Here is a 57,671-nt window from a genome sequence, read left to right as displayed (position 1 = left end):
GGCTCTATGAAGTAATGATCGTCTTGTATGCGATCAGTCTAGTATTTTACTTTACTGATTATTTTTATAAGCAAATACGCGCAAGACGAATTGCTTTTTGGCTTGTTTCATTTGTATGGGTTATTCAAAGTGCCATTATCATATTAACTTTTGTGGAAACGAAGCGTTTTCCGATTTTATCCTTGTCAGAAGGGATTCTCTTTTATTCCTGGCTACTCGTGACTTTATCTATTGTATTACACTGTATTGCACGGGTTGATCTACCGGTATTTATTATTAATATATTAGGATTTTTATTCGCTAGTATCTTTATTTTTATGCCGAAAAGGTCAACAGGAATAGTTAGCGATACTTTAATTTCGGAATTGCTTTTTATTCATATATCATTTGCAATTTTATCGTACGCAGTGTTTTCGTTAACATTTGTTTTTGCGATATTGTATTTAGTTTTATATCGTTTGCTTAAAAAGAAGAAATGGTCACATTTATGGACAAGGTTGCCTTCACTACAGCAGACGAGCAACTGGATGAATGTTTCATTTTACATTGGTATTCCAGTGTTATTTGTAAGTTTAGTTTTAGGGTTTGAATGGGCACTACTAACGCTAGAGAGTTTTTCAATTTTTGATGCGAAGATTATTGGGTCCTTTATTATTTTAATTTTGTATTGCTTTATATTGTATGTGAATCGTAAACGTAAGCTGACAGGGACAACTTATGCGTGGGTACATATATACGCTTACCTATTAGTCGTTGTTAACTTCTTTTTAGGAAGCAGTTTATCACGATTCCATTTATGGTATTAGAAGAGAGGTTGAAGACTGTTGAGAAAAATTATTGTAGGTTCTAGGAGAAGTAAGCTAGCTTTAACACAAACAAATTGGTTTATCAATGAGTTAAAAGCAGCCGGTGCACCATTTGAATTTGAAGTGAAAGAAATTGTCACGAAAGGTGACCAAATTTTAGATGTGCAGCTTTCTAAGGTAGGTGGTAAAGGGCTTTTCGTAAAAGAAATTGAACAAGCACTTTACGACAAAGAAATTGACTTTGCTGTCCATTCTATGAAGGATATGCCTGCAGTCTTGCCTGAAGGTTTAGTCATTGGCTGTATTCCACCACGTGAAGATGCGCGTGATGCATTTATTTCAAAAGGACATGTGAAATTTGCCGATCTTCCAGCAGGAGCTGTAGTTGGGACAAGTTCTCTTCGTCGCAGTGCTCAACTTTTAACAGTCCGTCCAGATATAGAAATTAAATGGATTCGTGGAAATGTAGATACACGCTTAGCTAAACTTGAAACGGATGAATACGATGCGATTATTTTAGCGGCAGCTGGACTAAAACGCCTTGGCTGGAGCGATGATGTAGTGACAGAGTTTTTATCTGTAGAGGAGTGTCTACCAGCAGTAGCACAGGGTTCTCTAGGTATTGAATGCCGTGGAGACGATACGGAGCTATTAACGGAATTAGGCAAGTTAACAGATAGCCTTACATGGAAAGAAGCACATGCAGAACGTGCTTTCCTAGCGGCTATGGATGGTGGCTGTCAAGTTCCTATCGCAGGATACGCAAAGTCTAATGGGGAAGAAATTACATTAACTGGCCTTGTTGCTGCACCAGATGCTTCAGTTGTTTATAAGGAAACGGTTGTGGGCACTGATGCGGAAGTAGTTGGGAAAGAGCTTGCTGAGATTTTAACGAAGCAAGGTGCTTTTGATTTAATTCAACGAGTAAAGGCAGAGCAAGATGCAAAGTAATTTACCTTTAGAAGGTAAAACTATTATTTTGACAGGTACATCTAAGACGACAACAATAATAGATGACATTACAGCTTTAGGTGGTCAAGCAGTAATTGCCCCATTGATTGAAACTTGCGAGATTATCGCTAAAAACGATGATGTGCATTTAGCGTTTGCCTGTCAATTTGAATGGCTCATTTTTACGAGTCAAAATGCTGTAGAAGCTTTTGCCAGCAAAATGCAACGATTGAATGTAAGTGCAGGGCATTTTCAAGGGAAAATTGCTTCTATTGGTACTAAAACTACTTCAGCTTTAGAAAATCTAGGATTCCATGTGAGCTTTATGCCTTCTATATTTAGTGCAGATGTATTTGTTCAGGAATTTCCTAGTGTTGCAGGTAGTAATCCTACTTGTCTATTTATTCGTGGAGAAAAAGCGAAAAAGACATTAGAGGAAGGGCTGCCCTTTAAATTGAAGGAATGGACAGTTTATGAAACGATTGAGCGACACGATCAAAAACAATTATTGATTGAATGTATCCGTGCGAATAGCGATGTCACAGTGATTTTTGCTAGCCCTTCCGCTGTTGAAGTCTACGCAAAGGATGTAGCTTCGGTAATCGGTTGGGAAGCCGTTCGTGTAGCAGCAATCGGTCATATTACAGAAGCTGCTATTTTAAATCACGGTGCTTTTGTGGATGTTATGCCGAGCGTATATACAATGCAAGCAGTCATCGAGGAAATAACGAAAGTAGGAGAAATAAAATGACAAAATTACAATTTCAAAGACATCGTCGTTTGCGTGCAAATGCTGCAATACGATCAATGGTAAAAGAAACATACTTACACAAAGAAGACTTAATTTATCCAATCTTCGTTATTGAAGGCGAAAACATTAAAAATGAAGTATCTTCTATGCCAGGAGTATTTCAATTTTCATTAGATAAACTTGAAGCTGAGATTGATGAAGTTGTTGCTTTAGGTATTCCTGCGGTTATTTTGTTTGGCTTACCTGCAGAAAAAGATGCAGTCGGAACTGGTGCATTCCATGATCATGGTATTGTGCAAGAAGCAACTCGACTTATTAAAGCTCGTTACCCAGAGCTTTTAATCATCGCAGATACATGTTTATGTGAATTTACAGATCATGGTCATTGTGGCTTAATTGAAGGCGAACAAATTTTAAATGATCCTTCATTAGATGTTTTAGCACGTACAGCAGTATCACAAGCGAAAGCGGGTGCGGATATCATCGCTCCATCGAATATGATGGATGGTTTTGTGGCAGCAATCCGTGCTGGTCTAGATGAAGCAGGCTTTGAAAATGTTCCTATTATGTCATATGCCGTAAAATATGCATCTAGCTATTACGGGCCATTCCGAGATGCAGCTGATGGTGCACCTCAATTTGGTGATCGTAAATCATACCAAATGGATCCATCAAATCGTATGGAGGCATTCCGTGAAGCAGAGTCGGATATAGCAGAGGGTGCAGATTTCTTAATCGTTAAGCCAGCTCTAAGTTATTTAGACATTATTCGTGATGTAAAAAATAACTATACATTACCGATTGTTGCATACAACGTTTCAGGTGAATATGCAATGATTAAAGCAGCGGCTATTAATGGCTGGATTGAAGAGAAAAATGTAGTGCTTGAAACGTTACTTAGCATGAAACGTGCAGGCTCAGATTTAATTATTACGTATCATGCTAAAGATGTTGCACGTTGGTTGGAGGAGAAATAAATGACGCGTTCTTACGAAAAATCAAAACAAGCATATGCTGAAGCAGTTAACTTAATGCCAGGTGGTGTTAGTAGCCCAGTACGTGCATTCAAATCCGTAAATATGGATCCAATCTTCATGGAATCTGGTCACGGTGCTATTATTAAAGACATTGATGGCAATGAATATATTGATTATGTATTATCATGGGGACCTCTTATTTTAGGTCATACACATCCAGAAGTTGTACAAGCAATTGCAGAAACAGCAGCGAAAGGCTCTTCGTTTGGAGCACCAAGCTACACAGAAAATCGATTAGCCAAATTAGTGTTAGATCGACTACCTGGTATGGAAATGATTCGCTTCGTGTCATCTGGGACAGAGGCTACGATGTCTGCTTTACGCGTAGCTCGTGGTGTTACAGGACGCGATAAAATTTTAAAATTTGAGGGCTCTTATCATGGTCATGGAGATTCCTTGCTAATTAAGGCTGGTTCTGGGGTAGCTACATTAGGCTTACCTGACAGTCCTGGTGTCCCAGCGGATATTGCACGTAATACGTTAACAGTAGCGTACAATGACTTAGCAGGGGCAGAACTAATTTTCGAAAAGTTTGGTTCAGAGCTTGCGGCAGTAATTGTTGAGCCAGTTGCAGGAAATATGGGCGTTGTACCTCCACAACCAGGCTTCCTACAAGGCTTACGTGAATTAACAAAGGAACATGGATCATTGTTGATTTTTGATGAAGTTATGACAGGCTTCCGTGTTGACTATGGTTGTGCACAAGGTTATTTTGATGTAACACCAGATATGACAACATTAGGAAAAGTAATTGGCGGTGGACTTCCTGTCGGTGCATTTGCAGGGAAAAAGGAAATTATGGAGCAGGTAGCACCAGCTGGTCCAATCTATCAAGCTGGAACATTGTCAGGGAATCCATTAGCAATGACAGCAGGCTATGAAACATTATCTCGTCTTGATAATAGCTCTTATGAATACTTCAAAAAGCTAGGAGATCAATTAGAGGCTGGTTTCCGTGAAGCAGCAACGAAATACAATATTCCACATACTGTAAATCGTGCTGGTTCAATGATAGGTTTCTTCTTTACGAATGAAGAGGTTATTGATTTTGCTTCAGCAAAAACGTCTGATTTACAATTATTCGCTGAATACTTCCGTCTAATGGCAGAGGAAGGTATTTTCCTACCGCCATCTCAATTTGAAGGTTTATTCATTTCTACTGCACATACGGAGGAGCATATCGCAAAAACGGTTGAAGCCTTCCATAAAGTATTTGCACAATTAGCAAAATAAAAAAGGGCGAAAATACGTTCTATTTATGAAGTAGTGTAAGTAACCACTTCTTATCAATTCTAACATTTGATAGGAGGTGGTTTTTTGTATGCTTTTAAAATTTGCATATGAGGACTTTATTGCAGATAGACGATATCGGTTAGACTTAGGTGCTCTCAGGTTGACTGTGAAGGCGTAACAAAAAGGCTTGCATATATGAAAATCATCATAAACCCAAGTCCTATCTTGATGAAATTTATTAAATGTTAAAATAGGACCTTTACGTCGAATTATTTGAAACACTTTTCATAGCAGATACAATGATGTTTGCGGGTAATATTATTGAACTGTTCAATATCATCACTGACATAGTGAGCGAATGTCGAAACAGGAAATAAATTTGAAACATTCGTTGCTATTCTATTATTCATTTCATTCCCTTCAAAATAAAGATGATAATATGATTCGACTTGATTAAAATCCATTTTATTATACCAATTTTGTACCCATTCATCGTCACGTGTCCATGCCTCAAAGCGATTTAGATTTAGTCCAATCGCTCTTTTTTCAGCAATTTTTAATAAATTTTCACCTATACCTCTTCGTGCATAATCAGGATGTACAGCTATATGCCAAATCATACCGCCTAAACCGTTTCCTCTTGAACAAACTGTACCTTCTTCTACTTCATATTCAACATCAATTAAGCCTACAATTATCCCATCTATTTCGGCTACTAGCTCAATAGAAGGGTGTTCATAGACTTCTTTTTTATTTAGCACATTGTCATAATAAGCTGTATTTAGAAAAGCAAGAACTCTACAGCGTAGCCAACCTTGCTCATCTTCTTTTTTATAGTTTCTAATTAACATTTTCAACATACCTCCATTTAAATCTGCACGTTTCCTAACTGACAGAAAATTCTATTATTAATAGAAAGCTTAACATAGTAAACCAAAAGGTGGTAGAAAAATGGTGAAAATATAATCTTACAGAAGTGCCCAGAGCTACTGTAGCTTCTGGGAGCGTTGAAGATGAAGAGTGTTCGTGAATGAGGATATCCAATATTAATAATGGATTCAAAATATATAAATGAGGTAGCAAAAATTTTAAGCTTGAGGCTTATTTACATCCTCAAGCTTTTTTCTGTACTAACTGTTACATGATAGGCTTATCCATGTTTGGAATTTAAGTAGTTAACGAAGTACCATTGTTGAATTAGAGTTTAAACCCTACATCGAAAGAAAAGGAGGACTATTCAACAATCACGTTTGATCGTTGGCTAGCTATATTTTTTTGTCTTGTAATTGCTTTTGCTGCTTAGCAAAAAATTTTTGTACTGGGATATTTATATAAAAGAACATCCCCATAATTAAACCTGAGAAGATCCAACCTGAGATTTGCTTATATATCAACATTTCACCATAGCCATCAATCCCAAAATTATTAAGCAGGAATACAGTTAAACCTGCCATGAAAAGTCCTCTGATAATAAAGATAACTTGAATAAATTGAAACCATTTAAAGATTCCTTTTTGATAAAATAATGCTCTACTGTCCTTTCGTTCATAACCTTGTAAATATACAAAATCAACAGCAAAGTATAAAGAAAAAGGACGCTTAATCACTAGTGAAACAAAATATAGAAATGAATAAAAAAGACTTAAATATATACCATTCCAAATCATTTGCTCTGCTGACCCAGATAGGAGATCCACCGTTGTGCCGAGTGCTAATGAGCCTAAAATAAATAAACCTGTTATGTTAAACTGCTTATCTAAAATAAAACGGTAAATGGTATAAATAATTCCCGGAATAGTTGAAATCAGCATTGCTACGTAATGACCAAAAGGTTCCCTACCAAAATTCCATATAATATATGGTAATGCTACATAAAAAATCAGATCTAATAGAATAAGCTTTTTGTTTGAATGCTGTTTTTTCACCATATTCCCCTCCATTTCTCTCTATTCAGCTTTGCCCCTCAATACTTGTAGAGTAGAGGTTTAAACTACATAATTTTTTCTAATTGATCAACAAGCTAAGACATTGTTCTAAACTAAAATACGTCGTTTGTTTAAGTACATTTCTTTGCAATCTTTATTACGATATTAACATGAATATCTAGTATGGAAATACCTCTCAGCTAAGAAATCTATAGAGGGAGATGATTTTATATATTATTCTAATAGTTTTATACCAGATCAGGTGTGTTGATTAACCATTTTTATACATCCAAAGAGGCTGATTTCCGCTACGGGCTACTCGCTTTGCCGCTGACGCTTCGCTTTCGCGCAGAGCAGAGCTTTTTGCGGGCGAGCGTCGAGCCGCTTCCTCCGCTTCCTCCGCTTCGCTCCGTGCAGGGTCTCGGGCCAACACGATGTTGGTCACGAAGGCGTTATCACAGGATGTGATGGTTTTAGCCTTCGTTCCTCTATCGCTTTCCCGCGGGAGTCGAGTAGCCCTACGCTACAATCAGTTAAAATGGAAATATATTGGCAAAGTGGTAACGAAAAAATCCTTTTATCGCTCAATAATAAACTTATTTTTTCCTAATCAACACGCCTGATACCAGATATTATATAACCCGTTCTTGTTTTGGTAGGGGGATTACTTTAATTATATGTATTCTATGTAATAAGTATTGAATTAATAAGAATTAGATCTATCTTGACAAGATTATCGTTTGGGTACACGTACTACCGAGCGACAAAAGATGTAGTTACACTAATGGAAATCTTCAATCATTCAGTGGACTTATGATAATTGTGTTTATGTAGTTAATTACCTAATTTAGTGAAAGTGCAGGACTATGGAGAGAGAGTGAAGGAGCACGGCCTTTGTCTGCCATGGTTTTAATTTTTGCACGTTAGAAAGTGCATTGGATTATCGATGAATGAAAATAATCGTTACAACTTGAAAAAAATTATTAAAATTATAACTTTCAGCATAGCCAAATTGTGGGCGAAATCGTATATAATATAGCTATTCGTAAAAGAAAGTAGTGAATTGATATGGCAACAGGCACACATATGGTCGAAGTACCCGTAGGAATTGAAAATGTATGGGATTTCGTTAGTGATATGGAAAAATGGGCAAAGCTTGTCCCAGGTTATAATGCACATGAAATGATTGATGAAAAACATTCAAATTGGACGTTTAAAGGCAATGTTGGTGTTCTGAAAAAAACAGTACAAGTAGAAATTACTATTTTAGAATGGGCAGCGCCTACAAAAGTAACATTCGAACTAAAAGGACTTTCTGACAACTTTTCAGGAAACGGTTATTTCCTAGCAGAAAGTATTGATGCAGAAAATACAAAAATGACAGGCTTCTTAGAAGTAACAGCAGGAGGATTAGCTGGTCCTGTTTTAAATCCAATCTTTAAGCCGATCGTACCAAAAGCAACACAAATGTTAACAGATCGTGTAGCAAATAAAATTAAATTGGTGAATGTATAATTACATTTTTGAAACAACAGTAAAAAGGCATGCTAGAAATTTTCTAGGGCACTGAAAAACTTACGTTTTCATAAAAGCGAACCTTTTTCAGATAAAAATAAGGCACTTCTTGTTCAATTTTGAACAGGAAGTGCCTTATTTCTGTCTCGAATTGGAGGAATGGCATTGCGTCCATTGTCTAAACAATATTTTTGTTTTTAACTCTTCTAAAATGAATGAAAAATCAACAAGTTCATTGATTTGGCGAAGCATATTATCTTTTGGCACAACAATATTGTAGATCGCCATATATGGACTTAAATTAAGGGTTTCTTGATTTGAAATCATCGGGGGTACCACCTGCACATTAAATCTTTTTTTATAAAGGAAAGCGTGATTAAAATAATAGTATGATACATTGCGTTGTTTGGAGAAGCATCGCTCGCCCGCGGAAAGCGAGCGGAATGCTTCGGAAAACAACAGTAGAGTCACAGTGCCAAATGAAAAAAGCGAGGTATTCAACGATTAAATCGTTGAATACCTCGCTTTGTGAGAAGATATGGACTTTTTCAGTGCCCTCGAAATTTTCTAGTATGCCTTTTTTAGACTCATTATCAAAACGTGAGGTTGATTTCCGTCGCCGAGGAGAAATTGATTCATCAACCTTTAGCATACTATCCCTCGGAGCTTCATATGATGCAAGGGGAGGGATTATTATCGAACACAAAACTTGGAATATGAGTGAAACTTTTTGTTTTCCTGGTTATGGCTGCCCAACGGAAATAGCAGCTGTACAAATTAAGCCGCGATGGCAGACAATGCAGTTAGAAGATTCTCTACGATTAATGGGTATTTATCATATCACAGCACATGTTCGCTTTGATTTTCAAGACATGCAAGCTTTCATGGATGATGAAGAATTAGTACAAATCGATGCGCTAGATATTCAAGGGGATACTGGTTATTTTGAGTATGCAGTTCCTTTAAATGTGGATTTACCAAAGGATGCAGCTATTGAAGATCTAATGGTAAAGGATGTTCGACCTATATTGACTAATCAGATGTGTCAGCTCGAATGGACGGTTACAAGTGTATTTAATGAGCTTGAGCCAGCATTTGAAAAAGCTCGTGTTTTAGAAAAACAGCCTGTCACAGTCAATGCCTCAGCTCAAATCGAGAAGGTTGCTCATATAGAAGAAACGACACAGGTAAAACAACCTGTAGCAGTAGTAGCCTCAATTCAAGAAGAAAAACCTACAGCAGTAGTAGCCTCAATTCAAGAAGAAAAACCTACAGCAGTAGTAGCTTCAATGCAAGAAGAAAAATCCACAACATCCATAAAAGAGGAAAAAGCAAAGGTTGTAACATTTGCAGCACCAAAGGAAAAGTCTGAAGCTGTAGTGGCTTCAGACAAAAAAGAAAAACCTGCACCAGTTGAGCAAAAATCAGTGTTGAGGGAATCCTCAAGTCATATTGTAGTCCGTGAATCCAGCTCTTGGCATGAAGTTCCATCGTTGATCTGGGATTTAACGGAGGACTATACACCGCTAAAGGTTCGTGTTTCAAATGACATCATTCAAAAGTAAATAGCATAGGAGAAGCAGGAGCAATAAGATGATAAAATCTCCAGATGTCGGAAGGATGATGACATGTATAAACTGAAAAACACAAATTGGTACAATTATCGTTCTGCAATAAAAACGAAATTGTCGTAGCCAAGGTGGTAAAAGCCAAGGATTATACTTGCGTCGTCGCATTTGAATTTCACTTCCTTTTCTAGTAGTGCTTCCTAAAAAATGACTAAATCACTTGAACAATTGCACGATTTTGCGGTACAATGTGAAAAAGTCGAATATAGATGCTATGACAGGGAAGAGTAAATTATGAGTACATTTTAAGAGAGGAAACGGTAGCTGAAAAGTTTCTATTTGTACCTAATTGAATGTAGCCCTCGAGCAGCTTTAGTGAACTAACAGTAGTTAAAGCCGGTTAAACACCGTTACCGAATTGAGAGCCAGTAGTAAAAGGCTTAAGCAAGTAGTACATTTTTTTCTAATGAAATGTGTGACTGCTTAACTTACCTCTACTGGAATTAAAGGTGGTACCGCGAACTTAAACTCCTTCGTCCTTTTAGACGTTAGGAGTTTTTTTTATTTTCATTAATCTTCTGGTAAATGTGCCTCAGCATGAGACATAAAAACAGAATGATTGGTACGATCTCACACCGGTAAAATTAATACGTCAACAGGAGGAGTCAAAATGACAGAAAACATTTCAATGCCTACAAAATATGATCCGCAGTCCATTGAAGCAGGTCGTTATGAATGGTGGTTACAAGGTAAATTTTTTGAGGCACAGCCTACAAGTGAAAAGGAGCCTTATTCTATTGTTATTCCACCACCGAATGTAACAGGTAAATTACATCTTGGTCATGCTTGGGATACAACATTACAAGATATCCTAATTCGTATGAAACGCATGCAAGGTTACGATGCACTTTGGTTACCAGGAATGGACCATGCAGGTATTGCAACACAGGCAAAAGTAGAGGCCAAACTACGAGAAGATAATATTACACGTTATGATTTAGGGCGTGAAAAATTCCTCGAAAAAACATGGGAATGGAAAGAAGAGTATGCTGGGCATATTCGCGATCAATGGGCGAAGCTTGGTCTTGCATTAGATTATTCTCGTGAGCGTTTCACACTCGACCAAGGTCTTTCTGATGCAGTTAAAACTGTTTTCGTTCAATTATATGAAAAAGGCTTAATCTATCGTGGCGAACGCATTATTAACTGGGATCCTGCTGCAAAAACAGCATTATCAGATATTGAAGTTATTTATAAAGATGTTCAAGGTGCATTCTATCATATGAAGTACCCATTAGCTGATGGCTCAGGATATGTGGAAGTTGCGACTACACGTCCTGAAACAATGCTAGGAGACTCTGGGGTTGCCGTTCACCCGAAAGATGAGCGCTATCAACACTTAATCGGTAAAACAGTTATTTTACCAATCGTAGGTCGTGAAATTCCTATCGTAGCAGATGACTACGTAGATATAGAATTTGGTACTGGGGTTGTAAAAATGACACCAGCACACGATCCTAATGACTTTGAGGTTGGTAACCGCCACAACCTAGAACGCATTCTTGTTATGAATGAAGATGGTTCAATGAACGAGCTTGCTGGCAAGTATAACGGTATGGATCGCTTTGAATGCCGTAAGCAAATCGTAGCTGATTTACAAGAAGCAGGCGTGCTTATCCGTATTGAAGAGCATACACATTCAGTAGGTCACTCTGAACGTTCTGGTGCTGTTGTAGAGCCATATCTTTCAGCACAATGGTTCGTAAAAATGCAACCACTCGCTGATGCAGCACTTGCTCTTCAAAAAGATGAAGAAGGGCAAGTAAACTTCGTACCATCTCGTTTCGAAAACACATATTCTCGCTGGATGGAAAACATTCGTGACTGGTGTATCTCTCGCCAGTTATGGTGGGGTCATCAAATCCCAGCTTGGTATCACAATGAAACAGGTGAAATTTACGTAGGAAAAGAAGCACCAGCAGATGCAGAAAATTGGACACAAGATGAAGATGTATTAGATACATGGTTCTCGTCAGCACTATGGCCATTTTCTACAATGGGTTGGCCAGATGAGACAAACGAAGAATATAAACGTTACTATCCAACAAGCACACTTGTAACTGGTTATGATATTATTTTCTTCTGGGTTTCTCGAATGATCTTCCAAGGTCTTGAATTTACAGGTCAGCGCCCATTTAAAGACGTATTAATTCACGGTTTAGTACGTGATGGTGAAGGGCGTAAGATGAGTAAATCACTTGGCAATGGTGTAGACCCTATGGACGTTATTGATCAATATGGTGCCGACTCATTACGTTACTTCTTAGCTACTGGATCTTCACCTGGTCAAGATTTACGCTATACAACTGAAAAAGTAGAAGCAATTTGGAACTTCTCTAACAAAATTTGGAATGCCTCTCGTTTTGCTTTAATGAACATGGAAGGTATGACATATGATGAAATCGACTTAACTGGTGAAAAATCAGTTGCCGATAAATGGATTCTAACTCGCTTAAATGAAACAATTGAACGTGTAACATCACTTGCAGACCGTTACGAATTTGGCGAAGTTGGCCGCGAGCTTTATAACTTCATTTGGGATGATTTCTGTTCTTGGTATATTGAAATGGCGAAATTACCGTTATACGGTGATGACGAAGTAGCTAAGAAAACGACTCGTTCTATTTTAGCTTACGTTTTAGATCAAACGATGCGTCTATTACATCCATTCATGCCATTCATTACGGAAGAAATCTGGCAGCACTTACCGCATGAAGGTGAATCAATCACAGTGGCAGCATGGCCAACTGTACGTAAGGATCTTCATTTTGCAGATGAAGCGGACAACATGAAGCTCCTAATGGATATTATACGTTCAGTACGTAATATTCGTGCGGAAGTTAATACACCAATGAGCAAAAAAGTGCCGCTATATATTTCAGCGAAGGATGCTGCAACGGTTACTGTACTTGAAGCAAATAAAGCATATTTAGAAAAATTCTGTAATCCAGAAACACTAACAATTGGAGAAGGCTTAGAGGCTCCTGGTCAGTCAATGACAGCAGTAGTAACTGGAGCTGAGCTATTCCTACCACTTGTTGGACTTATTAATCTAGAAGAAGAAATTGCTCGTCTTGAAAAAGAATTAGAAAAATGGGCAAAAGAAGTCAAACTTGTAACTGGTAAGTTATCGAATGAGAAATTCGTGTCCAAAGCGCCAGAAGCATTAGTGAATGCGGAGCGTGAAAAATTAGCCGATTATGAAAGTAAACATGCGGTTGTATTAAAACGTTTAGAAGAACTAAAAAATATGTAAGATTGAGACAGCGGATGGCAATATAGTCATCCGCTGTTTTTTTGGTTCATCTTGCAAATGTTATTTGTAGCGACAGCATACCAAGGCGAAATTGATTTGCAACTGTGTTTTTTTAGCTTTCATTCAAAGTGCAAGAGTTTTTTTCGAAATGTATGTGTATCGGGCGCTACTTGTACTAAAATAGAGATATTGTAGTAAGAGGGAGTGTTTCTTTTGTTTAAAACGATGAAAGAATGTACAGATTTTATTTTTACGTTAAAGGCAGTTGATCATAAACGTGCACCGCTCGTATTAATGCGAGAGGTATTAGCGCTTCTTAATAACCCACAGGACAGGCTACGCGCTATCCATTTAGCAGGCTCAAATGGAAAGGGGTCAACAGTGAATGCGCTAAGAGAAATGTTACAACATGCTGACTACACTGTAGGCGCCTTTACTTCACCTCATTTAGAGCGTGTTAATGAACGTATGACTATTAATGGAAATCCAATTTCTGATGCACAATTTTTACACTATATGAACAAAATTGCTGAGATTATTGAGACCCATTATGAAGGTGACTTTCCGAGCTTCTTTGAAGTTGTGACACTTATTATGTTCCAATATTTTGCGGATGAAGAAGTGGATATTGCGCTGATTGAAACTGGACTAGGTGGACGTTTAGACGCTACGAATGTCATTACGCCCCTAATTTCAATTGTTACTACGATTTCATTAGAACATACTGCGTTTTTAGGAGATACATTAGCAAAAGTAGCGTTTGAGAAGGCGGGAATTATTAAAGAAAGTGTACCTGTTGTAGTGGGTGTTAAAAGTGAGGAGGCACTTACTGTTATCAGGGAGGTAGCAAATGAGTGTCATGCCCCATGCCTTGTTTTAGGGAAGGATTTTACGGTTGAAAACATTGAACAAGGAACTAATATGCAGCACTTTAATTACCGAAAAGCAAATGTGGAGATGTTAGCTGTCCCATTAAAAATGGCAGGCCCGCATCAAATTAATAATGCAAGCCTTGCGATTACGGCGATCCTAACGTTACGAGACAATGGAGCCGTTGACATTTCAGATGAATCAATCCGTCAAGCTTTGGCTAAAGCTCTGTGGGCTGGCCGTTTCGAGCAATTACCGGGCAATATTATATTAGACGGAGCACATAATTCTGAAGGAACTGCCTCACTTATTCAAACTCTTAAAACGGTTTATCAAAACCAAAACTATCGATTTATATACGCGGCATTATCGGATAAAGATCATGCGAAAAGTATTGCTTTAATGGATAGTATTGCTACATCAATTGCATTTACACAAATTGAGCTACCGAATGCTATGCCTGCTGATCAATTAGCTGCATTATCTACAAATACGAACAAAATGTATAATGCGAATTGGCGTGAAATGGTTCAAACGATACTACATCAAAGAAATAATGAGGATGTTATTGTCATTACAGGCTCATTGTATTTTATAGCTGAAATACGACAATGGCTACAGGGGGAACAACGATGATCCCAAGATTGAATAGCTACAAGGAAAAGTGGAATGTTCAGAGTGATGATGTTATTAAACCTGGTCTAACTGCGATTGAAGAGGCATTGGCACGAGTGGGTAATCCAGAAAACAAATTGCAAGTCGTGCATTTAGCAGGGACAAACGGTAAAGGCTCGACACTTACATTTCTAGAATCGATCGCCAAAGAACATGGCTTACGTGTTGGTAAATTTATGTCTCCTTGTATTGTGGACGTGCATGACCAAATTCAAGTAGAGGGTCAAGCTATTACAGAAGCGGAAATGAATCATGTATTCCAACAAATGCAGGCAGCCGGACTCAGTGGGAAACTAACAGATTTTGAACTGTTAACGGTTGCAACATTTTTACATTTTGTTGCTAGTAATGTAGATATTGCCCTTATTGAAGCAGGTATGGGGGGCTTACTTGATAGTACAAATGTGGTTACACCAATTGTGTCAATTATACCGAGTATCGCATTAGAGCATACGAATTTTTTAGGAGATACGATTGAAAGTATTGCCCATCATAAAGCAGGGATTATTAAGACATATCGCCCAGTTATTATCGGTGATTTACCGTTAGAGGCGAAGAATATAGTCTATCAGGAAGCCTCAAAAAAACATTCATCCGTTCTTGAGCTAAATCATCAATTTTATGTGGCACAAGAGAAAGATGGAGAGAGTTATGTGCATAATGACAATGGCCTCCGTATTACAAAGCTTACACGCACTATAAAGGGAACACATCAGGCGAATAATATGGCACTTGCTATTACAGCCTTTTTCGAAGTGGCGACTGCATTAGCGTTACAAATTAGTAAAGAAGCTATTCAGAAAGCTGTGAAAAACGCAACAATTTTAGGACGTTTTGAAGAGATTATGCCTTGTATTATTTTAGACGGTGCGCATAATCCAGCGAGTGCTGAGAAATTAATAGAAACGATTAAGCATGAGTACCCAGATGAGCAGATTACTTTTGTAATTGGAATTCTTGCAGATAAGGCTGTAAAAGAGATTTTGCAGCATTTCGAGCAGGTAAGTGATAATTTTTACTTTGTTGATTTCGATAATCCCCGTGCGATGGCTGCTCATAACATGCTTGAGCTGTCCAACGCCTCTCATAAAGCAGTTTTAGAAGAGTATGTGCCATTTTTAAAACAACAGTCAGCAAACAAATCGAGGACGATTGTATCGGGTTCTTTGTATTTATTAACCGAAGTACGTAGTAGATTAAAAAACAATTAACATGTAGTTAGTATATTTCAAGTATAAATCAGGTACTCATAAAAAAAAGAGTACCTGATTTTTTCATTTGGGTATTCTCTCTTTGAGTTCCGTAAGTACTTTTTCCCAATACTTTTTCATTTCTTCTCGTACATTCTGATTAGAAAGTTTTTCTTGATGAAAGCTAATTGTTGTTTTATCGCTTGCACTCGGTATAATACGAACTTGTACGGTCGATGCCTTTTCCCATCCTACCTTTTGCCAAGTTAGGCGAAGTTGTTGTAAAGGTTTGACAACACGTATTTCTCCTGACCCTAATTTCGTAATATAGTTCTGTCCTGGTTCAAGGATAATGATCATACTCTCTCCTAACCATACGTTTAATCCATCTTGTGAAGTAACTAGGTTCCATGCTTCCTCTTGGGAAATCGGGAACATCCTTCTAACACCTACTTGAAACCCTACTGTTTTTGTTTGTCCAATAATTTTCGAATTATCCATCTACTTACCTCCATAACGAATATTTGTATATAAATAATATTATTTCTAGTTCTGTTTTCTATTTCCTTGTACATCCCCGAAATTTTTGGATAACCGAATTATCTTCATTCAGTAGAAGACTCCTTTGATAGAGGTGCAAAAGAGTAGAATAAAAAATCCATCTCTTAGTAAATCTTTTGTTACAAAAATAGTTGATTTTGCAGTAAAACCTCGAAAATAACTAGTAAATCAAAATTTAGTAAATTCGCATTTACACATCCTTTTATACATATACTTATATCAAATTGTAACAATATCGTCTTTTCTAAATTTACTTTGATACGTTGGAGAAAGAGGTGATGGTCGAATGAAAATTGTCAGTCATGTGATGAAAAAACAAATATTTCGAGCGATGATTATTGGAGGAGTAGTCGGACTTTTTGGTGTAGGCATTTTTTTAGGAATTCTTCAAGCAAGCACCCAATTTTCTTTAAAAAATGATAGTAATGAGGTAGCCAATAAAAGCAATAAAGGCAATACAGACGGAGAAACAATTCCAACAGCGGGAGGAGCTACGAACGGGTCCATGTTTTTTGCTAGTCAAGCAGGGGTCTATTCAAATTATGAAAGTGCGAGCTCGTTTGTATCTGAACATCCTTCATTAAAAGAAAGTGCCGTTGTCGAGGTCGATGGGAAATTTTATGTTTGGACAAGTATGGTAACAGATGAAAGTCAACTTGTCTTTTTAAAAGATCCAGCAACCTTTAAAAAAGCATTTACTGTGAGCGGTGACAGTTGTAAGGAGGCAACGCTTGCAGAGCTTCCATCTGTGCTAGCTGACAAAAATGCAACAAAATTAAATTTTAAGGATAACTCAAAGGATTCTACACTGCCTGCTGATTGGCAATCTATTGGAGCGGCAGCTTCGTCTATTTCAAGCGATATCAGCATCGTTCGCTTACAAGTATTTGCTCATTACAAATCGAAAAATGCTTGTCTTCAAGTGAAATTTTAAGCACAAAAGATAGTGAAATTAGCATTATCTTGATTTATAGAAAATTTTCAAATTCTAAATTCTCCGTTATGATAACTATAAGGAGGAATGGTCAGATAATGTTTAAAACAAATCACAAGCTAGTGCTTGCTTCTGCTTCACCACGACGAAAGGAATTACTTGCTATGCTATCACTTCCATTTGACATCATAACTAGTGAAGTAGAAGAGACAAGCGTGCAAGCAACAACTATGCAAGATTATGTAAAAGGTGTAGCGCTATTAAAAACACGTGATGTGGCGAAAAAAGCTCCAAATGCAACAATTATTGGAGCGGATACTATTGTTGTTTATGATGATGAGCTACTCCACAAACCAAAAAATCGTGAGGAGGCAATTTCTCACTTATTGCGCTTATCAGGTAAGTGTCATGCGGTCATGACAGCTGTTGCCATTATTGAACCTAACGGTAATGAAACTATAATCGTTGAAGAGACAAATGTTGTCTTTCATCATTTATCGCAGGAGCTTATCGAAGCATATGTAGATTCGGGAGATCCATTTGATAAAGCAGGTGGTTATGGCATTCAAACTGCCGGAACCCTTCTAGTAAAACGAATTGAAGGAGATTATAACAATGTTGTCGGCTTACCACTTGCATCGTTGTTTACGCAATTGGTAGCACTTAATATTATCCAATTTGCGAAGGAGTGAGGGTTTTTTGACAAATGATGTTTTACCAAGAATGATGATACGGGACGTTAATATACAGGATCGACCTCGTGAAAGACTACGGAGACAAGGAGCTATGAGTTTATCGAATCAGGAGCTGCTGGCTATTTTACTAAGGACAGGCACTAAAGAAGAGTCTGTTCTTGTACTCGCAAATCGCGTACTAAGTGTTTTTGAGCGTTTACATCATTTGAAACATGCAACAATAGAAGAAATGGTTGCTATTAGAGGGATTGGTGAGGTTAAAGCCATTCAATTATTAGCGGCAATTGAACTCGGTAGACGTCTCGCACAGAAACATAACGATGAAAAATATACGATTCGTTCACCGCAAGATGCCGCTGCCTATTTAATGCCTGATATGACTTCACTGAACCAGGAGCATTTCGTAGTTCTTTTTCTAAACGTAAAAAATCAAATTATTCATAGACAGACGATTTTTATAGGCAGTCTAAATGCTTCGATCGTGCATCCTAGGGAGATCGTGCGCCCATAAGGGTTTATAAGGAATCTGCTTTCGCACAGCAGTAGGGAAATATCACTATCTGTACCCTATCATTAGCCAACTTATCTGAAAGGGAAACTAATCAGGGAGTGTAGCATGTTGGAAAAGCCAGAAGTTACTTAATGACCAAAGTACGACTGAATGGCGAGATGAATTGTATAAATAAGGATAAAGGCTAAACTGCTTGAATGATAGCTCAAGGGGGACTACGGGGACCTTTAGCGGGAGGTCATGATTTACGCTATTTGAAATGTGCATTGTTCTTAAAGATTTCGAGAATGATGATGTGATACCATTTCACCCAACTTTCATATAAAAGTAACGAGCGAACGTCATATCCGACATTATACATGCGATAAGTCTTTATAAATCTAAATGGGGATTACCTAAGTCAGAATGCCTATGGGCTATGTGTTTAGATACTGAATATCTGATATGGTAACGGAGCTCTCGTAGTAGTCCGAGCTAGGGAAAGCCTAGTACATGGCGAAGGGGAGCAGTTTACACTGTTAATACAAAATTGGGAAGGAGCGGAGGCTCTATGAGAATTCCAAAAGTAGTATTAAATCGTCTAACTGCCAAAGCAAAAGATGAAAGCTATGTATTTGAACGACTATATCGTAACTTGTACAACAAAGAATTCTATTTTGAAGCTTACGTAAAACTGTATAAAAACAAGGGCAGTAATACAAAAGGAATCAATGAAGATACAATTGATGGCATGAGCATAAAGCGTATAGAAAAGCTCATTGAGAAATTAAAAAATCAAGCGTATCAACCAAATCCAGCACGACGGACGTACATCCCAAAGAAGAACGGGAAAACAAGACCACTTGGCATCCCTACTTTCGAGGATAAACTAGTCCAAGAAGTTGTTCGGCGATTACTTGAAAGCATTTATGAGCCACAGTTTTCGGTACACTCTCATGGATTTAGATCAAATCTGAGCTGTCATACAGCATTAAAAGAAATCCGTAATACTTTTACGGGAACTAGATGGTTTATTGAGGGTGATATTAAAGGGTTCTTCGATAATATAGACCATCATGTGTTAATTAGCATTTTAAGAAGACGGATTCATGATGAAAAATTCATCAACTTAATCTGGAAATTTTTACGAGCAGGTTATGTAGAAGATTGGGAGTTTCATAAAACTTATAGTGGTGCACCACAGGGAGGAATCATCAGCCCCTTGTTATCGAATATTTATTTAAATGAACTCGATAAATATGTGGAGCAATATATTGAAAGCTATAACAAAGGTGACAAACGAATGCACAATTTAACATATCATAATCTTGCTTCTAAGATTAATCATCGCAAAAGTAAGAATAAACATGATTGGGCGACCTTATCCGAAGAAGAAAAGAAAGAGCGCTTAAAGGAACTAAAAATCCTTTATAAAGAATTACAAAGCCATGATAGTAAAGGCCTTTTCGACCCAAATTACCGACGTCTAAAATATGTTCGTTATGCAGATGATTTTATACTTGGCGTCATTGGAAGTAAAAAGGAAGCTGAACAAATTAAACAAGACTTGGCAATGTTCTTAAAAGAACGGTTAAGGCTAGAATTGAGTGCTGAGAAAACATTGATTACTCATAGCAAGAAGAATGCCCGTTTTCTTGGGTATGACATTCGTGTCGTAAGAGATTGGCAACGAATGAAAATGCCAAACGGAACTAAAAAGCGTAAATTCAACTATCAAACAAAGCTTTTCGTTCCACATGAAAAATATATTCAAAAGCTCTTACAATTAAACGCGTTAAAAATAGGAACGAATAATGGTTGGAAACCTATTCATCGCCCATATTTAGTGCATAATGACGACCTTGAAATTATTCGTACGTACAATGCAGAAATAGAAGGCTATTACAATTACTATCGCCTAGCAAGTAATGTACATGTTTTACAGTCTTTCCGTCAAACGATGAAATACAGCATGATTAAAACGTATGCGAATAAATATAGGAGTACTGTTAGCAAAATTATCACTAAATATAAGATTAACGGGGAATTTGGCATTCGATATGAAACAAAAGAAGGTCCGAAAATTGCTTATTTTACAGAGCAACGAATGGAAAAGAACGATGCGATTAAACAGCCAACAGTTGATATAGTTGAAAATACACTAATTTATACAGGGCGAACAAGTCTGATTGACCGATTACTTGCCGAAAAATGTGAATGGTGTGGAGTATCAGGTATATCACTTGAAATGCATCATATTCATAAATTGAAGAATTTACAAGGTAAGAAAAAATGGGAACAGAAAATGATAGCCCGTAGACGAAAAACAATGGCTTTATGTATATCGTGCCATCACGATTTGCATAATGGCAAGTTAGATTAAAGTAAATGGAAAGCCGTATACTCTGAGAGGAGTACGTACGGTTTGGAGGGGAGTTCTTGGAAACCTAATGTAGAAATATATCAAGGCGCTGGGTTCTCACCCTACTATCGCGAAGCTGTAAAAAGATCTGCGGCTTCTATTATTTGTGCACATAATCATCCTAGTGGCGTTCCAACACCTAGTGATGAGGATATTGAAGTGACGAGAAGAATTATAGAGGCTGGTTATATTATAGGCATTGATTTAATCGATCACCTCATCATCGGTGATCATCAGTTTATTAGTCTGAAAGAAAAAGGATATTTTTAACTCTGCATGTTTTTGCAGAGTTTTTTTGATGGAAATCTTTAGAGTTTATTTATACGATGTAGAATTGTCAAGCAGTTGCCGAATCACTTCGGGAAGCCTCACAGCGTTCCTTGTTTCTAAAATTTAATGAAAATCAAAGCGCTTTACTATATTAAAAATAAATATTTTGTATTTTTTTTCGAAAGCTAAAAATAAAAATGAACCTTTTTTTATATAAAACGTTATTGTATTCGTAGAAATGTCTATAATATTCACAAAAATTGGTAGCCTATTACACGTTGTCTTACAAGAATAAAAATTATATGCTAATCTATACGTACTATTTTTGTTTAGGAGGGAATTAAAATAGTATCTTTTCCGCGAGAAGAGGTATGTGGTACTACAAATTCTTGCGTTTTTCCGTTATAATGAACGGTATGATTTTATTTTTGTTCAGAAAGAGACTCTCACTCCTTCAGGTGTGAGATAAATGAGTGTGTAGTTTTTTTTCAGTAGGTGTCTAACACCGAGTGAATGAAGATAAAACCTCGGGGTGAAACGCGCCGGGGTGTTAGTTGATGTCAACGAAAGTATGGCTTAAATAGAAAGGGAGTACACAATTTGTTTGGATTAGGAAGTAAAGATGTCGGGATTGACCTTGGCACAGCGAATACATTAGTGTTTATTAAAGGGAAGGGAATCGTTTTACGCGAACCTTCAGTCGTAGCAAAAAATACAAAAACTGGAGATATCGTTGCAGTTGGTAATGATGCGAAAAATATGATTGGTCGTACACCTGGCTCAATCGTAGCAATTCGTCCTATGAAAGATGGCGTTATTGCTGATTTTGATATTACTACAGCAATGATAGAATACTATTTAAAAGAAGCTTGTAAAAATTCTGGTGGTAATTGGAAAAAGCCGAATGTTATGATTTGTGTGCCTTACGGTATTACATCGGTTGAACAACGTGCGGTTATTGATGCTGCTCGCCAAGCAGGTGCTAAAGATGCATTTACAATTGAAGAGCCATTTGCAGCAGCAATCGGTTCGAACTTACCAGTATGGGATCCAACAGGGTCAATGGTCGTTGATATCGGTGGTGGTACAACAGAGGTAGCAGTAATTTCATTAGGTGGTATTGTAACAAGTGAATCTGTGCGTGTTGGCGGGGATGCAATGGACCAATCCATCATTTCGTATATTCGTAAAACATATAACTTAACAATTGGTGAACGTACTGCGGAAGCAGTGAAAATGGAAATTGGTACAGCGTTGGCTGAGGGTCCAGAAGAAAAAATGGAAATTAGAGGACGCGACCTTTTAACTGGTTTACCTAAAACAATCGAAATTTCTTCACAAGAAATTTCTGAATCTTTACGTGAAGCGGTAGCATCTATTATTGATGGTGTTCGAAAAACGCTTGAACAAACACCTCCTGAATTATCTGCAGACGTAATGGAGCGCGGAATTGTACTAACAGGTGGTGGAGCGCTATTAACGAATTTAGACAAAGTTATTAGCCAAGAAACGAATATGCCAGTATTTATCGCCGAAGATCCACTAGACTGTGTTGCTATTGGTACAGGTAAGGCTCTAGAACATATTGATTTAATTCGTCAACAACAAGTTAAAGGTTAAGGAGGTTTAGGCAATGCCACAATTTTTTTTCAATAAGAAATTAATTTTGCTACTCGTGGGCATGGTTTTTCTTGTGGCATTGATTAGCTTCTCATTACGTGAACGGACGAAAGCAACTTTACCAGAGCAAATTATTAAAGACACTGTCGGCGTCGCACAATCTATTGTTGCGAAGCCGGCGAATTATATTACTGGAGTTTTTAATAGTATTGATTCCCTCTTAAACACGTACGAAGAAAATAAACGTTTAAAAGCACGCTTAGAAGAATTTGCAGCTGTACAAGCTGAGGCATCGGACTTGAAATCTGAAATTAAAAAGTTTCAAGAGCTTACGGACAAATCGGAAAGCTTAAAAGCATATGATCCGATTCATGCCACAGTTATCGCTAGAAATCCTGATCAGTGGGAAGAAAAAATTATTTTAGATAAAGGATCTTCACACGGTGTAGAAAAAAATATGGCAGTTATGACAGCGAAAGGGTTAGTCGGTAAAGTTACTTTAGTGACACCTTTCACCTCTGAGGTAGAGCTTTTATATACAAATAATCCAAATTATCGTGTTTCTGCGATGGTTCAAGGAGATAAACAAGCATACGGTTTAATCGAGGGCTATGATAAAGAGCGTAATGAACTCATTATGAAGCGAATCGATTCAAGTTTAACAGTTAAAAAGGGTCAGCAAGTAGTTTCATCAGGACTTGGCGGTATTTTCCCTAAAAATGTGCCAATCGGAGAAATAACTGAAGTAAGTACAGATGATTTTGGCTTAACAAAAATGGCCTATGTAAAACCATCTGCTGATTTTTCAATTTTAGACTATGTTGTTATTGCTAAACGTTCCGCTACTGTAATAGATGGATCTGATGGTAATACATCGAACGAAGATTTATCACATCCACAAAAGGGTAAAGAGGGGGCGAAATAATGGTTCGGTTTCTCATCCCCACTGTGGCAGTGTTACTATTTTTACTAGAACCAGAGTTTGCTATGCTTTCACCAATTGAAGTGAAAGGGCAAGTCTATTATTTAGTTCCGAGATTTTTAATCTTATATTTAATATTTATATCCATTTATTACAGCCGTCAACGAGCGGTAATGTATGGACTTTTTTTTGGTGTCTTGTATGATGTGTTTTACATTGATATTATTGGATTATATTCAGTACTGTTTCCGCTTATTTGTTTTTTAGCAGGATCTATTGTGAAAGTTATTCATCAGCACTTAGTTGTGACAACGACGATTTCAGTTGTTTTAGTAGCAATTTTAGAATTTATACTCTATCAATTCTTCTATCTTATCGACTTTACAACGATTCCATTATCGGATTTCTTACTTTCACGACTACTGCCAACGATCATTGCTAATGCACTATTTTTAATGATTCTTGGTTGGGCCTTCAAGTATCTAATTAATGCGCGTGTCTTACAGAGAGCACGTGAAGTTTCTTAACAAAGAACAACGTGGGGTGAGGCATTCATGAAAAAACAGTTAGTTAATATGAAGGGAACAAAGGATGGATTTGTTCTTCGTTTAGACGATCAATGTGCGTATGCCGATTTAGTAGAAGAGCTGAAAAAGAAAGTTTCAGAGAGCGGAATCGATAGCCAAGTAGATGTACAATTATATTTGGGCTATCGATACTGTTCTGATGAACAAATCAAAGAGCTTATTAAAATTGTTCAGGAAACTGAGCAACTAATCGTTTCAAAGGTGCAAAGTGAAGTACTGACTGTCCATGAGAGCAACCAGAAAAGGATTGAAAGTCAACAAGATACATATATAGGTGTGGTCAGATCGGGGCAAGTTCTGCGTTCGGTAGGAGATATTATAATCGTAGGGAATGTCAATCCGAACGGACGTGTAGAAGCGGGTGGTAATGTGTATGTCCTAGGTAAGCTTAAAGGAATTGCGCATGCTGGTGTTCATGGTAATAAGGAAGCAATCATTGCAGCATCTCGTTTTGCAGCTACTCATATCATGATTGCTGATCAGGTTCAGGCAATGTCAGACGAACATGTAAAAGTAATTAACCAGGAAGAGATGACTTGTGCATTTATTGGCTATGATGGGCGTATTACGTACGATCAACTTCAAGCGTTAAAAAATATTCGACCATTGTTAAATGTGTCTAAGGGAGGTAGCTAGTGTGGGAGAAGCGATCGTCATAACTTCAGGTAAAGGCGGTGTCGGGAAAACGACGACAACGGCTAACCTGGGGACTGCATTGGCTCTACAAGGTAAAAAAGTATGTTTAGTAGATACTGATATTGGCCTGCGTAATTTAGATGTAATTTTAGGTCTTGAAAATCGAATCATCTATGATTTAGTTGATGTTGTGGAAGGGCGCTGTAAGATTCATCAAGCGTTAATCAAAGATAAACGTGTAGATGAGAAATTATTTTTATTACCTGCTGCTCAAACGACAGATAAAAATGCTGTTACACCTGAGCAAATGAAGAACTTAGTAGAAGAATTAAAAAGAGACTATGATTACGTTTTAATAGACTGTCCAGCGGGCATTGAACAAGGCTATCGCAATGCTGTTGCTGGTGCAGATCATGCAATTGTAGTAACAACGCCAGAAATCTCTGCTGTGCGTGATGCAGATCGAATTATCGGCTTACTTGAACAGGAAGAAATTTCTGCACCTAAACTAATCATTAACCGTATTCGTCAGCATATGATGAAAAGCGGTGATACGTTAGATGTGAATGAAATTACAACACATTTGTCTATCGATTTATTAGGGATCATCGTAGATAATGAAGGGGTTATTTCATCATCCAATAAAGGTGAACCAGTAGTAATGGATCCTACTAATAAAGCATCTTTAGGCTATCGTAATATTGCCCGTCGAATACTAGGTGAGTCTGTGCCACTTATGGCAATTGAAGATGAACATAAAGGTGTATTTTCAAAACTAAAAGCGTTATTTTCAAGATAATCATCAGCCTTTTCGTGCATTTGTACGAGAAGGTTTTTTTCTTGTGCATGAATGGACATGCAATCTCATATAGTGTGAAAAAAAGGATGAGGGCTTGTTTAAGATATGGAAATGGTTGGTCACAATACTGCTTGTGGCTGCAATTATGCTCGTAATTCGTTTAGAGGATCAAGGTGTATTGGAAACACCAGTGCGAAAACTAGTTACAACATCAGCAGATTTAACCTATTTAAGTGAGCTCGGACAAAGTTGGCTAAATAAAGAGGATACAACAATTTTGGTATCGAGCGATGTTGGGCAAACTGAATTATTATCATTTGCCAATGCGCAAGTATTTAAGGAAGGTTTTTTATTGCAATATGACATGGGCTTACCTGTTTATGCTGGAAAGAATGGTCTTGTCGTTTTTACTGGTCATACAAAATATACTGGTAAAACAATGACGATAAGCTATGATGATGGTACAACAGTATCCTATGGTATGCTGGATAGTTTAGCACAACTGCCATATACAACAGTGCAGGCAAATGATTTAATCGGCATGAAAGAAGCGGGACAACTTTATATCTCGATTGAAAAAGATAAGACACATTATAGTTTAGAGCAGATTGTACAGTGGCTTGAAAAAGCGGCGTCCAATGAAAATTAAACTGCATCTTCTATGTATCCCTCTCGTATTTTTAATGATTTTTACTGGCCAAATTGCTTATTACGCCATTATTTTATCTTCGTTATTATGGCATGAAGCTGGTCATTTGTTAGCGGCAATGCTATGTGGTGTTAAGGTAAAATCATGTGTTATTACACCTTACGGAGGGGAAATAGAATTCGAAAATCCAGCGGTTGTGCCTGCAACGTCACTCCTTTGGATTGCCTTAGGGGGACCAATCGCTACAATGTTAGGGATTGGCCTCGCTTTTTTTATGCCAGAACTGCTTGCTGCTAAGCTTATTAATGTGCAACTAGTGCTATTAGCAATCAATATTTTACCGATTATTCCGTTAGACGGTGGTAGAATATTTTTAGCGTGTTTATTTTTATCCTATCCAAGTGTTCGTGCTTTTGAATATTACTACTGGTTTTCTCTTATAATTGCTTTTATACTATTCATGATAACTTTATGTTACCTCCCACAATCTATTTTTTTAGCAATATTATGTTTATTTATATGGCTTCAAGTGTTAAAAGAATGGAATTATCGAAAATATCGATTAGCATTTGAGAAATATGTAATGAATAGATTGACTTAAAATAAATCGTGTGGTAATATTTTAATGTTATTGCTTGTAGCACCTGTGCTACTGCAACCGCACTGGAAAGGTTCAAGTATCTTATGATCACCTTTATATACAGGCGAGTCTGAGTCTAAGAGGAGGTGCAGTAAAATGTACGCAATTATTGAAACTGGTGGTAAACAAATCAAAGTAGAAGCTGGTCAAGAAATCTATGTTGAAAAATTAGGCGTAGAAGCTGACGAGGTTGTAACTTTTGATAAAGTTTTATTCGTTGGTGGCGAAAACGTTAAAGTTGGAGCTCCATTCGTAGAAGGCGCTACTGTAACAGCTAAAGTTGTGAAAGAAGGCCGTGCGAAAAAAATCGTTGTTTTCAAATTGAAAGCTAAAAAGAACTACCGTCGTAAACAAGGTCACCGTCAACCTTACACAAAATTAGTTGTTGAAACTATCAACGCTTAATAGTGAGGTGTAGCGAATGATACAAGTTACGATTCATCACGATGAAAATAGACATGTGTCAGCATTTGAATTTTCAGGACATGCTGGATACGATGAATCTGGTAAGGATTTAGTATGTGCAGGGGCATCTACAATTGCCATAGGTACGGTGAATGCTATTTATGCACTATTACAATTACAGCCGGAAATCGAACAAGCTGCTGAAGGTGGAGGCTATCTTAAGGTAGATTTACCATCAGATTTAGAGCCTGATATTGATGCAAAACTACAGTTAATTGTCCAAGTAATGACTGCTCAAGTGTATTCAATGGTGCAAAATTACGGACAATACATCCAAATCAACTACAACCAAGTAGGAGGTGGAACACGATGAAATTATTATTAGCATTAGACCTTCAACTTTTCGCATCTAAAAAAGGTGTAGGTTCTACAAAAAACGGACGTGACTCTGAGTCAAAACGTCTTGGTGCTAAACGTGCTGATGGCCAATTCGTAACTGGTGGATCAATTCTTTACCGTCAACGCGGTACAAAAATTTACCCAGGTACAAACGTAGGTCGTGGTGGTGACGATACACTATTTGCTAAAGTTGACGGCGTTGTTAAATTCGAACGCTTAGGTCGCGATCGCAAACAAGTATCTGTATACCCAGCATCACAAGAAGCTTAATCTTCAAAAAAGATAACATAAAGCGGAGGACTGCATTTATTGCAGTCCTTTTTTTGGCTAAATTATAACTTTTTTCAGTAGTTGTTTTTCTGTAGCGAAAGCGTAACACAAAGCCGATTCCGGACGCAATTATGCAGAGGCATAATTGATTGAAGAATTAAGGGAAAAATACAGCAAAACTTGTTATACTAGTAAGGATAACTTTATTGGAGTGAATGGGATGAACAATCAATCACTAACCATTAGTGAAGTATTACGTTTTGCAAATCATGATTATGTGAATCAGCTTCAGCTTATTCGCATGAATTTAGATTTAGGTAGAATTGATGAATCAAAAAAACTTATTAAAGTGTATTCAGAGCAATTACAAGTATTTTCTATCCTTAATCGTCTACAATTACCCCAAACAATAGAATGGCTGCAAACAGCAGGCTGGCGCTACCCTTCATTACCAATGAAGCTAAGCGGTGAGATAAAAAAGTCTGTTACAAATACTATTGATTCGGAAGTTGTAGATTACTTAAACAAAACAGTTATGCATGTTTATGATACATTAGATCCATATACAGAGCAGAGCTTAGTGCTCGATGTACGTGTTGACGATCATACATTTGCCGTGACATTCACGTTAAATGGGCTATGGAGTGCTGATGCATTCACCGAAAAAGGTTTGAAACAATTAGATATTCAAACAATTGAACAGACGAATTCGTACTGGCAATATGTATTGAAAGCAAATAGGGAGTGAACTAAATGTTTGTCGATCACGTTAAGATTTATGTAAAAGGTGGCGACGGCGGGGATGGAATGGTTGCCTTCCGCCGAGAAAAATATGTACCGAATGGTGGTCCGGCTGGTGGTGACGGCGGACATGGTGGTAACGTAGTATTTGAAGTTGAAGAGGGCTTACGAACATTAATGGATTTCCGCTATAAACGCCATTTTAAGGCTGACCGTGGTGAGCATGGTATGAGTAAAGGAATGCATGGTAAACGTGCAGACGATTTAATCGTTAAAGTACCACCAGGCACAGTCGTAATGAACGAAGAAACAGGCGCTGTTATTGCCGATTTAGTCGAGCACGGTCAACAAGCGATTATCGCAAAAGCTGGCCGAGGTGGTCGAGGAAATTCACGCTTCGCAACACCGGCAAATCCAGCACCAGAACTTTCTGAAAAAGGTGAGCCAGGACAAGAATTAAATGTTATATTAGAGTTAAAAGTTTTAGCAGATGTGGGACTAGTAGGTTTCCCAAGTGTTGGTAAATCAACGCTTTTATCTGTTGTTTCTGCTGCGAAGCCAAAAATTGGTGCATATCACTTTACAACAATTGTCCCAAATTTAGGGATGATTGAAACAGATGATCATCGAAGCTTCGCGATGGCTGATTTACCTGGTCTTATTGAAGGAGCACACCAAGGGGTAGGCTTAGGTCATCAGTTTTTACGCCATATTGAACGTACACGTGTTATTGTCCATGTTATTGATATGTCAGGAATGGAAGGTCGCGATCCATACGAGGATTATTTAACGATAAATGAAGAGCTAAAGCAATATAATCTTCGTTTAACTGAGCGTCCCCAAATTATTGTTGCCAACAAAATGGATATGCCAGGTGCAGAAGAAAACTTAGAGGAATTCCGCAAAAAAGTGGGAGAAGACGTTCAAATTTTCCCAATTTCAGCTATTTCACGCCAAGGTTTAAAAGAGTTACTATTTGCTATTGCCGATTTACTTGAAGTAACGCCTGAATTCCTTCTATATGATGATTTAGAAGAGCAATCTGACGCAACGGTAATGTATAAACATGAAGCAAAAGGTGAAGATTTCGAAATTACTCGTGATGATGATGGTACATTTATTATTAGTGGTTACGCAATTGAGCGCCTATTTAAAATGACTGACTTTAGCCGTGAAGATGGTATTCGCCGTTTTGCTCGTCAATTACGTGCAATGGGTGTGGATGAAGCTCTACGCGAACGCGGAGCGCAAGATGGCGATATAGTTCGTCTGCAAGAGTTTGAATTTGAATTTGTCGATTAAGACAAGAGTTTTAGGGGGAAGCGTATGAAGAATGTTGCGAATCAGCGATATTATTTAGTTCGTGAAGATGTTTTAACGGATGCTATGCAAAAAACTTTGGAGGCGAAACACTTACTTTCAAGTGGTTCGGTATCTTCCATTTGGGATGCGGTAAAGCAGGTGGATTTATCGCGTAGTGCGTTTTACAAATATCGTGATGCTGTATTTCCTTTTCATTCAATTGTGCAGGAACGCATTTTAACAGTCTTTTTACAGCTTCAAGACCGTAAAGGAACACTTGCAAAGCTTTTAGAAACAGTGACAATTACGCATTGCAATGTACTGACTATCCATCAAACAATACCGATTCAAGGACGTGCTAATGTTACATTGTCATTAGATGTAACTAGTATGACATGTGAACTTGATGATTTAATACAGCAACTCAAACGTCTAGATTTTGTAGAGTCAGCGGAAGTAATTAGTTCTGGTGCATTGTAATGACTGAAAGCAAGCTTGAATTTTGACAAAATGTAAATAAGCTCAAAAGGAGCAGTCCCATGTGATGAAATGATCGCTTCATGGGACAGCTCCTTATTCTATAACAAAAGATAAAGACTATTACAAAAATTTTATAATACGATTTAAGAGGAGAGGTAATTGTAGGAGCATTTAGGAAAGCTTCACATTATACCTTTGCTTAACATTTGATGTAGAACTAAAAAGTGATTATCGGGAATTGAAAATTCTAAATTTTTGCATTAGTGAAATTTAAAAGGTTCATTATCAAAAGGTTGAGGATAACATTTGTTAGAACGTATGTCGTATATATAAGTTGATTTCCGTTCCGACTGGACGCCCCCAGGAAAGCGCGCAGTCGGAACGGAAATCAACCCGCGTTATGGTGATGAGCCAATAAAAATCAAAGCTTAAACAGGAGGTAAATGTAATGACAGAGCAACAATGGGAAAAAAGAATAGGATATTTAGGACCGGAGGCATCATTTACATACTTAGCAACAAAGGCAACCTTTCCGAATGAGTGGCTTGTCCCTTGTGCTACCATTCCAGAATGTATTGAGGCAGTAGCAGAGGGGAAGGTTGATTTAGCAGTTGTACCATTGGAAAATGCTTTAGAAGGTTCTGTATCGTTAACGCTCGATTATTTATTCCATGAGGCGACTCTATATGTTACAGGTGAGCTCCTATTAAAAATACAGCAGCATTTAATGGTCAATAAAGTGTATAAGGACAATTGGGAATCGATTATAGGAGTTTATTCACATCCACATGCTCTAGCTCAATGTCATAAATACTTATTTTATCGTTTCAGCCATATTCCTTTACATCAAACGACATCAACAGCAGCTGCGGCAAAATTTGTTTCCGAAAATCCAAATGAGTGCATTGGAGCAGTTGGAAATGCAGCGGCGGCAGATAAATATGGCTTGGAAATCGTTCAACCTAATATTCATGATTTCCATTTTAACCATACACGTTTCTTCGTATTATCTAAGCAAAATATACGATTACCGCAAGAGTTATCAGATGGACAGGCGAAGACAACTTTCATGATTACATTGCCAACGGATCGTTCAGGGGCATTACATCAAGTATTATCAGTATTTGCATGGCGACAGTTGAACTTAAGTAAGATAGAATCAAGACCATTAAAAACGGGCTTAGGTGATTATTTCTTTATGATTGATGTATTGGCAGATGAAAAGGAGCCTATGATGCGTGGGGCTATGGAAGAACTAGCTGCGCTTGGTTGCAAGGTGAAGTCACTTGGTACATACTTTACTTATCTAACAGCGGACGAGTAATCAATTTCGCCTTAGCTAGGAGGAATAATTGTGGGTGGCATTATTTTATTTGACGGAGTGTGCAATTTTTGTGATAGTAGTGTGCAATTTATTATTAAATATGATCAGGCAGCATATTTTCAATTTGCTGCTATTCAAAGTGATGCAGGGCAGGCATTACTTGCACAATACGAGGTACCAGAAGATATAGATAGTGTCATGTTAATTGAGCATGGAAAGGTATATTCTGAGTCCACAGCAGCACTTAAAATCTGTAGGAGATTAGATAGTTTTTGGCCTGTCTGCTATGTTTTCATCCTTATTCCTCCATCTATACGAAATATAATGTATCGACTATTTGCTAAAAATAGATTTCGTCTTTTTGGACGAAAAGAAAGCTGTTTATTGCCAACACCTTCACAACGAAAAAGATTTCTTTAACTTGAAGTTATCCAATTAAAGTGGATGAAGTTAAGATATTATATAAAGTATGGCTCTTCTGTAAAACGAGAGGTTGATTTCCGTTCCGACTGAGCGCTTTGTAGAAAACCTAAAACAAACTTCTGCATTGTTTTATCTGCGAAAGCAAAGCGGCAGCTATAAAGGTTTTATCTGTGCGAAAGCGAAGCGACAGCAACAAATGTTTTATCTGTGCGAAAGCGAAGCGACAGCAACAAAGCAAGTAGCCCGTAGCGGAAATCAGTCTCTTCGAATTAATTAGAGTATGTATAAAAATGTTATTCAATACACCTTATAGTAAATCATTTGAATTCAGATAAATTGAAAGCTGCTAGTCTCTATGAAGGCTAGCAGCTTTGTTTAACTTTACATGTTACGGAAAATTGATTTGTTCAATTATTGATCGACAACTAAATAGCCCTTTTTTTGTAAAGTAAGCTCAATTAAATCTAAAATTTCAACAGAAGGCGCAGAAATAACATGAAGATGTGTACCACCTGTTAGTTCGGATAAATAACTTGCCTGTGTTTCGTTGACGCGTTGAATAAATTTTTTTATCTCATGACGGTTAGCAACCATAATGGATGCGGTAATTTCTCCATAAATAGGATGTTCAACAATAACATTTTTTACCGTACCACCGCAATCAACTATTGTTATAAGTTCATCTTCTGCATCCTCTGCAGTGTGGAAGCAAGGAATTGTACGTTCAACAGTTTGGTGTAATTGTTCCTGATGCATAAAAAGATATCCTTGACTAGTTGCAATAATAGGTTCATTTCTAGCCTTTAATAATGTCATATCATTGACAATGACTTGTCTAGAAACATTAGCGAATTTAGCAAGGTCCGTCCCTGTTATAGGTGCTGTGCTGTTTTTTAGTTGTGCTAGAAGTTGCAGTCGGCGTTCTTCGCCTAACATTTTTTTCATAAGAGATCACCTCTGCCTGTAATAAAGGAAGCAGTTTTCCTTAAAAACTAGTGTACCATGAAGCATTTCTAACATGCATGAAATTTTTGTATCCAAATGAAACATTGAACATATGATACGAAGAGAGGAAGGGAGGAAAAAATTGCGTATTCATATTGTCCAAAAGGGAGATACGTTGTGGAAGATTGCGAAAGAGTATGGCATTTCGTTTGAAGATTTAAAGCGACTGAATGCCCATCTTGCTAATCCAGATTATATTGTACCGGGCATGGAAATTATCCTACCTGAAAAAATAAACAAAGAACCACATAGAGAACATCATCGAGAAACAGATTGGGGAATGCACAGAGAAGGACATAGAGAGGGGGGACATAGAGAAGGACATAGAGATGGGCACAGGGAACACATGCACAAAGAACATATGCATAAGGAGTCACCTACAAAGTACGTTAAAGAAAAAGAGGTTCAAAGACCAATGCCACCACCAATTATTGTACCACCACCACCAATGCCAGAACCACAGATGATTCCAATTCCTTATCCAATGCCGATGCCGATGCCTCAGCCAACACCTGTTGAGCTTAGCTGGAATCAAAACGTTGTCATGCCAAATATAGAGCAGACTCAAACTGTATCTCCAATTCAAATTCAGCCACCACCACAACCTGTAGCCCAACCGGAGGCGCCAGCACCAATGCCGATGCCGATGCCAATGCCAATGCCGCAACCGATTTTTATCATGCCACAAATGCCAGCAGTACCACATTGTGCAAGCTGTCATCAGCCAGTGCATCATCATATGTATTGGCCAATGCCGATGCCTATGGAGATGCCAATGCAGATGGAGCCACAAGTTGAGGCATATACAATGCCGGAGCAACCAACATCATGTGAAATGGGATGTGAAAAAGTTGCTGGGATGGAAGGGTTCTTAGAATCTAGTACATCTCCATTCTTCCCTATGAAGCCTGCGGAAATGATGCCGGAAATGGAACAGCCATGTGGTTGTCATGCACAACCAGTTATGATGCCGACTTGGCAAATGGACCCATGTTTCTGTCCACCGCCATGTCCACCACCATGCCCAATGCCATGTCCATCACATTGCCATATGCCACATTCTTCGGTAGGACCATGGATGTCACCGCACTTTTCCCCAGGCGGGATGACGCCTTATCGATGGTAAAAAAGCGTATATCATTGAAGAAGTAAAGTCGAATATTTGGAAGTATAAATATCAATCCAATAATTATTTTGTGAAACGAGCAAAGCAGATAGAAATAGCTGAAAAGGTGAGGGTTATTCATCGACAGCTTGGTTATCTGGAACCCTCACTGATCTTACCTTTAATGAAAAGTGATGATGAGTATTTAATCGTGCAAGATTGGCAAGAAGGAAGTCGTAGTGCTAATTTTGCACATAAAAAAGATCGGAAGGAATCTCTCAAGTTATTAAATACGTTACATGATACCCATAAAAAAATTGCTTGGCAGCGGGTGCCAGGCTTGCACACCTATTCACAGCTTTTAAAATGGCAAATGCGTCATATGCGTTTTAAAAATAGACGGAATGAATTTCGTGCATTTTTAACAAAAGAAGAAATCGATCAAATTGTACATTATAGTGAGAAATCGTTACAGCTAATCGCTCAGGAAGATGTGCCTGAAAAAGAAATAACGCTTTTACATGGAGATGTCGTACATCATAATTTTTTAAGGTGCTCAGATGGGAAATTACGTTTAATTGATTTTGATTTGGCTCACCTTGGAGAAGCGGATGATGAATATATTTTATGGTTACATCGTGTATTGCCAGCTGTAGATTATGACCTTGGTAAAATATTTGCAGAGCTACCAGAGATGAAACGATTAGATAAAAGAAAGCTACATCGTTTAAAATATCCGAATGAGCTATTACGTGAATGGCTTTTTGCAGTAGATTTACCATTAGATCAACAGCTTGTATTTTTAGATTATTTAGTGCCATTTACAAAACGAGCTCTCACATATTGGCCTAAACTGTGGTACGATATTGATAAAATGATAAAGAAATGACCGTCTTTCGGCGGTCATTTTTGTATGTGAACGACTACTGTGTTATTTCTTATAGTCGAGCATTCGTTCGCAATATGCTATAATCGAAGACGATGATTGTGAGGGATTATGGAATGTATGATTATTTAAAAGGACAAATAAAGCGTATAACTCCTGAGTATATCGTTCTTGAACAACAAGGGATTGGCTGGCAGTTGAATACACCTAATCCATTTGCGTTCAGGACATCTGCACTTGAACAGCAAATATTTGTCCACTTGCATGTACGTGAGGATGCGCAAGTGTTATATGGCTTTCCAAATTTAGATCAACGAGAGCTGTTTCGTAAACTTATTTTAGTGTCAGGAATTGGACCGAAGGGTGCACTTGCTATTTTAGCTACTGGGAATCCGCAACAGGTTATCAGTGCCATTGAACGAGAGGATGAATCGTTTTTAGTGAAGTTTCCTGGTGTTGGTAAGAAAACTGCACGTCAAATGATTCTAGATTTAAAAGGTAAACTTGGCGGGTTGTTGGAGACTATTGAGCTACCTAGTACAGAAGATGAGCTACCGTTATTTGGTGTAAATCCATATAAACATGAGCTTGAAGAAGCTATTCTTGCCTTAATGGCACTTGGTTATTCTGAAAAAGAATTAGAAAAAATACGTCCACAGCTCGAAGAGAACGACAAGCTTGAAACAACAGATGCATTTATGAAACAAGCTTTGCAACTGCTATTAAAGTTAAAATAGTGAAAGGGGGGGAAGTACATGTCTGAACGTATGATGGCTAGTGAGGCAGGTAGCTATGATGAACAGTTTGAATTATCTTTACGACCACAAAGATTAGCACAATATATTGGTCAACATAAGGTAAAGGAGAATTTACAAATTTTCATTGAAGCGGCAAAGCTTCGTCAGGAAAGTTTAGATCATGTGCTGTTATATGGACCGCCTGGACTTGGTAAAACTACATTAGCTGCTGTCATTGCTAATGAAATGAATGTCAATGTGCGCATGACTAGCGGCCCTGCAATCGAACGTCCTGGAGATTTAGCAGCTATTTTAAGCTCACTAGAGCCAGGGGATGTGCTATTTATCGATGAAATACATCGCCTGCCTCGTGCAATAGAAGAGGTGCTTTATCCTGCTATGGAGGATTTTTGTTTAGATATTGTCGTTGGTAAAGGCCCTGAAGCGCGTTCTGTACGACTTGATTTACCGCCATTTACACTCGTTGGTGCAACAACAAGGGCTGGCGCATTATCAGCACCGTTAAGGGATCGCTTTGGCGTATTATTAAGATTGGAGTATTATGATCATACTTCACTTGCAGAAATTGTCGTACGTAGTGCGCATTTATTTGATGTTGATATTGAGCAAGTAGCAGCTCTTGAAATGGCGACACGCTCGCGTGGTACACCCCGTATCGCTAACCGTTTGCTTAAACGAGTGCGAGATTATGCACAGGTGCTTGGAGATGGTATGATAACGGAGGGACTTGCTAAGCAAGGGCTTGAGCTATTACAAGTCGATCCTAGAGGGCTTGACCATATTGACCATAAACTTGTGACCAATATGATTGAGCGCTTCCGTGGTGGCCCTGTAGGCTTAGATACGTTGGCAGCATCTATTGGCGAGGAACGCGTAACGATAGAGGATGTGTACGAGCCATATTTGATGCAAATTGGCTTTATACAACGGACGCCACGTGGACGTGTGGCAACACATTTAGCCTACGAACATTTTGGATATGATTATCCCCAACAAACCTAGAAGAAGGAAGTATTTTCATGCGTGTAGAAGATTTTGATTTTGAATTGCCAGAAGAGCTTATTGCACAAACACCACTTTTGGACCGTACAGCTAGTCGTTTAATGGTAGTGACGCCAGGCTCGAAAAATGTTGAGCATCATCATTTTGCTCATATTTTAGATGAGCTACAAGCTGGAGACTGCCTTGTGTTAAATGATACAAGGGTCTTACCAGCGCGTTTAATGGGCGTTAAGGAGGAAACTGGTGCTCATATAGAGGTACTGCTATTAAAGCAAATGGCAGGTACAGATGAATGGGAAACACTTGTTAAACCAGCTAAACGTGTAAAAGTCGGCACAGTTGTAACATTTGGAGATGGCTTACTGACAGCTACTTGTACAGGAGAGCTTGCTCATGGTGGACGTACATTTGAGTTTAAATATAATGGGATTTTTTACGAAATTTTAGAGCAACTTGGTGAGATGCCATTACCTCCATATATTCGTGAAAAATTAGAGGACAAGGATCGTTACCAAACGGTTTATGCAAAAGAGCGTGGCTCAGCTGCAGCACCAACTGCAGGCCTGCATTTTACAGAAGAATTACTAGAGCAAGTAAAAGCAAAAGGGATCGAAGTTGTATTTATCACGTTACATGTGGGACTTGGAACTTTCCGTCCTGTAAGTGTAGATTCAATTGAAAATCACGAAATGCATGCTGAATTTTATAGTGTAACGGAAGAAACCGCATCTATCATAAACCGAGTAAAGAGTAATGGTGGGAAAGTAATTGCAGTTGGTACAACCTCTACACGTACTTTAGAAACTATCGGCTCAAAATATGAAGGTGAAGTGCGAGCAGAACAAGGTTGGACGTCTATTTTCATTTATCCGGGATATGAATTTACGGTTGTGGATGGTTTAATCACCAACTTCCATTTACCAAAGTCTACCCTTGTAATGCTTGTTAGTACGCTTGCAACAAAAGAAACAATTTTAAGTGCTTATCAACAAGCTGTAGAAGAAAAATATCGCTTCTTTAGCTTTGGTGATGCTATGTTTATTCGTCCAAAAGGAGAATAAAGAAAAAAATCGGAGTACTGTTTTTACTTTAGATAAGAGAGGAATTTTTATAAAATGACACAACCAGCAATTCGTTATGAGTTACTTCATACTTGTAAGCAAACAGGAGCACGCCTTGGCATCGTGCATACGCCGCATGGCTCTTTTGAAACGCCAGCATTTATGCCTGTTGGTACACAAGCAACTGTTAAAACAATGTCACCTGAGGAATTAAAGGAAATGAATGCAGGCATTATTCTGTCAAATACGTATCATTTATGGCTCCGACCAGGGAATGATATTGTGAAAGAAGCAGGGGGCTTGCATAAATTTATGAACTGGGATCGCCCGATTTTAACAGATTCAGGCGGTTTCCAAGTGTTCTCACTCAGTCAATTCCGTAAAATCGAAGAAGAAGGGGTTCATTTCCGCAATCATTTGAATGGAGACAAATTGTTTTTAAGTCCAGAAAAGGCGATGGAAATTCAAAATGATTTAGGCTCGGATATTATGATGGCTTTTGATGAATGTCCACCTTACCCTGCGACATATGACTATATGCTGCAATCAGTAGACCGTACAACACGTTGGGCTAAACGTTGTAAAGAGGCACATAATCGTCCAGAAGAACAAGGTTTATTCGGTATTATTCAAGGGGGAGAATACGAGGATTTACGCCGTCGTTCTGCAGAAGCATTAGTAGAGCTAGATTTCCCAGGTTATGCAATTGGAGGGCTATCTGTTGGTGAGCCTAAGGACGTTATGAACCGAGTATTAGAGTTTACAACACCATTAATGCCAACTAATAAACCACGTTATTTAATGGGTGTAGGGTCACCTGACTCATTAATCGATGGTGCTATTCGTGGTATTGATATGTTTGACTGTGTATTACCAACACGTATTGCCCGTAATGGTACATTAATGACATCTGAAGGGCGTTTAGTTGTTAAAAATGCAAAATATGCACGTGATTTCGGGCCAATTGATCCGAACTGTGATTGTTATACATGTAAAAACTATTCACGCGCCTATATCCGTCATCTAATTCGTACGGAAGAAACATTTGGCATCCGTTTAACGACTTACCATAACTTGCACTTCCTATTGAAACTAATGGAGCAAGTGCGTGAGGCAATCCGTGAAGATCGTCTTGGTGATTTCCGAGAAGAATTTTTCGAGAAATACGGCTTTAATGGACCAAATGCGAAGAACTTCTAAAATTTAGTAAAAAAATCATGTGACTTATGTGATTTATGAATATTTCTAGTAAATTATTGTCAATCATAGAAAAAATATTAGTAATATAGAAAAATTTTGGGCTTGTCCATCGCTTTTTTAGGGTGGAATAGTCTATACTAATAAGGAATTGGAAAGGGGGCAAGAATGATGGAACAATATTCTGGCTTAATCATGATTTTAATCATGTTCGTTGCAATGTGGTTTATTTTAATCCGCCCTGCTAAAAAGAGACAGCAGGAAACACAAAGTATGCAGAGTAATTTGCAACGTGGAGATAAAGTTATTACAATCGGTGGCTTACATGGTGAGATTGACTCAATTGAGGACACAACTATAACATTAAAAATCGCAGACAATGTGCGCGTAAAATTTGATCGTCAGGCAATCGGACGTATTGTTAATAACTAATACTTGGTCTTAAAGGCGTTGTCCAACATTAGTGGACAACGCCTTATAAACAGCTTTGTCAAAATGCAGGAATTCATTTTTGACAAGGCTTTTTTTTGTATAAAAAGTAACGTACACGGTCACCTTATTATATGGGGGTGACTGCATGGGAGAATATTTAACGATTATTTTTAGAACATGCTTTTTATATGTGTTTATCCTAATAATTTTTCGTTTAATGGGTAAACGTGAGGTCGGCGAATTATCTGTAATAGATTTAGTTGTATCCATTTTAATGGCTGAGGTTGCTGCGTTTGCACTTGATGATTTCGAAAGTCCTTTATTTAATGTGATTTTACCAATTATCATATTGTTTTTCATTCAAATAATAACGGCATATATTTCACTTAAAAATAAAAAATTCCGTGACCTAGTTGATGGTGATCCAGTATTACTTATAAGAGATGGTGTCATTTTAGAAAGTGAAATGCGCAAGCAACGCTATAATTTAGATGATTTGTGTCAACAATTACGCGAAAACGGAAATGCTTCCGTTACAGATATTGCTTATGCCTATTTAGAGCCCTCCGGCAATCTGTCTGTATACCAAAAAGATGAAAAGGCATTTGTTTACCCATTGATTATCGACGGTGATATTCAGGATAGGCATTTAAAGGTATTGCATAAAGATGCTGATTGGTTAATGGCAGAGCTTGCTAAAAATAATATTACGGATAGTAAGACTGTATTTTTTTGCGTTTGGGAGGAAGATCGGCTTCATATCCAGCTGAAAGAATCTTAAACTTTCTTGGCCAGCTTACGAAGGTAGCGCAAATCAGTTATGCGCAACTGATTGGAAAATAGTAAGAAAGTAAATAGTAAAAACAAGGTTACACAACTACTTAAAATAAAAGGCAGTGGCATCATTTGCATCAGGAAATACTGAGTAACACAAACAGCAATAAAGCAGCTATATGGAACAACGAACATTCTAAATCCGGCACGCAAATTTTTGCGCTGTCTTACTGTCGCGATATGCAAAAATGAAGTTAATAAAACGCCAAAACCAATTGCTACAACGGCACCTTTTTCCTGTATACCCGGTTGAGAAGCAAGCACGAACATGACAAAGAGCTTTCCAAGACCTCCGAAAATGGAGTTCATCATTGCTGCGCGAGCTTCACCGATTGCTTGTAATATAGAGTGCAAAGGGCTTTGTATATAATAAAAATAAAAAATAGGCGCTAATATTTTCACATAACCGCGATTTTCTTGTAAGTGAAAGAGCTTCACAGCTAAGTCGTCTCCATGAACGAAAAAGTACGTAGCAGCAACACAGCCCACTAATGATGAAAGTCGCAATGATACAGAAATGCGTTCCTGTAGGAGCGGAATATGCTGGCGTGCAACGGCGTCACTAACAGCCGGTATAAGAACGATTGAAAGTGCTGCAGACACAAAAGCTGGGAATAATAATAGAGGGACAAGAACACCCGAAATAACCCCATATAAAATTGTTGCTGCCGAGGCTGTCAATCCAGCCATAGTTAAAGCCTTTAAAAAAATGATAGGCTCTAAAAACCAGGTAAAAGATCCAAACAGCTTGCTTCCTGCAGAAGGAAGGGCAATCCGTAACATCGGAGAGGAAGGATAAGCCTCGATTTTGTTTTTTTGTGTCAATAATTTTTTCTTTGAAACAATATAATGCATCCACAAATACAAGAATGCTACGACTTCAGCTAGAAGCGTAATACCCATAGCAGAGGCTGCTGTAACGGCAGCATTATCATAGGCAGCCACAAAAGGTAGCGTAAATGTGATGAAGCTAATGCGGATAATTTGTTCAATCATTTGAGCCCAAGCTGTTGGTGTGATTTTCGCAATACCCTGCAAATAAGCGCGCAATAATCCAGAACCAACTGACACTGGTACAGCAAAGAGTGCAATCCAAAGCGTAAATGTTGTTTGTTCATTATGTAAAAGTGTAGTCGAAATATATGGTATTGTAAGTGCAACAATCGGCATAAAGATGATCATTCCAATAAATGACCAAAGAATAGCCGTACGCATAACACCATAGATGTCTTCGCGTTTGTTTTTTGCTAGTAATTCTGCTACAATTTTTGCCACAGCGATAGGTAGTCCAAGTTGAATGAGTGAGATGAAGAAAATGAACGCCGGATAGACGGTCATATAAATGCCGACTGCCTCTTCACCAGCGATACGCATAAATTGCATTCTATAAAAGAAGCCAAAGAGTTTAGATAAAAAAATCACAAACATTAAAAATAGTGTACCCCGTACAAAAGAACTCATGCCATCCGTCCCTTCTCAAGCCACAAAAATTCATTTACACTATTTGTATGCAAACATGTCTTACGATACAACTTTGATTGGAGATGATTCAAAATGAGTATGCAGTATGAGCAACTATTTGAAAAAATTCGTCCTGCAATCGATAGTAAGATAGAAGAGTTTAAACATTATCAATACGATGCGATTACAGCAGAAGAACTATGGCGCTATTGTGTAGAGAAAAAATGGCGCAGAAAAAATATTGATCAATTACGTTTACATGAAATTATCGCAACTATTTTTGCAGTATCACCTTCCGATATCGTATCATTTAATCAAGTAGAATTTTTACAAAGTAATAATTGGTTTACAGAATTGAATACGGAAGAGTTAAAAATGCTACTTGGTCCGGTTAAAACCTAAGAAGAATGTGTGAAATTTGTCAAATAATAAAAGAATACTAAAAGTGTTGAATTGACACCGAGCGCAACGTGTTTCATAATGAGTGTGTTGCGCTTTTTTTTATTTGTATAAGTATATTTATTCAAAAGACTCCTAATAATTCTTTTCTAAATTTGGAGGAATACACTTATTCAAATACAGGGATAAATTTGCGCGTTATGAACGATTGAAATAAGTGAAGCAACCTTTTTGAAGCACAGGCAACATTATTCTAAAGGAAAAGGAGGAATAAACGTTTCAAAAGGACTTGCTATTATACTTGTTTGTAGTGTAAGGAACTGCCTTACACAATTCGAGGAGGATTTATAAATGAAACTAAAAAGTCGTATAGTTGCATTCGTACTACTAATGGTTATTTTTACAGCAACCATCGGTACGACTGTAGGCGGCGTCTTAAAGGACATTAAACTAGGCCTTGACTTACAGGGCGGGTTTGAGGTTCTTTATGAGGTGAAAGAATTACACAAGGGAGACAAAATTACACCGGGTGTTTTATCGGCAACAGCAACAGCTCTTAGTGAACGTGTAAATGCTATCGGGGTAAGTGAACCGAGCATTCAGGTTGAAGACAAAAACCGTATTCGTGTGCAATTAGCGGGTGTCGAAGACCAAGAATCAGCACGTGAATTATTGTCTACTTCTGCAAATTTAACATTCCGTGATGTCGATGACAATTTATTGCTGGATGGTAATGACTTAAAGCCAGGTGGCGCTAAGGATTCCTTTGATCAGCAAAATCGTCCAATTGTTTCACTAACATTAAAAGATGCGAAAAAATTTGCTGATATAACGAGTAAAATTGCCGCTAAACCAGCAGGTCAAAATTTACTCGTTGTATGGTTAGACTTTGAAGAAGGTGTCGATTCATATAAAGCTGAATCACAAAAAGCGAAGCCTCGCTATGCATCTGCAGCAACAGTTAACCAAACATTAAATACAACAGATGTAATGATTAGCGGAAATTTCACAGTTGAAGAAACAAAAAATCTAGCAGGTATTTTAGACGCTGGGGCACTTCCTGTAAAGCTGAATGAAATTTATTCTACTTCAGTTGGTGCACAATTTGGTGACCAAGCACTGAAAAGTACAATTTTCGCAGGTGTTGTGGGCGTAGTATTAATATTCTTATTCATGCTATTCTACTATCGTTTACCTGGCTTGATTTCCATCATTACACTTGCTATTTTCACTTTCCTAGTACTAGTAGTATTCGACTGGATTAATGCAGTATTAACGCTTCCAGGTATCGCAGCTATTGTGCTCGGTATAGGGATGGCCGTGGATGCGAATATTTTAGCAGCAGAGCGTATTCGTGAAGAGCTACGAGTAGGTTATTCGGTTAAACAAGCATTCCAAATTGGCTCGAAGCAGTCTTTATCAGCAATTGTCGATGCACAGCTAACTACATTATTAGCAGCTGCTGTTTTATTCCAATTCGGGACAAGCTCTGTAAAAGGGTTTGCAACAACTTTAATCATTAGTATTTTACTAAGCTTCTTAACTGCTGTTTGGGGTTCTCGTGTACTATTAGGTTTACTTGTCAACAGTGGCTATTTCAACAATCCAGCCTGGTTTGGTATTGCAAAATCTAAACAGCATAGCTTAGATGAAAATATTGGAACTTTAGATTTATCAACGAAATTCGATCGTTTTGACTTTGTGCACAACCGTAAGAAATTCTATACATTCTCATTAGCTATTTTAGTAGCTGGTTTAGTGGTTCTTGGTATATTCCGTCTAAACCTAGGTATTGATTTCCAAAGTGGTACTCGTGTTCAAATTGAAGCGGATCATACTTTAACTAAAGAAGAAGTATCTAAATACTTAGATAGTATCGACTTCTCATCTGAAGATATCGTTTTGGCAGGTGAAAAGAACAACTCTGCGGTTATCCGTTATAAAGATGACCTATCGCAAGCAGAAATTTTAAAATTCAAAAAAGAAGCAGGCAAAAAATTTGGTCATGAACCTGGCGTAAGTACAGTGTCACCAACTGTCGGTAAAGAGCTTGTAAAAAATGCTATTAAAGGATTATCTTTTGCAGCTATCGGCATCATTATCTATGTAGCGGTTCGTTTCGAGTGGCGCATGGGTGTTGGGGCAATTGTTTCATTAATACATGACGTATTCTTAATTGTTGCTGTATTTAGTTTCATGCGCTTAGAAGTCGATATTACGTTTATTGCAGCTGTACTGACGATTGTCGGTTATTCTATTAATGATACGATCGTTACGTTTGACCGTATGCGTGAAAACTTAAATCGATATGATACGATTAAAGACCGAGAAGTGTTAGCGGATATCGTTAACAAATCACTACGTCAAACGATGGGTCGATCTGTTAACACAGTGTTAACGGTTATTATCGTGACAGTGGCACTTCTTATTTTAGGTGCACCATCGATTCAAAACTTCTCAATCGCGTTATTAATTGGTTTAATCACAGGTATGTATTCTTCAATTTGTATTGCTGCACAAATCTGGTATACATTAAAAGTTCGTGAAATGAAAAAGTCAGATGGTCAGATTCACAAAAAAGAGAAAAAACAATGGGGAACTGATGAGCCTACTGTGTAACATCAGCCTTTAATACGAACAGGGAAAGAATCATTTCTTTCCCTGTTTTTTTTTATGGAAAATAAAAGCGACGGATAGAAGAGTCGAAATGATGGATAGTAGAAGCAAAGCGACGGATAGAAGAGTCAAAGGGACGGATAGTAGAACCAAAGCGACGGATAGAAGAGCCGAACGGAAGGATTGCTTCACCTACCACATTTAATGCAAAATTTTTTTAATAAAAACCAGGCGTGTTGATTAGGAAAATATAGGTTTTTATTGAATGATAAAAGGATTTTTTTGCAGATATTTTTCAAATGTATGTCCATTTTAACTGATTGTAGCCTGTAGCGGAAATCAGTCTCTTCGAATTAATTCGAATATATAAAAATGGTTAATCGACACACCTGAAAAAAACAAAAGAAACTGCTAGCTTTCTTCTGAAAACAGTAGTTTCTTTTGCTAATATCTATTAAATTATCTATTAAAGTTTAAATTGTTGTAGTAAAGACTGCAGCTGTTGAGCGTTGTTGCTTAATTCCTCAGCTACCTCATTAACTTGCTGCATTGTTGCAGCTTGCTCTTCTACTGCTTCAGCGATGATTTGTGAGTTGCTCGCTGAAATGCTCGCACCATTTGCAATTTCTGTTACAGAGGCAGCGACTTCTTCAGCACTTGCTGAAATTTGTTCTGAAGTGGCTGAGATATCTTCAATTTGGTCAGTAAATGCTTGCACAGATTCTGTAATGGAATCAAATGCATTACCGGCCTCATGAATTTTTGCTACACCATCTTGGACAGATACTAATCCTTCATGCACAGCAGCTGCTACATTTCTTGTATCCGTTTGAATTTCATTTGTGAGGGCAACAATTTGTCCAGCAGATTGATTAGATTCTTCAGCAAGCTTTCGTACTTCATCTGCTACAACCGCGAATCCTTTGCCATGTTCACCAGCTCGTGCTGCTTCGATGGCAGCATTGAGTGCCAGTAAATTGGTTTGTTCAGTAAGAGCCGTAATTACTTTTGTAATTTGCCCGATTTCTTCAGATTGCTTACTTAGCTTTTCTGTTAAATTGGCAATCCTTGTAGTTGATTCAGAAATTGTATCCATCTGCTCTTTGGCAGTTGAAATAGTTTTCCCCCCGGTATTGGCAAGCTGTGTCATATTTATAGCATTGTGATGCAAATTTTGAGTAGCCTCAGCAATTCGTTGTACACCAGCAGCTGTTTCGTCCATAGCTAGAGCACTTTGTTGAGAAGCGCTAGCAGATGAAGATAAATGGTTTGACGTGTCTTGTACTCGATGAGAAATGTCGCTGGATGTTGTTGTCACTTCTATAGTGCTTGCGGAAAGTTCTTCAGAAGCAGCAGATAATTGTGTAGCGTTGTCCTGAACATTTTTAAGCAGTACAGATAAATTCTGTTTTAATGCATTCACTGCTGTGGCAAGTGTACCAATTTCATCTTTAGAGTTATGTTCAAGTTGAGCAATCGTTAAATCACCTTTTGCTAATGTATCGGCTGCGTCAATAACTTTAAGAAGCGGTTGAGTGATGTAGCGTTTGACAAAATACATAAAATATAAACCAACAATTGCACTTAAAACAAGTAAGACAATGGAAATAATAATAGCTCGTACAACTGTTTTGACAATACTGCTTTTTACTTTTCCAAGCTGTTCATCATGATAATCTAATAAATCACTAGTTAGAAAGTAGATTTTATCACTGATTTTCGAAACTTCGCCATTTATGTATGATAATGCTAAATCTGTATTTCCATTATTAAATGCTTGTACTGCTTTATCAGAACTTGTTAGTAAATTTTTCTGTAATTCAGTTACTTGCTTCATAATATTTTTTGTGTAATCGGAACGAACAATGCCTGAAAGTTCCTTAATCGTTTCGGGCAATATTTTTTCATAATAATCTAAAGTTTCTTTTGTCTCTTTATCCTTATTACTTAGAATATATGAGTTTAAAAATAGCCCTTGTGAGGCAAGCTGTTGTTGTATTTTTTCTGTTAATTGCATTTGCACGATTCTGTGATCAAGTACCTCTACTATATCTCCCTCAACTGACTTAAATTGAAAATATGCAATAATACTTGATAATAAGAGTAAACAAGTAAGTGAAATAAAACCTATATTTAGTTTTTTACGAACGGACATATTCGTTCCTACTTTCTTTAATTGTATTAGAGAATCCAAGTTCTGAAATTAATATAACTTGATATTTTTTTTAGGTCAATACTTGAAAAATACTCAAAAGTAGGCAGTTTCAATCCCTTTTTATGTAAAATGGAAAGGGTAAATTCTCCTTTTATATAACTATGAAATTTTTCTAATATTTTTCTTTTTTGTCTGAATTGATTGACAATTTTTGAAATTTGGCATAGAATAAGGCTAACTTTTTTGTTCGATACAAGGTAGTTGGTCTCGGGAGCGAGGTCAGCCTTAGAACAGATGAGCTGAGTTTAGATGAGAATAGCTGAGAAATTGTTGAATAAGAGTAGTAGCATAAGTGTGCAATTTAGAGAGTCAGTGGATGGTGCAAACTGATTTGTAGCTTATGTGAATGGACTTATGAGAGTCGCTTATGAAAATAGCGAACGGATTCCCCACGTTATAGGGGGGGCTTTGACTTTAGTTAACGTATGTCTGTTTTAATGTCGAACTAAGGCTGAGCACATAAGAGAGAGCAAATATGCTCTAATATGAGGTGGCAACGCGGTCATGATCGTCCTCTGCATTTAGGAAAAATCCTTTTTGCAGAGGACTTTTTTGTTGTTTTTAATTTGCAAGGGGATGAATGCTTCGCTTTCGCACAGAAACCAATTGTTGCCTGGATGTCCCCAGGTAAGCATCCAGTTGGAACGGAAATCAACCCTACGCTTTGATGATGATCTTTTTTTCAACAAGAACCGATTCAGCAACTAAACATTTGTAAGTTAAACGGTAGTGAATTTTTAGGAAAAGGAGCTTGGTGATTATGCTAAAGACGAGTTCAAGAACAAAAATGAAAACTATTAATGCTGATTCTTTAACACCGATTTTAATTTTTAGACGCCTACAAGGGAAGCACAAATTTTTGCTTGAGAGTTCAGCACAGCATGAGGGAGCAGGACGTTTTTCTTTTATCGGTGCAAATCCGAGAAAAACGTATAAAGGCTTTGGAGATGAAATTCAGGAATACTCATATAAGACTGGAAACACATATACACATAAGGGCGATATGTTTGTTTTACTGAAAAGATTAATGCCACGTATCTCCAATACGACACAATTCCCGTTTTCAGGCGGAGCTGTTGGCTATGTTGGTCATGATGCAACAAAGATATTATCGACTGCTCAGGATCAAGTGCAGCTACCAGATGTGCATTTCCACGTATATGAGACTGTCATTGTGTTTGATCATGTAACAGATGAAGTTACATTGATTCATACAAATATTGATGCAGAAAAAAAAGAACCAAATTTTGAAGAGTTAGCTGAGCAGCTTTTAAAAGGTAGAGAGGATGAGGATACAACTTGTAGCTATGAACCTTTTGAATCGACTACGAATGAACAATTTGCAACATCCCTTACATCTAGCAAAGCTACTTTAGATGAAGATATTACAAGAGTCGTCCTATCAAAGCGTTTTTCAGCAAATATACAAGGAGATGCTTTCGCTTTATATCGTCAATTGCGTAAAAAACATCCTGCTCCGTATATGTATTATGTAGAGTTTGAGGGTCATGTTGTTTTAGGAACATCTCCTGAAAGCCTAATTCGAGTAAAAGGTGAACGTGTGATTGCGACACCAACAGAGGGGACATATCCTAGAGGTTCCACAAAAGGTGAAGATTTAGAACAGGGACGAAAGCTACGTGAAAACACGAATATTAGGGAGTCACATGCTGTACTTGTTTCTGCCGTGCGACAAGAGTTACAGTCTGTGTGCTTTCGAGATTCCATTCAAGTCATTGAGGCGATGAGAATTGAGCGTTCAAAGCATGCATTACACATGACATCGAGAGTTGAAGGGCAACTATTACCGATGCTTCATGCACTTGATGTATTAGCTGCAACGTTACCACCCTTTGCAACAACAAGTATTCCAAAGGATCAGGCGAAAGACTATTTAGAAAAATTTAGTCAAACTTCAGGGATATTTGGAGGAGCTCTTGGATTTATTGGTTTTAACGGTCATCTTGATTTTGCTTTAACAGGAAAATCCATCGTTATAGAAAATGAAACGATGCATATGCAATCAACTGTAACGGTGACCAAATACACAAACGTCAAAGAAATAATAAAACAAGTAGAAAAGGACGAACAGGAATTTTTACAGCTACTTGAAAAAGAAGGAGGTCAACACTAATGGAAGGTATTCGTCAAAAAGTACAACAACGAGAGCATTTAATGTATGAGGAAATGCTACAGGCAGCTAATTGGATGTTCCAAGATGACACACCGAAGGAACAAATCGCAAGTTTTTTAACGGCATTATCTGACAAAGGGGAAACAGCACATGAAGTAGCAGCATTAGCTACAATTATGCGTTCCTTTGCACTAGACGTACCAGCAAAAGCAGGTGTCTATATGGATAATTGCGGTACTGGCGGCGATGGTCTTAATACATTTAATATAAGTACAACTTGCGCCTTCGTATTAGCAGGAGCAGGTGTCAAAATGGCGAAGCACGGCAATCGTAAAATTTCTTCGGCATCAGGAAGCTCGGATGTTTTAGAAGCACTCGGTATTCACACGAATATTTCCATTGAACAAACTGTTGATCTGTTAGAGAAAGAAGGAATAGCCTTTTTATATGCTCCAAATGTCCATCCGAAATTAAAGCGGATTGGCGAGGTTCGTCGAGCACTGGGTAAGCCAACTATTTTTAATCTCGTCGGTCCACTTACGAATCCAGTGCCTTTATCGACGCAATTTACAGGCATTAACCGTCCTAATTTTGTCATGGAGTATGCTTCCGTATTACAAATGCTCGGGCGTGAACGTGCTATGGTCGTTTCTGGGCCACTAGGTTTAGATGAGGCGTCATTAGCTGGTCAAAATACTTTTGTCTTAGTAGATAAGGGAGACTTAATTCCATTTTCATTAACGGCAGAGGAAGCGGGTCTTAACTATGCACCAATAGAAGCTATTCGTGGAGGTAATGCTGATGAAAACGCTGCTATTATGCGTAAATTATTAGCTGGTGAACAAAGTGCTTACTTTGACACAGTTTTATTGAATGTTGGTATTGGATTGTTCAGTTATGGAATTGCTGAAACCGTTAAAGAAGGTGTAGAAATGGCGAAGGATAGTATTTTTAGTGGGCGTGCACGTCAAAAATTAGAGGCAGTCATTGCTTATAGTGAGCATATTAAAGGAGTGGAGGTCCGACAATGAATATCTTAAATAAAATTCTCGAACAAAAAAAGCTAGAAGTTAGTGCTTTACTTGAACAGCCTGATCCATTAGCAAATTTTACAGAAAAACCGCGTCCATCATTATTTGAGCTCTTGCGACAAGCTGAAACATTACAGGTCATTTCAGAAATGAAGCGTGCATCCCCATCAAAGGGGCTAATCGCAGAAGGGGCAGATCCAGTTACGCAGGCAAAAACTTATGCTGAAGCAGGGGCAGCTGCTATTTCTGTTTTAACAGATAAAAAGTTTTTTAAAGGCTCCTTTGATGATTTAGCCGCAGTTGCAAATGCTGTTCAAACGCCACTTCTTTGTAAGGATTTTATGATCGATCGTGTGCAAATTCGATTTGCAAAGGCATCAGGTGCATCTATCATTTTGCTAATAGTAGCCGCGTTAACAGATGAGGCATTACGTGACCTGTATAGCTATGCAACAGGCTTAAATCTAGAGGTGTTGGTTGAGGTGCATGATCTTGTGGAGCTTGAACGTGCTATTGCAGTAGGTGCCAAACTGATTGGTGTCAATAACCGCGACTTACGTACCTTTGAGGTGAGCTTAGATCGTACACGTGAAATTGCTGAAGCTTTTCCGTTCGAAGAAGAGAAAGTATTAATAAGTGAAAGCGGTATTTGGACACAAGAAGATGCAAAAACGGTGGCAGCCATGGGAGCTAGTGGCGTTCTTGTAGGTGAATCATTAATGCGCAGTGGAGATGCAGGTACTGCTCTAAAAAGTTTACAGGTCAATAAGGTGGGGGCATCTGTATGACGAAGGTGAAAATTTGTGGACTGAAGGAACAACAGCATGTGCAGGCAGCAGTAGAGGCCGGAGCGGATGCAATTGGTTTTGTCTTAGCGCCAAGTAAACGCCAGGTGACGGTTGAACAGGCACAGCAATTAGCAAAACATGTGCCAGAGGGCGTTTTGAAAATCGGTGTTTTTGTCAATCCAAGCGCAGAGGAATTACGAACAGCGATTGAAACTATACCATTAGATTATGTGCAATACCACGGGGAAGAATCTCCAGAGTTTATTCGTCAGCAAGACTATCCAGCAATCAAAGCTTTATCCGTGAAAGGTGCTAAAGATGTTCGGGCTGCTGCTAATTATGATGTGGACTACTACTTATTTGATGCACCAGGGACAGATTTTAAAGGAGGCAGTGGTCACACATTTGATTGGGCCCTTCTAGAGATGGTAGGGATTCCTCGTGAAAAGCTAATTTTAGCAGGGGGTTTGCAAGCTGAAAATATTGAAGAAGCAGTAACACTTGTGTCGCCATTTATGGTAGATGTTTCGAGTGGTGTGGAGACAGACGGTGTAAAAGACATAGCGAAAATAACCGCATTTATACAGGCAGTAAAGAAGGGGAGAGCATAATGGCGAATTCAATTGCAAATAGTGTACCGACAAAGGAAGGGCGTTACGGGAAATTTGGTGGACAATTTGTTCCGGAAACATTAATGACGGCTTTGTTGGAATTAGAGACGGCTTATGATGAGGCGATGAATGATCAAACATTTACGGATGAGCTAGCCTATTATTTACAACAATACGTTGGTCGTGAGACGCCTTTGTACTACGCGGAAAATTTAACAAAAGAGCTAGGCGGCGCAAAGATTTATTTAAAGCGTGAAGATTTAAATCACACTGGAGCCCATAAGATTAATAATGCGATTGGTCAAGCGCTTCTTGCAAAACGAATGGGTAAAAAGAAAATTGTGGCTGAAACAGGTGCAGGGCAGCATGGGGTGGCAACAGCAACAGCATGCGCATTATTGAATCTTGAATGTGTTGTATTTATGGGTGCAGAGGACATAAAACGCCAACAGTTGAATGTGTTTCGCATGGAGCTACTCGGTACAAAAGTGGAGTCTGTAGAAACAGGTTCAAAAACATTGAAGGATGCTGTTAATGCAGCACTACGCTACTGGGTGACAAATGTTGAAGATACGCATTATATTTTAGGCTCAGCTTTAGGACCCCATCCATTCCCGAAAATCGTAAGGGATTTCCAGCGTATAATTGGTGTTGAAACTAGAGAGCAGATTTTAAATAAGGAAGGACGTTTACCAGATGCAGTCGTTGCTTGTATAGGTGGTGGTAGTAATGCAATCGGTATGTTCCATCCTTTTGTCGACGATGAAACGGTAGCGCTATACGGAGTAGAGGCTGCAGGCAATGGCATTGAGACTGGAAAGCATGCTGCAGCAATTGCCGGCGGACAGCTAGGCGTTTTACATGGTGCATACATGTATTTATTACAAGATGAAAATGGCTTCGTGCAAGAAGCACATTCTATTTCAGCTGGTCTAGATTATCCAGGGAAGGGGCCAGAGCACTGTTATTTACATGATATTGGGCGTGTTAAATTTGACTCGATTACAGATAGTGAAGCACTTGAGGGTTTGCAGTTACTGTGTAGAACAGAAGGGATACTACCTGCACTTGAAAGCTCTCATGCCATTGCCTATACAGCAAAACTTGCGCAGACAATGTCTACAGATGACATCATTGTTGTGTGCTTATCCGGCCGAGGAGATAAAGATGTTCATACTGTTCGTAAAGCATTAGGAGGAGATATGTAATGACAACACTACAGCAGGCAATTGAAGAAACGAAAATCGCTGGTCATAAAGCATTTGTACCCTATATTATGGCGGGTGATGGGGGTCTAGAAACTTTGAAGCCTACGATTTTGAAGCTACAGCAAATGGGAGTAACTGCAATAGAAGTTGGTATACCATTCACGGATCCTGTAGCGGATGGACCAACGATCGAGCAAGCAGGTGAACGGGCTTTAGCAGAAGGTGTGACATTACGGAAAGTGCTAGCAACATTAGCTTCATTTAAAGAAGAAATTCAAGTTCCGTTAGTTGTCATGACTTATTTTAATCCTGTGTTAGCTTTTGGGTTAGAGGCTTTTGCGAAGGCGTGTGAGGCGGGAGGGGTTAAAGGATTAATCGTTCCTGATGTACCGCTTGAGGAAAGTGCTGTCTTATGTGACACATTAAATCCTCATGGTATCGACATCGTTCAGCTTGTATCGTTAACAAGTCCACCAGAACGAATAGCACGTATCGCGGCTGCCAGTCAAGGCTTTGTCTATGCTGTGACAGTCAATGGTATCACAGGGGCTCGTGCAAGCTTTGCAAATGATTTAAATGATCATTTTGCTCGCTTACGTGAAGCAAGCCAAATACCAGTACTAGCTGGTTTTGGAATTTCAACTCCCGAGCAAGTGGTAAGCATGGGGGCACTTAGTGATGGTGTAATCGTTGGCAGTGCGATCGTGACAGCATTGCATGAAGGTAATTTAGAGAAGGTTGAAGCATTAGTTTCTGCTTCAAAAGGTGTGATTCAGAAGTCTACTCATTAACGGAGTAGGCTTTTTTCTTTTGAGACTGGTATTGACGGTTCTAACTACGACTTCGGCTCGGCTGTTCTATCCGTCGCTTTGATTTACATCCGTCACCGTGGCTGTTCTATCCGTCGCTTTGATGATTCTTTCCGTCACTTCGTCTGTTCTATCCGTCGCTTTGATTTACATCCGTCATCTTGGCTGTTCTATCCACGATTTTTCCGATTCTAACCGCGATTTTGATGGTTCTATCCACGACTTTGGCTGTTCTATCCGTAACTCTGATTTCCATCCGTCACTTGGCCGGCTCTATCTTTCGCTCTAACTTCTATCCTTCTGATGGATAAAACTATCATTCTGACAGATAGTGCGGATAGGCTAGATTTTCTGTATAATAGCCTACGTAAGGAAGTGAAAAGATGATTCTATCGAAAAAGAGATGGCAAGTAGAGCGCCCAGACGCCAAGCTTGTCCAAACATTACAAAATGACCTACAACTTTCTGCGATTGCAGCTAAAATTTTGGCAGCACGAGGCTGCGAAACAACTGCTGATGCAGAGAGCTTATTAAATATGACAGAAGCAAGTATCCATGACCCGTTTTTAATGCATGGCATGGCGGAAGCTGTGGCACGTATTGAGGAAGCGCTTGAAAACGGAGAGAAAATGTTAATTTATGGAGATTACGATGCCGATGGTGTCACAAGCACGACAGTAATGATGAATGTGTTACTTGATCTCGGTGCCGATGTATCGTTTAAAATACCGAATCGTTTTATTCATGGCTATGGACCACATGAAGCACTATTTCGTGAAGCACATGAAGAGGGCGTAAAGTTAATTATAACAGTTGATAATGGTATTTCGGGCATTGAACCGATTCGTGTCGCGAAGGAACTAGGTATGGATGTTATCGTTACAGATCACCATGAACCAGGCGATGAATTACCACCTGCAGATATTATTTTACATCCTCGTATACCAGAAGGACATTATCCATTTGGTGAGCTTGCAGGTGTGGGTGTAGCTTTTAAGTTAGCACATGCTCTTTATGGAGAACTGCCAACGCATTTAATTGAATATGTCGCTGTTGGAACAGTAGCGGATTTAGTACCATTAGTTGATGAAAACCGCTACCTAGTAAAGCGAGGAATAGAAGAAATGCGCTGTTCACTCAGCCCTTGGGTACAAGCAATGTGTGAAGTAGCCAGTGCAGAGCAAGCTAAAATTAACGAAGAAACAATCGGTTTTTACTTTGGCCCGCGCTTAAATGCAGTTGGTCGTCTAGGAGAAGCGGCGCCAGGTGTAGAGCTATTAATGGCTGAAGATAATGCTAAGGCAATAGCATTGGCGAAACAGCTTAATACGTGTAATAGCGAGCGTAAAGATATTGTAAAGAGTATTACAGATGAGGCCATTGCTCTCATTGAATCAGATAAAAAGGTCGGGGAGTCACTCGTTTTAGTTATTGCAGGAGAAGGCTGGAATGCAGGGGTAGTAGGGATTGTCGCATCTCGTCTTGTAGAGCTTTATTATCGTCCAACAATTGTACTTTCATTAGACTATGAAAAAGGAACAGCTAAAGGCTCAGCTCGTAGTATTGAAGGCTTCCATTTATATAATGAACTAGCAAAGAATCGAGATATATTACCTCATTTTGGTGGGCATCCTATGGCAGCGGGGATGACATTACCCATTGAGCATGTGGATGAATTAAGATCACGCTTAGATACTCAAGCAAGAGCATGTTTATCAGAAGAGCAATTGACACCTGTACTCAACATTGATATACCACTAAAAATGGATGAAATTTCAGCAGATGCTATTGAAGAAATTTCAACGCTTGGTCCATATGGTACGAATTTTCCGAAGCCTGTTTATGTGCTAGAAGATGTGGAGATAGCCTCTATGCGGAAAATTGGAGCAGCAGAAAATCATATAAAAATGGAATTGACGGATGGCTTTGAAAAATTAGATAGTGTCGGTTTTAATAAAGGACATCTACACGATGAGCTAACATATGGAATAAAAGTATCGTTTACAGGAGATTTACAAATTAACGAGTGGCAAGGACGTAAAAAAGCACAATTTATGATAGAGGATGTCCAAACGACTGAATGGCAATTATTTGATATTCGTGGTATACGACAAACATCACGCTGGTTAAATACGGTCCCGAAAGAGGAGGCAACATTCATCGCCTTCCGTTCAGAGACGATTACCTATTACCAATCACTAATTGGTGTACCAATCCTAGCGGTGGATCCTACACTTTCAAATGTAGAACAAAGCAATTATATCGTGCTATTGGATTTGCCACAAAATGTTCAAATGTTAGAAAATGTCTTACAAAAAACAGCACCTTCTCGTATTTATGCACACTTTTACATGCCAGATTCACAGTATTTCAATGGATTGCCTACACGCGAGCAATTCTCCTGGTACTATAAGTTTTTAAAAAATCGTCCTGCTTTCCCATTAAATATGCATTTGGCTGAATTAGCGAAGCATACAGGTTGGCCATTAGATGCATTAAAATTTATGACACAGGTGTTTTTTGAGCTTGGTTTTGTTAAAATGGAGAGTGGACTGACGACTGTCAATGTGAATGCAACAAAACAGGCACTTACAGAGGCATCGTCTTACAAACAGCGTTCAGAACAGATTGAAATGGAGCAAAAGCTTGTATATGCCCCTTATATAGAATTAAAACAATGGTTTGATGAACGATTACATTAATATACGAATAAGTTTCGTAGGAGGAACAATAACATGGATTTAAAGCAATACGTAACAACGGTTGAAAACTGGCCGAAAGAGGGCATCAGCTTCAAAGATATTACAACAATTATGGATAACGGTCCTGCATACAAATATGCAACAGATCAAATCGTAAGTTACGCAAAAGAATTAGGTGCTGAAATTATAGTAGGTCCTGAGGCTCGTGGCTTCATTATCGGATGTCCAGTTGCTTATGCGCTTGAAATTGGTTTTGCACCTGTTCGTAAGCCAGGAAAATTACCCCGTGAAGTGATAAGTGCTGACTACGGGCTTGAGTATGGTAAAGATACACTTACAATGCACAAAGATGCGATTAAACCAGGTCAAAAAGTATTAATCTGTGATGATTTACTTGCGACAGGTGGTACAGTTGAAGCGACTGTACGTTTAATTGAACAATTAGGTGGTCAAGTTGTTGGCTGTGCATTCCTGATCGAGTTAACAGAGTTAAACGGACGTGCAAAACTTGGCGACATTAACATAAAAACACTTATTCAATATTAATAAGTGAGTGTTTTTTGCAATGGTGAAGCGGTTGATTGGAGTGAAGGGCAGTACCCCCTCATGAAGGCACATAGTCGGAACGGAAATCAACCTCTCGCTTTGCTGAAGAGTCATACAATAATATGAAAAGCGTCACATTTTTGTGGCGTTTTTTTATTTATAAAGAGATTAATCGATATAGTAAGTATTAAAAACTTTTTAAATTCTTTAGTAAGGGAGAATTGGCTTTGTCATATTATGTAATTGATGCTTTTACAGAAACAAAATTTGGTGGTAATCCAGCAGGTGTAGTAATCCATGAAAATTTAGATGAAGAATTTATGCAAAAATTTGCTGCAGAAGTTCGTTTTTCAGAAACTGCATTTATTAAAAAAATAGACAATAAAAATTGGCTCTTCACCAAAACATGTGCTTGACTAAGAGCCATACTGAATCCATTCAGCATTGCACTCTAGTAAAATTGTC

At 38.3% G+C, this 57,671-nt stretch carries 53 protein-coding genes, 3 pseudogenes and 3 other annotated features (1 of these 59 cut by a window edge); of the genes and pseudogenes, 49 read left to right on the top strand and 7 right to left on the bottom strand.

Features of this window, described 5'->3' with window-relative positions:
* The 5 genes in view from AMS59_RS16560 to hemL are tightly spaced (at most 18 nt apart) and all read left to right on the top strand, a layout consistent with a single transcriptional unit that may run on beyond the window.
* Nucleotides 1-806, top strand: the 3' portion of a protein-coding gene (locus tag AMS59_RS16560; protein ID WP_053484842.1) for an inner membrane protein YpjD. Its footprint begins 22 nt before the window's first position; 806 of the gene's 828 nt are visible here — the last part of the coding sequence; the start codon falls outside the window, past its left edge; its stop codon occupies nucleotides 804-806.
* Nucleotides 807-824: 18 nt separating this feature from the next.
* The gene (hemC, locus tag AMS59_RS16555; RefSeq protein ID WP_053484841.1) at nucleotides 825-1,757 is read left to right on the top strand and encodes a hydroxymethylbilane synthase; all 933 of its coding nucleotides are present in this window, start codon (nucleotides 825-827) and stop codon (nucleotides 1,755-1,757) included.
* Nucleotides 1,747-2,508, top strand: coding sequence for a uroporphyrinogen-III synthase (locus tag AMS59_RS16550; RefSeq protein ID WP_053484840.1), 762 nt, complete (start codon nucleotides 1,747-1,749; stop codon nucleotides 2,506-2,508). The genes hemC and AMS59_RS16550 overlap by 11 nt, the downstream gene beginning before the upstream one ends.
* Entirely contained in the window at nucleotides 2,505-3,485 is a 981-nt protein-coding gene (gene hemB, locus AMS59_RS16545; RefSeq protein WP_053484839.1) for a porphobilinogen synthase, read from the top strand. Before AMS59_RS16550 ends, hemB begins: the two co-directional genes overlap by 4 nt.
* On the top strand, nucleotides 3,486-4,778 hold the full coding sequence (gene hemL, locus AMS59_RS16540) for a glutamate-1-semialdehyde 2,1-aminomutase (protein ID WP_053484838.1): 1,293 nt from the start codon (nucleotides 3,486-3,488) through the stop codon (nucleotides 4,776-4,778).
* 269 nt (nucleotides 4,779-5,047) lie between these two features.
* Here the strand turns inward: hemL and AMS59_RS16535 are convergent, their stop codons facing one another.
* Both AMS59_RS16535 and AMS59_RS16530 read right to left on the bottom strand, forming a co-directional pair.
* Nucleotides 5,048-5,629: a GNAT family N-acetyltransferase gene (locus AMS59_RS16535; RefSeq protein ID WP_053484837.1), complete on the bottom strand. Its 582-nt coding sequence runs from the start codon at nucleotides 5,627-5,629 to the stop codon at nucleotides 5,048-5,050.
* Nucleotides 5,630-6,043: 414 nt separating this feature from the next.
* Nucleotides 6,044-6,703, bottom strand: a complete 660-nt coding sequence (locus AMS59_RS16530) for a VC0807 family protein (RefSeq protein ID WP_234007830.1) — start codon at nucleotides 6,701-6,703, stop codon at nucleotides 6,044-6,046.
* A 1,068-nt stretch (nucleotides 6,704-7,771) separates the two neighbouring features.
* Here AMS59_RS16530 and AMS59_RS16525 point away from each other — a divergent pair.
* Nucleotides 7,772-8,218 (top strand): CoxG family protein, encoded by a 447-nt coding sequence (locus AMS59_RS16525; RefSeq protein ID WP_053484835.1) that lies wholly within the window; start codon nucleotides 7,772-7,774, stop codon nucleotides 8,216-8,218.
* A gap of 146 nt (nucleotides 8,219-8,364) precedes the next feature.
* Here AMS59_RS16525 and AMS59_RS16520 read toward each other — a convergent pair.
* A pseudogene (locus AMS59_RS16520) lies at nucleotides 8,365-8,545 on the bottom strand (IS5/IS1182 family transposase); the annotation flags it as partial.
* A gap of 224 nt (nucleotides 8,546-8,769) precedes the next feature.
* On the opposite strand from AMS59_RS16520, the gene AMS59_RS26405 reads away from it, so the two are divergent.
* From AMS59_RS26405 to AMS59_RS16500, 4 genes are all read left to right on the top strand, one after another.
* The gene (locus AMS59_RS26405) at nucleotides 8,770-9,783 is read left to right on the top strand and encodes a valyl-tRNA synthetase (RefSeq protein WP_234007829.1); all 1,014 of its coding nucleotides are present in this window, start codon (nucleotides 8,770-8,772) and stop codon (nucleotides 9,781-9,783) included.
* A gap of 268 nt (nucleotides 9,784-10,051) precedes the next feature.
* Nucleotides 10,052-10,330: a binding site (T-box leader), on the top strand.
* A gap of 126 nt (nucleotides 10,331-10,456) precedes the next feature.
* On the top strand, nucleotides 10,457-13,102 hold the full coding sequence (locus AMS59_RS16510; protein WP_053484834.1) for a valine--tRNA ligase: 2,646 nt from the start codon (nucleotides 10,457-10,459) through the stop codon (nucleotides 13,100-13,102).
* A 213-nt stretch (nucleotides 13,103-13,315) separates the two neighbouring features.
* Nucleotides 13,316-14,608: a folylpolyglutamate synthase/dihydrofolate synthase family protein gene (locus tag AMS59_RS16505; protein WP_053484833.1), complete on the top strand. Its 1,293-nt coding sequence runs from the start codon at nucleotides 13,316-13,318 to the stop codon at nucleotides 14,606-14,608.
* Nucleotides 14,605-15,858 (top strand): folylpolyglutamate synthase/dihydrofolate synthase family protein, encoded by a 1,254-nt coding sequence (locus AMS59_RS16500; protein WP_053484832.1) that lies wholly within the window; start codon nucleotides 14,605-14,607, stop codon nucleotides 15,856-15,858. Before AMS59_RS16505 ends, AMS59_RS16500 begins: the two co-directional genes overlap by 4 nt.
* 63 nt (nucleotides 15,859-15,921) lie before the next feature.
* On the opposite strand, the gene AMS59_RS16495 is transcribed toward AMS59_RS16500, so the two are convergent.
* The gene (locus AMS59_RS16495) at nucleotides 15,922-16,338 is read right to left on the bottom strand and encodes an SRPBCC domain-containing protein (protein ID WP_053484831.1); all 417 of its coding nucleotides are present in this window, start codon (nucleotides 16,336-16,338) and stop codon (nucleotides 15,922-15,924) included.
* Between the two features lie 346 nt (nucleotides 16,339-16,684).
* On the opposite strand from AMS59_RS16495, the gene AMS59_RS16490 reads away from it, so the two are divergent.
* The 20 genes and pseudogenes from AMS59_RS16490 to AMS59_RS16395 all read left to right on the top strand — a co-directional run bounded on the left by AMS59_RS16490 (nucleotide 16,685) and on the right by AMS59_RS16395 (nucleotide 32,403).
* On the top strand, nucleotides 16,685-17,332 hold the full coding sequence (locus tag AMS59_RS16490; protein ID WP_053484830.1) for a hypothetical protein: 648 nt from the start codon (nucleotides 16,685-16,687) through the stop codon (nucleotides 17,330-17,332).
* 98 nt (nucleotides 17,333-17,430) lie between these two features.
* Nucleotides 17,431-18,024: a nucleoside triphosphate pyrophosphatase gene (locus AMS59_RS16485; protein WP_053484829.1), complete on the top strand. Its 594-nt coding sequence runs from the start codon at nucleotides 17,431-17,433 to the stop codon at nucleotides 18,022-18,024.
* Between the two features lie 34 nt (nucleotides 18,025-18,058).
* A pseudogene (gene radC, locus AMS59_RS16480) lies at nucleotides 18,059-18,532 on the top strand (DNA repair protein RadC); the annotation flags it as partial.
* Nucleotides 18,533-19,088: 556 nt separating this feature from the next.
* The gene (locus AMS59_RS16475; RefSeq protein ID WP_053484828.1) at nucleotides 19,089-20,900 is read left to right on the top strand and encodes a reverse transcriptase/maturase family protein; all 1,812 of its coding nucleotides are present in this window, start codon (nucleotides 19,089-19,091) and stop codon (nucleotides 20,898-20,900) included.
* 105 nt (nucleotides 20,901-21,005) lie between these two features.
* Nucleotides 21,006-21,209 (top strand): annotated as a pseudogene (locus AMS59_RS16470) (JAB domain-containing protein); the annotation flags it as partial.
* Nucleotides 21,210-21,809: 600 nt separating this feature from the next.
* The gene (locus AMS59_RS16465; RefSeq protein WP_053484826.1) at nucleotides 21,810-22,829 is read left to right on the top strand and encodes a rod shape-determining protein; all 1,020 of its coding nucleotides are present in this window, start codon (nucleotides 21,810-21,812) and stop codon (nucleotides 22,827-22,829) included.
* Nucleotides 22,830-22,842: 13 nt separating this feature from the next.
* Nucleotides 22,843-23,754 carry a rod shape-determining protein MreC gene (gene mreC, locus AMS59_RS16460; RefSeq protein WP_053484825.1) on the top strand — a complete coding sequence of 304 codons (912 nt, stop codon included), beginning with the start codon at nucleotides 22,843-22,845 and terminating at the stop codon, nucleotides 23,752-23,754.
* Nucleotides 23,754-24,278 carry a rod shape-determining protein MreD gene (mreD, locus tag AMS59_RS16455; protein WP_053484824.1) on the top strand — a complete coding sequence of 175 codons (525 nt, stop codon included), beginning with the start codon at nucleotides 23,754-23,756 and terminating at the stop codon, nucleotides 24,276-24,278. The genes mreC and mreD overlap by 1 nt, the downstream gene beginning before the upstream one ends.
* A 27-nt stretch (nucleotides 24,279-24,305) precedes the next feature.
* Nucleotides 24,306-24,974 carry a septum site-determining protein MinC gene (gene minC / locus AMS59_RS16450; RefSeq protein WP_053484823.1) on the top strand — a complete coding sequence of 223 codons (669 nt, stop codon included), beginning with the start codon at nucleotides 24,306-24,308 and terminating at the stop codon, nucleotides 24,972-24,974.
* Nucleotide 24,975: 1 nt separating this feature from the next.
* A complete protein-coding gene (minD, locus tag AMS59_RS16445) occupies nucleotides 24,976-25,773 on the top strand; it encodes a septum site-determining protein MinD (RefSeq protein WP_053484822.1) in 798 nt (265 codons plus the stop codon).
* A gap of 94 nt (nucleotides 25,774-25,867) precedes the next feature.
* On the top strand, nucleotides 25,868-26,422 hold the full coding sequence (locus AMS59_RS16440; RefSeq protein WP_053484821.1) for a M23 family metallopeptidase: 555 nt from the start codon (nucleotides 25,868-25,870) through the stop codon (nucleotides 26,420-26,422).
* Nucleotides 26,412-27,023 (top strand): stage IV sporulation protein FB, encoded by a 612-nt coding sequence (locus tag AMS59_RS16435; protein ID WP_053484820.1) that lies wholly within the window; start codon nucleotides 26,412-26,414, stop codon nucleotides 27,021-27,023. Before AMS59_RS16440 ends, AMS59_RS16435 begins: the two co-directional genes overlap by 11 nt.
* Before the next feature lie 45 nt (nucleotides 27,024-27,068).
* Nucleotides 27,069-27,144 (top strand) — a sequence feature (ribosomal protein L21 leader region).
* 14 nt (nucleotides 27,145-27,158) lie between these two features.
* A complete protein-coding gene (rplU, locus tag AMS59_RS16430) occupies nucleotides 27,159-27,467 on the top strand; it encodes a 50S ribosomal protein L21 (protein ID WP_053484819.1) in 309 nt (102 codons plus the stop codon).
* A 16-nt stretch (nucleotides 27,468-27,483) separates the two neighbouring features.
* Nucleotides 27,484-27,840: a ribosomal-processing cysteine protease Prp gene (locus AMS59_RS16425; protein ID WP_053484818.1), complete on the top strand. Its 357-nt coding sequence runs from the start codon at nucleotides 27,484-27,486 to the stop codon at nucleotides 27,838-27,840.
* The gene (gene rpmA / locus AMS59_RS16420) at nucleotides 27,837-28,136 is read left to right on the top strand and encodes a 50S ribosomal protein L27 (RefSeq protein ID WP_053484817.1); all 300 of its coding nucleotides are present in this window, start codon (nucleotides 27,837-27,839) and stop codon (nucleotides 28,134-28,136) included. The genes AMS59_RS16425 and rpmA overlap by 4 nt, the downstream gene beginning before the upstream one ends.
* Nucleotides 28,137-28,356: 220 nt before the next feature.
* Complete coding sequence (locus AMS59_RS16415) at nucleotides 28,357-28,884, top strand: Spo0B domain-containing protein (protein WP_053484816.1); 528 nt, start codon at nucleotides 28,357-28,359, stop codon at nucleotides 28,882-28,884.
* Nucleotides 28,885-28,889: 5 nt separating this feature from the next.
* Nucleotides 28,890-30,179 (top strand): GTPase ObgE, encoded by a 1,290-nt coding sequence (obgE, locus tag AMS59_RS16410; RefSeq protein WP_053484815.1) that lies wholly within the window; start codon nucleotides 28,890-28,892, stop codon nucleotides 30,177-30,179.
* A 24-nt stretch (nucleotides 30,180-30,203) separates the two neighbouring features.
* A complete protein-coding gene (locus tag AMS59_RS16405; RefSeq protein ID WP_053484814.1) occupies nucleotides 30,204-30,659 on the top strand; it encodes an ACT domain-containing protein in 456 nt (151 codons plus the stop codon).
* Nucleotides 30,660-31,107: 448 nt separating this feature from the next.
* On the top strand, nucleotides 31,108-31,983 hold the full coding sequence (gene pheA, locus AMS59_RS16400; protein ID WP_053484813.1) for a prephenate dehydratase: 876 nt from the start codon (nucleotides 31,108-31,110) through the stop codon (nucleotides 31,981-31,983).
* A 30-nt stretch (nucleotides 31,984-32,013) separates the two neighbouring features.
* Nucleotides 32,014-32,403 (top strand): thiol-disulfide oxidoreductase DCC family protein, encoded by a 390-nt coding sequence (locus tag AMS59_RS16395; protein ID WP_053484812.1) that lies wholly within the window; start codon nucleotides 32,014-32,016, stop codon nucleotides 32,401-32,403.
* A 414-nt stretch (nucleotides 32,404-32,817) separates the two neighbouring features.
* On the opposite strand, the gene AMS59_RS16385 is transcribed toward AMS59_RS16395, so the two are convergent.
* On the bottom strand, nucleotides 32,818-33,351 hold the full coding sequence (locus tag AMS59_RS16385) for a transcription repressor NadR (RefSeq protein ID WP_053484810.1): 534 nt from the start codon (nucleotides 33,349-33,351) through the stop codon (nucleotides 32,818-32,820).
* Nucleotides 33,352-33,493: 142 nt separating this feature from the next.
* Between AMS59_RS16385 and AMS59_RS16380 the strand changes: the two genes are divergently transcribed.
* From AMS59_RS16380 to AMS59_RS16345, 8 genes are all read left to right on the top strand, one after another.
* Nucleotides 33,494-34,537 (top strand): LysM peptidoglycan-binding domain-containing protein, encoded by a 1,044-nt coding sequence (locus AMS59_RS16380; RefSeq protein ID WP_053484809.1) that lies wholly within the window; start codon nucleotides 33,494-33,496, stop codon nucleotides 34,535-34,537.
* A 70-nt stretch (nucleotides 34,538-34,607) separates the two neighbouring features.
* The gene (locus AMS59_RS16375; RefSeq protein ID WP_234007828.1) at nucleotides 34,608-35,405 is read left to right on the top strand and encodes a phosphotransferase; all 798 of its coding nucleotides are present in this window, start codon (nucleotides 34,608-34,610) and stop codon (nucleotides 35,403-35,405) included.
* 113 nt (nucleotides 35,406-35,518) lie between these two features.
* Nucleotides 35,519-36,139, top strand: coding sequence for a Holliday junction branch migration protein RuvA (ruvA, locus tag AMS59_RS16370; RefSeq protein WP_053484808.1), 621 nt, complete (start codon nucleotides 35,519-35,521; stop codon nucleotides 36,137-36,139).
* 18 nt (nucleotides 36,140-36,157) lie between these two features.
* Nucleotides 36,158-37,162 carry a Holliday junction branch migration DNA helicase RuvB gene (gene ruvB / locus AMS59_RS16365; protein WP_053484807.1) on the top strand — a complete coding sequence of 335 codons (1,005 nt, stop codon included), beginning with the start codon at nucleotides 36,158-36,160 and terminating at the stop codon, nucleotides 37,160-37,162.
* Nucleotides 37,163-37,179: 17 nt separating this feature from the next.
* On the top strand, nucleotides 37,180-38,223 hold the full coding sequence (gene queA / locus AMS59_RS16360; RefSeq protein WP_053484806.1) for a tRNA preQ1(34) S-adenosylmethionine ribosyltransferase-isomerase QueA: 1,044 nt from the start codon (nucleotides 37,180-37,182) through the stop codon (nucleotides 38,221-38,223).
* A gap of 54 nt (nucleotides 38,224-38,277) precedes the next feature.
* Entirely contained in the window at nucleotides 38,278-39,423 is a 1,146-nt protein-coding gene (gene tgt, locus AMS59_RS16355; protein ID WP_053484805.1) for a tRNA guanosine(34) transglycosylase Tgt, read from the top strand.
* Between the two features lie 168 nt (nucleotides 39,424-39,591).
* Nucleotides 39,592-39,852, top strand: a complete 261-nt coding sequence (yajC, locus tag AMS59_RS16350; protein ID WP_053484804.1) for a preprotein translocase subunit YajC — start codon at nucleotides 39,592-39,594, stop codon at nucleotides 39,850-39,852.
* 145 nt (nucleotides 39,853-39,997) lie between these two features.
* Complete coding sequence (locus tag AMS59_RS16345; RefSeq protein WP_053484803.1) at nucleotides 39,998-40,633, top strand: DUF421 domain-containing protein; 636 nt, start codon at nucleotides 39,998-40,000, stop codon at nucleotides 40,631-40,633.
* Here AMS59_RS16345 and AMS59_RS16340 read toward each other — a convergent pair.
* The gene (locus AMS59_RS16340; protein ID WP_053484802.1) at nucleotides 40,630-42,147 is read right to left on the bottom strand and encodes a polysaccharide biosynthesis protein; all 1,518 of its coding nucleotides are present in this window, start codon (nucleotides 42,145-42,147) and stop codon (nucleotides 40,630-40,632) included. The two genes, AMS59_RS16345 and AMS59_RS16340, sit on opposite strands and share 4 nt — an antisense overlap.
* Nucleotides 42,148-42,240: 93 nt before the next feature.
* Here AMS59_RS16340 and AMS59_RS16335 point away from each other — a divergent pair, with 93 nt between their 5' ends.
* Nucleotides 42,241-42,549 carry a post-transcriptional regulator gene (locus AMS59_RS16335; RefSeq protein WP_053484801.1) on the top strand — a complete coding sequence of 103 codons (309 nt, stop codon included), beginning with the start codon at nucleotides 42,241-42,243 and terminating at the stop codon, nucleotides 42,547-42,549.
* A 348-nt stretch (nucleotides 42,550-42,897) separates the two neighbouring features.
* On the top strand, nucleotides 42,898-45,165 hold the full coding sequence (gene secDF / locus AMS59_RS16330; protein ID WP_053484800.1) for a protein translocase subunit SecDF: 2,268 nt from the start codon (nucleotides 42,898-42,900) through the stop codon (nucleotides 45,163-45,165).
* A 463-nt stretch (nucleotides 45,166-45,628) separates the two neighbouring features.
* Here secDF and AMS59_RS16325 read toward each other — a convergent pair whose 3' ends face one another.
* Nucleotides 45,629-47,317, bottom strand: coding sequence for a methyl-accepting chemotaxis protein (locus AMS59_RS16325; protein WP_053484799.1), 1,689 nt, complete (start codon nucleotides 47,315-47,317; stop codon nucleotides 45,629-45,631).
* Between the two features lie 321 nt (nucleotides 47,318-47,638).
* Nucleotides 47,639-47,896: a binding site (T-box leader), on the top strand.
* Between the two features lie 241 nt (nucleotides 47,897-48,137).
* Between AMS59_RS16325 and AMS59_RS16315 the strand changes: the two genes are divergently transcribed.
* The 9 genes from AMS59_RS16315 to AMS59_RS16275 all read left to right on the top strand — a co-directional run bounded on the left by AMS59_RS16315 (nucleotide 48,138) and on the right by AMS59_RS16275 (nucleotide 57,622).
* Nucleotides 48,138-49,511: a chorismate-binding protein gene (locus tag AMS59_RS16315; protein WP_053484797.1), complete on the top strand. Its 1,374-nt coding sequence runs from the start codon at nucleotides 48,138-48,140 to the stop codon at nucleotides 49,509-49,511.
* Nucleotides 49,511-50,542 carry an anthranilate phosphoribosyltransferase gene (gene trpD, locus AMS59_RS16310; protein ID WP_053484796.1) on the top strand — a complete coding sequence of 344 codons (1,032 nt, stop codon included), beginning with the start codon at nucleotides 49,511-49,513 and terminating at the stop codon, nucleotides 50,540-50,542. Before AMS59_RS16315 ends, trpD begins: the two co-directional genes overlap by 1 nt.
* Nucleotides 50,539-51,330, top strand: a complete 792-nt coding sequence (gene trpC, locus AMS59_RS16305; protein ID WP_053484795.1) for an indole-3-glycerol phosphate synthase TrpC — start codon at nucleotides 50,539-50,541, stop codon at nucleotides 51,328-51,330. The genes trpD and trpC overlap by 4 nt, the downstream gene beginning before the upstream one ends.
* The gene (locus AMS59_RS16300) at nucleotides 51,327-51,941 is read left to right on the top strand and encodes a phosphoribosylanthranilate isomerase (RefSeq protein WP_053484794.1); all 615 of its coding nucleotides are present in this window, start codon (nucleotides 51,327-51,329) and stop codon (nucleotides 51,939-51,941) included. The genes trpC and AMS59_RS16300 overlap by 4 nt, the downstream gene beginning before the upstream one ends.
* A complete protein-coding gene (gene trpB / locus AMS59_RS16295; protein ID WP_053484793.1) occupies nucleotides 51,941-53,149 on the top strand; it encodes a tryptophan synthase subunit beta in 1,209 nt (402 codons plus the stop codon). Before AMS59_RS16300 ends, trpB begins: the two co-directional genes overlap by 1 nt.
* Nucleotides 53,149-53,940, top strand: coding sequence for a tryptophan synthase subunit alpha (gene trpA, locus AMS59_RS16290; protein ID WP_053484792.1), 792 nt, complete (start codon nucleotides 53,149-53,151; stop codon nucleotides 53,938-53,940). The genes trpB and trpA overlap by 1 nt, the downstream gene beginning before the upstream one ends.
* A gap of 401 nt (nucleotides 53,941-54,341) precedes the next feature.
* Nucleotides 54,342-56,660, top strand: coding sequence for a single-stranded-DNA-specific exonuclease RecJ (gene recJ / locus AMS59_RS16285; RefSeq protein WP_053484791.1), 2,319 nt, complete (start codon nucleotides 54,342-54,344; stop codon nucleotides 56,658-56,660).
* A gap of 33 nt (nucleotides 56,661-56,693) precedes the next feature.
* Nucleotides 56,694-57,206 (top strand): adenine phosphoribosyltransferase, encoded by a 513-nt coding sequence (locus AMS59_RS16280; protein WP_053484790.1) that lies wholly within the window; start codon nucleotides 56,694-56,696, stop codon nucleotides 57,204-57,206.
* Between the two features lie 227 nt (nucleotides 57,207-57,433).
* On the top strand, nucleotides 57,434-57,622 hold the full coding sequence (locus AMS59_RS16275; protein ID WP_053484789.1) for a PhzF family phenazine biosynthesis protein: 189 nt from the start codon (nucleotides 57,434-57,436) through the stop codon (nucleotides 57,620-57,622).
* The last annotated feature ends 49 nt before the right edge of the window (nucleotides 57,623-57,671 follow it).

The sequence above is a fragment of the Lysinibacillus sp. FJAT-14745 genome, assembly GCF_001275675.1.
Classification (GTDB): domain Bacteria; phylum Bacillota; class Bacilli; order Bacillales_A; family Planococcaceae; genus Lysinibacillus.
The sequence above is the reverse complement of the archived record's forward strand: the minus strand, read 5'-3'. Positions and strand labels throughout refer to the sequence as shown.

Excerpts from the sequence above, each read along its gene's own strand:
- AMS59_RS16490 (WP_053484830.1), top strand. The coding sequence starts at position 16,685 with ATGAAAATTGTCAGTCATGTGATGAAAAAACAAATATTTCGAGCGATG.
- recJ (WP_053484791.1), top strand. The coding sequence starts at position 54,342 with ATGATTCTATCGAAAAAGAGATGGCAAGTAGAGCGCCCAGACGCCAAG.
- pheA (WP_053484813.1), top strand. The coding sequence starts at position 31,108 with ATGACAGAGCAACAATGGGAAAAAAGAATAGGATATTTAGGACCGGAG.
- queA (WP_053484806.1), top strand. The coding sequence starts at position 37,180 with ATGCGTGTAGAAGATTTTGATTTTGAATTGCCAGAAGAGCTTATTGCA.
- AMS59_RS16500 (WP_053484832.1), top strand. The coding sequence starts at position 14,605 with ATGATCCCAAGATTGAATAGCTACAAGGAAAAGTGGAATGTTCAGAGT.
- hemB (WP_053484839.1), top strand. The coding sequence starts at position 2,505 with ATGACAAAATTACAATTTCAAAGACATCGTCGTTTGCGTGCAAATGCT.
- AMS59_RS16485 (WP_053484829.1), top strand. The coding sequence starts at position 17,431 with ATGTTTAAAACAAATCACAAGCTAGTGCTTGCTTCTGCTTCACCACGA.
- AMS59_RS16535 (WP_053484837.1), bottom strand. The coding sequence starts at position 5,629 with ATGTTAATTAGAAACTATAAAAAAGAAGATGAGCAAGGTTGGCTACGC.
- hemL (WP_053484838.1), top strand. The coding sequence starts at position 3,486 with ATGACGCGTTCTTACGAAAAATCAAAACAAGCATATGCTGAAGCAGTT.
- tgt (WP_053484805.1), top strand. The coding sequence starts at position 38,278 with ATGACACAACCAGCAATTCGTTATGAGTTACTTCATACTTGTAAGCAA.
- trpA (WP_053484792.1), top strand. The coding sequence starts at position 53,149 with ATGACAACACTACAGCAGGCAATTGAAGAAACGAAAATCGCTGGTCAT.
- AMS59_RS16495 (WP_053484831.1), bottom strand. The coding sequence starts at position 16,338 with ATGGATAATTCGAAAATTATTGGACAAACAAAAACAGTAGGGTTTCAA.
- AMS59_RS16325 (WP_053484799.1), bottom strand. The coding sequence starts at position 47,317 with ATGTCCGTTCGTAAAAAACTAAATATAGGTTTTATTTCACTTACTTGT.
- AMS59_RS16415 (WP_053484816.1), top strand. The coding sequence starts at position 28,357 with ATGAACAATCAATCACTAACCATTAGTGAAGTATTACGTTTTGCAAAT.
- AMS59_RS16280 (WP_053484790.1), top strand. The coding sequence starts at position 56,694 with ATGGATTTAAAGCAATACGTAACAACGGTTGAAAACTGGCCGAAAGAG.
- rpmA (WP_053484817.1), top strand. The coding sequence starts at position 27,837 with ATGAAATTATTATTAGCATTAGACCTTCAACTTTTCGCATCTAAAAAA.
- trpC (WP_053484795.1), top strand. The coding sequence starts at position 50,539 with ATGAATATCTTAAATAAAATTCTCGAACAAAAAAAGCTAGAAGTTAGT.
- AMS59_RS16510 (WP_053484834.1), top strand. The coding sequence starts at position 10,457 with ATGACAGAAAACATTTCAATGCCTACAAAATATGATCCGCAGTCCATT.
- AMS59_RS16435 (WP_053484820.1), top strand. The coding sequence starts at position 26,412 with ATGAAAATTAAACTGCATCTTCTATGTATCCCTCTCGTATTTTTAATG.
- mreD (WP_053484824.1), top strand. The coding sequence starts at position 23,754 with ATGGTTCGGTTTCTCATCCCCACTGTGGCAGTGTTACTATTTTTACTA.
- trpD (WP_053484796.1), top strand. The coding sequence starts at position 49,511 with ATGGAAGGTATTCGTCAAAAAGTACAACAACGAGAGCATTTAATGTAT.
- secDF (WP_053484800.1), top strand. The coding sequence starts at position 42,898 with ATGAAACTAAAAAGTCGTATAGTTGCATTCGTACTACTAATGGTTATT.
- AMS59_RS16335 (WP_053484801.1), top strand. The coding sequence starts at position 42,241 with ATGAGTATGCAGTATGAGCAACTATTTGAAAAAATTCGTCCTGCAATC.
- ruvB (WP_053484807.1), top strand. The coding sequence starts at position 36,158 with ATGTCTGAACGTATGATGGCTAGTGAGGCAGGTAGCTATGATGAACAG.
- AMS59_RS16345 (WP_053484803.1), top strand. The coding sequence starts at position 39,998 with ATGGGAGAATATTTAACGATTATTTTTAGAACATGCTTTTTATATGTG.
- AMS59_RS16385 (WP_053484810.1), bottom strand. The coding sequence starts at position 33,351 with ATGAAAAAAATGTTAGGCGAAGAACGCCGACTGCAACTTCTAGCACAA.
- obgE (WP_053484815.1), top strand. The coding sequence starts at position 28,890 with ATGTTTGTCGATCACGTTAAGATTTATGTAAAAGGTGGCGACGGCGGG.
- rplU (WP_053484819.1), top strand. The coding sequence starts at position 27,159 with ATGTACGCAATTATTGAAACTGGTGGTAAACAAATCAAAGTAGAAGCT.
- AMS59_RS16405 (WP_053484814.1), top strand. The coding sequence starts at position 30,204 with ATGAAGAATGTTGCGAATCAGCGATATTATTTAGTTCGTGAAGATGTT.
- trpB (WP_053484793.1), top strand. The coding sequence starts at position 51,941 with ATGGCGAATTCAATTGCAAATAGTGTACCGACAAAGGAAGGGCGTTAC.
- AMS59_RS16475 (WP_053484828.1), top strand. The coding sequence starts at position 19,089 with ATGAGAATTCCAAAAGTAGTATTAAATCGTCTAACTGCCAAAGCAAAA.
- minC (WP_053484823.1), top strand. The coding sequence starts at position 24,306 with ATGAAAAAACAGTTAGTTAATATGAAGGGAACAAAGGATGGATTTGTT.
- ruvA (WP_053484808.1), top strand. The coding sequence starts at position 35,519 with ATGTATGATTATTTAAAAGGACAAATAAAGCGTATAACTCCTGAGTAT.
- AMS59_RS16300 (WP_053484794.1), top strand. The coding sequence starts at position 51,327 with ATGACGAAGGTGAAAATTTGTGGACTGAAGGAACAACAGCATGTGCAG.
- AMS59_RS16525 (WP_053484835.1), top strand. The coding sequence starts at position 7,772 with ATGGCAACAGGCACACATATGGTCGAAGTACCCGTAGGAATTGAAAAT.
- AMS59_RS16315 (WP_053484797.1), top strand. The coding sequence starts at position 48,138 with ATGCTAAAGACGAGTTCAAGAACAAAAATGAAAACTATTAATGCTGAT.
- AMS59_RS16340 (WP_053484802.1), bottom strand. The coding sequence starts at position 42,147 with ATGAGTTCTTTTGTACGGGGTACACTATTTTTAATGTTTGTGATTTTT.
- mreC (WP_053484825.1), top strand. The coding sequence starts at position 22,843 with ATGCCACAATTTTTTTTCAATAAGAAATTAATTTTGCTACTCGTGGGC.
- AMS59_RS16550 (WP_053484840.1), top strand. The coding sequence starts at position 1,747 with ATGCAAAGTAATTTACCTTTAGAAGGTAAAACTATTATTTTGACAGGT.
- AMS59_RS16425 (WP_053484818.1), top strand. The coding sequence starts at position 27,484 with ATGATACAAGTTACGATTCATCACGATGAAAATAGACATGTGTCAGCA.
- yajC (WP_053484804.1), top strand. The coding sequence starts at position 39,592 with ATGGAACAATATTCTGGCTTAATCATGATTTTAATCATGTTCGTTGCA.